45 protein-coding genes (2 of these 45 cut by a window edge) are annotated in these 57671 nt (G+C 46.3%); 2 read left to right on the forward strand and 43 right to left on the reverse strand.

All coding sequences use genetic code 11. From position 1 onward, the window contains the following. The 14 genes from fliS to AC6ESP_RS12870 form a co-directional block, all read right to left on the reverse strand. Positions 1-19: the 5' portion of a flagellar export chaperone FliS gene (gene fliS, locus AC6ESP_RS12805; protein ID WP_497097120.1), read on the reverse strand. It extends 380 nt beyond the left edge of the window; the window shows 19 of its 399 coding nt (coding positions 1-19); the start codon lies at positions 17-19; the stop codon falls past the left edge of the window. A gap of 14 nt (positions 20-33) precedes the next feature. Further along, positions 34-1488 (reverse strand): flagellar filament capping protein FliD, encoded by a 1455-nt coding sequence (fliD, locus tag AC6ESP_RS12810; RefSeq protein ID WP_497097121.1) that lies wholly within the window; start codon positions 1486-1488, stop codon positions 34-36. A gap of 15 nt (positions 1489-1503) precedes the next feature. Next, positions 1504-1875, reverse strand: coding sequence for a flagellar protein FlaG (locus AC6ESP_RS12815; protein ID WP_497097122.1), 372 nt, complete (start codon positions 1873-1875; stop codon positions 1504-1506). A gap of 158 nt (positions 1876-2033) precedes the next feature. Continuing rightward, positions 2034-2828, reverse strand: a complete 795-nt coding sequence (locus tag AC6ESP_RS12820; protein ID WP_497097123.1) for a flagellin N-terminal helical domain-containing protein — start codon at positions 2826-2828, stop codon at positions 2034-2036. Positions 2829-2948: 120 nt separating this feature from the next. After that, positions 2949-3185, reverse strand: a complete 237-nt coding sequence (gene csrA / locus AC6ESP_RS12825; RefSeq protein ID WP_497097124.1) for a carbon storage regulator CsrA — start codon at positions 3183-3185, stop codon at positions 2949-2951. A gap of 2 nt (positions 3186-3187) precedes the next feature. Next, complete coding sequence (gene fliW, locus AC6ESP_RS12830) at positions 3188-3634, reverse strand: flagellar assembly protein FliW (RefSeq protein ID WP_497097125.1); 447 nt, start codon at positions 3632-3634, stop codon at positions 3188-3190. A 93-nt stretch (positions 3635-3727) separates the two neighbouring features. Next, positions 3728-4645, reverse strand: a complete 918-nt coding sequence (gene flgL / locus AC6ESP_RS12835; RefSeq protein ID WP_497097126.1) for a flagellar hook-associated protein FlgL — start codon at positions 4643-4645, stop codon at positions 3728-3730. A gap of 37 nt (positions 4646-4682) precedes the next feature. Then, a complete protein-coding gene (gene flgK / locus AC6ESP_RS12840) occupies positions 4683-6221 on the reverse strand; it encodes a flagellar hook-associated protein FlgK (RefSeq protein ID WP_497097127.1) in 1539 nt (512 codons plus the stop codon). 15 nt (positions 6222-6236) lie between these two features. Beyond that, entirely contained in the window at positions 6237-6734 is a 498-nt protein-coding gene (locus AC6ESP_RS12845) for a flagellar protein FlgN (protein ID WP_497097128.1), read from the reverse strand. Positions 6735-6750: 16 nt separating this feature from the next. Then, on the reverse strand, positions 6751-7038 hold the full coding sequence (gene flgM, locus AC6ESP_RS12850) for a flagellar biosynthesis anti-sigma factor FlgM (RefSeq protein WP_497097129.1): 288 nt from the start codon (positions 7036-7038) through the stop codon (positions 6751-6753). Between the two features lie 108 nt (positions 7039-7146). Continuing rightward, the gene (locus tag AC6ESP_RS12855) at positions 7147-7557 is read right to left on the reverse strand and encodes a TIGR03826 family flagellar region protein (RefSeq protein ID WP_497097130.1); all 411 of its coding nucleotides are present in this window, start codon (positions 7555-7557) and stop codon (positions 7147-7149) included. A gap of 86 nt (positions 7558-7643) precedes the next feature. Beyond that, the gene (locus AC6ESP_RS12860; RefSeq protein ID WP_497097131.1) at positions 7644-8579 is read right to left on the reverse strand and encodes a ComF family protein; all 936 of its coding nucleotides are present in this window, start codon (positions 8577-8579) and stop codon (positions 7644-7646) included. Beyond that, on the reverse strand, positions 8576-10582 hold the full coding sequence (locus tag AC6ESP_RS12865; RefSeq protein WP_497097132.1) for an ATP-dependent helicase ComFA: 2007 nt from the start codon (positions 10580-10582) through the stop codon (positions 8576-8578). The genes AC6ESP_RS12860 and AC6ESP_RS12865 overlap by 4 nt, the downstream gene beginning before the upstream one ends. Positions 10583-10920: 338 nt before the next feature. Beyond that, the gene (locus AC6ESP_RS12870; protein ID WP_497097133.1) at positions 10921-11379 is read right to left on the reverse strand and encodes a hypothetical protein; all 459 of its coding nucleotides are present in this window, start codon (positions 11377-11379) and stop codon (positions 10921-10923) included. A 263-nt stretch (positions 11380-11642) separates the two neighbouring features. Here AC6ESP_RS12870 and AC6ESP_RS12875 point away from each other — a divergent pair, with 263 nt between their 5' ends. Continuing rightward, a complete protein-coding gene (locus AC6ESP_RS12875) occupies positions 11643-12308 on the forward strand; it encodes a putative endonuclease domain-containing protein (protein ID WP_497097134.1) in 666 nt (221 codons plus the stop codon). Positions 12309-12864: 556 nt separating this feature from the next. On the opposite strand, the gene AC6ESP_RS12880 is transcribed toward AC6ESP_RS12875, so the two are convergent. The 17 genes from AC6ESP_RS12880 to AC6ESP_RS12960 form a co-directional block, all read right to left on the reverse strand. Beyond that, complete coding sequence (locus tag AC6ESP_RS12880) at positions 12865-13593, reverse strand: response regulator (RefSeq protein ID WP_497097135.1); 729 nt, start codon at positions 13591-13593, stop codon at positions 12865-12867. Positions 13594-13601: 8 nt separating this feature from the next. After that, positions 13602-14762, reverse strand: coding sequence for a sensor histidine kinase (locus AC6ESP_RS12885; protein WP_497097136.1), 1161 nt, complete (start codon positions 14760-14762; stop codon positions 13602-13604). Between the two features lie 75 nt (positions 14763-14837). Continuing rightward, the gene (locus tag AC6ESP_RS12890; RefSeq protein WP_497097137.1) at positions 14838-17552 is read right to left on the reverse strand and encodes a stalk domain-containing protein; all 2715 of its coding nucleotides are present in this window, start codon (positions 17550-17552) and stop codon (positions 14838-14840) included. A 760-nt stretch (positions 17553-18312) separates the two neighbouring features. Continuing rightward, a complete protein-coding gene (locus AC6ESP_RS12895) occupies positions 18313-22728 on the reverse strand; it encodes an Ig-like domain-containing protein (protein ID WP_497097138.1) in 4416 nt (1471 codons plus the stop codon). A 125-nt stretch (positions 22729-22853) separates the two neighbouring features. Continuing rightward, the gene (gene metK, locus AC6ESP_RS12900; RefSeq protein WP_497097139.1) at positions 22854-24068 is read right to left on the reverse strand and encodes a methionine adenosyltransferase; all 1215 of its coding nucleotides are present in this window, start codon (positions 24066-24068) and stop codon (positions 22854-22856) included. 173 nt (positions 24069-24241) lie between these two features. Further along, on the reverse strand, positions 24242-24514 hold the full coding sequence (locus AC6ESP_RS12905; RefSeq protein ID WP_497097140.1) for an alpha/beta-type small acid-soluble spore protein: 273 nt from the start codon (positions 24512-24514) through the stop codon (positions 24242-24244). Positions 24515-24628: 114 nt separating this feature from the next. Further along, on the reverse strand, positions 24629-25126 hold the full coding sequence (locus AC6ESP_RS12910; RefSeq protein WP_497097141.1) for a hypothetical protein: 498 nt from the start codon (positions 25124-25126) through the stop codon (positions 24629-24631). An 82-nt stretch (positions 25127-25208) separates the two neighbouring features. After that, a complete protein-coding gene (locus tag AC6ESP_RS12915) occupies positions 25209-27308 on the reverse strand; it encodes a hypothetical protein (RefSeq protein ID WP_497097142.1) in 2100 nt (699 codons plus the stop codon). A gap of 218 nt (positions 27309-27526) precedes the next feature. Continuing rightward, complete coding sequence (locus AC6ESP_RS12920; protein WP_497097143.1) at positions 27527-30079, reverse strand: S-layer homology domain-containing protein; 2553 nt, start codon at positions 30077-30079, stop codon at positions 27527-27529. A gap of 516 nt (positions 30080-30595) precedes the next feature. Further along, positions 30596-34741, reverse strand: a complete 4146-nt coding sequence (locus AC6ESP_RS12925) for an S-layer homology domain-containing protein (protein WP_497097144.1) — start codon at positions 34739-34741, stop codon at positions 30596-30598. A gap of 280 nt (positions 34742-35021) precedes the next feature. Continuing rightward, complete coding sequence (locus AC6ESP_RS12930) at positions 35022-36161, reverse strand: glycosyltransferase family 4 protein (RefSeq protein ID WP_497097145.1); 1140 nt, start codon at positions 36159-36161, stop codon at positions 35022-35024. Positions 36162-36264: 103 nt separating this feature from the next. Next, positions 36265-37026: a WecB/TagA/CpsF family glycosyltransferase gene (locus AC6ESP_RS12935; RefSeq protein WP_497097146.1), complete on the reverse strand. Its 762-nt coding sequence runs from the start codon at positions 37024-37026 to the stop codon at positions 36265-36267. Between the two features lie 7 nt (positions 37027-37033). Next, positions 37034-38167 (reverse strand): polysaccharide pyruvyl transferase CsaB, encoded by a 1134-nt coding sequence (gene csaB / locus AC6ESP_RS12940; RefSeq protein ID WP_497097147.1) that lies wholly within the window; start codon positions 38165-38167, stop codon positions 37034-37036. Then, entirely contained in the window at positions 38143-40272 is a 2130-nt protein-coding gene (locus tag AC6ESP_RS12945) for a DUF5693 family protein (protein WP_497097148.1), read from the reverse strand. The genes csaB and AC6ESP_RS12945 overlap by 25 nt, the downstream gene beginning before the upstream one ends. An 87-nt stretch (positions 40273-40359) precedes the next feature. Next, positions 40360-42069, reverse strand: a complete 1710-nt coding sequence (locus AC6ESP_RS12950) for a phospho-sugar mutase (RefSeq protein WP_497097149.1) — start codon at positions 42067-42069, stop codon at positions 40360-40362. 54 nt (positions 42070-42123) lie between these two features. Next, on the reverse strand, positions 42124-42555 hold the full coding sequence (fabZ, locus tag AC6ESP_RS12955) for a 3-hydroxyacyl-ACP dehydratase FabZ (protein WP_497097150.1): 432 nt from the start codon (positions 42553-42555) through the stop codon (positions 42124-42126). A 157-nt stretch (positions 42556-42712) separates the two neighbouring features. Further along, positions 42713-43255: a CDP-alcohol phosphatidyltransferase family protein gene (locus AC6ESP_RS12960; RefSeq protein ID WP_497097151.1), complete on the reverse strand. Its 543-nt coding sequence runs from the start codon at positions 43253-43255 to the stop codon at positions 42713-42715. A 260-nt stretch (positions 43256-43515) separates the two neighbouring features. Between AC6ESP_RS12960 and AC6ESP_RS12965 the strand changes: the two genes are divergently transcribed. Then, on the forward strand, positions 43516-45711 hold the full coding sequence (locus tag AC6ESP_RS12965; protein ID WP_497097152.1) for an Ig-like domain-containing protein: 2196 nt from the start codon (positions 43516-43518) through the stop codon (positions 45709-45711). Positions 45712-46108: 397 nt separating this feature from the next. On the opposite strand, the gene AC6ESP_RS12970 is transcribed toward AC6ESP_RS12965, so the two are convergent. The 12 genes from AC6ESP_RS12970 to AC6ESP_RS13025 form a co-directional block, all read right to left on the reverse strand. Beyond that, positions 46109-46423, reverse strand: coding sequence for a DNA-directed RNA polymerase subunit beta (locus AC6ESP_RS12970; protein WP_497097153.1), 315 nt, complete (start codon positions 46421-46423; stop codon positions 46109-46111). Between the two features lie 14 nt (positions 46424-46437). Beyond that, entirely contained in the window at positions 46438-47283 is an 846-nt protein-coding gene (locus AC6ESP_RS12975) for a flagellar hook-basal body protein (RefSeq protein WP_497097154.1), read from the reverse strand. Positions 47284-47313: 30 nt separating this feature from the next. Beyond that, positions 47314-48180 (reverse strand): flagellar hook-basal body protein, encoded by an 867-nt coding sequence (locus AC6ESP_RS12980; protein WP_497097155.1) that lies wholly within the window; start codon positions 48178-48180, stop codon positions 47314-47316. A 150-nt stretch (positions 48181-48330) separates the two neighbouring features. After that, complete coding sequence (locus AC6ESP_RS12985; RefSeq protein ID WP_497097156.1) at positions 48331-49332, reverse strand: rod shape-determining protein; 1002 nt, start codon at positions 49330-49332, stop codon at positions 48331-48333. Positions 49333-49469: 137 nt separating this feature from the next. Continuing rightward, complete coding sequence (gene spoIIID, locus AC6ESP_RS12990) at positions 49470-49757, reverse strand: sporulation transcriptional regulator SpoIIID (RefSeq protein ID WP_046231346.1); 288 nt, start codon at positions 49755-49757, stop codon at positions 49470-49472. Positions 49758-49930: 173 nt separating this feature from the next. Continuing rightward, the gene (locus AC6ESP_RS12995) at positions 49931-50674 is read right to left on the reverse strand and encodes a peptidoglycan DD-metalloendopeptidase family protein (RefSeq protein WP_497097157.1); all 744 of its coding nucleotides are present in this window, start codon (positions 50672-50674) and stop codon (positions 49931-49933) included. Between the two features lie 65 nt (positions 50675-50739). After that, the gene (spoIID, locus tag AC6ESP_RS13000; protein WP_497097158.1) at positions 50740-51882 is read right to left on the reverse strand and encodes a stage II sporulation protein D; all 1143 of its coding nucleotides are present in this window, start codon (positions 51880-51882) and stop codon (positions 50740-50742) included. A 102-nt stretch (positions 51883-51984) separates the two neighbouring features. Then, positions 51985-53175 carry an ABC transporter permease gene (locus AC6ESP_RS13005; protein ID WP_497097159.1) on the reverse strand — a complete coding sequence of 397 codons (1191 nt, stop codon included), beginning with the start codon at positions 53173-53175 and terminating at the stop codon, positions 51985-51987. Beyond that, entirely contained in the window at positions 53117-53878 is a 762-nt protein-coding gene (locus tag AC6ESP_RS13010; RefSeq protein ID WP_497097160.1) for an ABC transporter ATP-binding protein, read from the reverse strand. The genes AC6ESP_RS13005 and AC6ESP_RS13010 overlap by 59 nt, the downstream gene beginning before the upstream one ends. Further along, on the reverse strand, positions 53875-55230 hold the full coding sequence (locus tag AC6ESP_RS13015; RefSeq protein ID WP_497097161.1) for an efflux RND transporter periplasmic adaptor subunit: 1356 nt from the start codon (positions 55228-55230) through the stop codon (positions 53875-53877). Before AC6ESP_RS13015 ends, AC6ESP_RS13010 begins: the two co-directional genes overlap by 4 nt. A gap of 179 nt (positions 55231-55409) precedes the next feature. After that, positions 55410-56876: a glycoside hydrolase family 32 protein gene (locus AC6ESP_RS13020; RefSeq protein WP_497097162.1), complete on the reverse strand. Its 1467-nt coding sequence runs from the start codon at positions 56874-56876 to the stop codon at positions 55410-55412. Positions 56877-56900: 24 nt separating this feature from the next. Then, positions 56901-57671: the 3' portion of a carbohydrate ABC transporter permease gene (locus AC6ESP_RS13025; protein ID WP_497097163.1), read on the reverse strand. 57 nt of this gene lie beyond the right edge of the window; the window shows 771 of its 828 coding nt (coding positions 58-828); its start codon lies off the right edge, out of view — the gene reads right to left on this strand; its stop codon occupies positions 56901-56903.

Below are 57671 nucleotides of genomic sequence, written 5' to 3' on the forward strand. Positions count from 1 at the left end.
GATATGGAGAATTTAGCAATGCGTTTCACTCCTTTAGCTACTCACTAGACTAGTTAATGCTGATGACTGCGAGTTAAAATTGTTGATTGCTGTTTCCATAGCAGTGAATTGCTTATAATATTGTGTTTCAAGTGCTTCAAGACGGTCCAGCAAGAGCTCTTCCCTACTCTTCATCCCCTTAATTTGTGTGCTCAATAAAGAGTTTTCAAGAAAGCTCGTCGTTGTATCCGTACTCGTAAGTGAAGTACCTGCTTTTTTTGCTAGACTAGTTAAAGCAGTCATCGTAGACTTTGTCATCTGGCTGAATACACCCGTACTGCTATTTGAGAATAGAGCAGTTACTTCATCCGGATTGGAATCAAGCGCACTGCGGAGCTGATCTTCATCCAGCACAAGCTTCCCTTTCTCTGTATAGCTTCCTGTCGTAATTCCTATCGAGATAGAAGATCCATCTGAGAGTTTGATACCTGCCACAAGAGAAGTTGTCGCTGAGCGTAGCTCTGATAGCAATTGACTTAGTGTACTATCATTACGAAGTGTTCCGCTTCTCGCTTTACTCTCCCATAGCTCAATCTCATCATCAGTCATTTCTTTCTTCTCATCACTAGAAAGCGGGTCATAACTACGATTCCTTGTTTCAGACAGCTCAGAGTTGACGGAAGCTATTAAACTGTTATATTCAGTCACAAACGACTGTATCGTACTTACGATTGTTTCCGTATCCTGCACAGCTGCAATTGTTGTAGTACTTCCTGTAGTTGTCGTTGCCTTGACTGTGAAATCGAAACCATTAACAGAGAACCGATTACTTGCTTGGCTGTAAGTCATCCCATTCACTGAGATTTCAGCATTTAAACCAGTTGTCGTTGATGTTGGTGTTAAACTATCGAATGCTGAATCTGAAAGATCTAGCTTGCCTGACCCTGTCTGAGTAGCTGCCAAGGAAAATTGACCGGATGTATTATCATAAATGGCCGTTGCTTTCACTGTACTAGTCTTTGAATTAATTGTGCTTGCCAATTCACTTAGTGTTGCGTCTTTTGATACCGAGACTGTAGCCGAGTTAATTGTAACTATCACATTATCTGAATTGTCAGGATCCGTATCGGTAAAGCCCAGATCATACACAGATTTCCCCTTATCTGTATCCGAAAACGTATAGACATTATTCGCCGCAGTGGCTACCTGAGTTACTTTTACACTCAATGTCCCTGCCGCCGTCGAACTCGTCGAATTGACAGTGAGCGCACTAGTGTCTCCGCTAACCTCTGAAGTTTTGGCGCTAATAGCTTTCGATAGGTTATAAGAGCTCAGCTTATTATTTCGAAAGTCGACGATTTTAGCACTTAATGTACGGTAATCCTCCTGCTGCCATTCTACCTTTGTGCGCTTCTTAATCATATTGTTATACGTCGTTCTTCGAGCCTTCATTAGCTCAGTAACCATACTATCGATGTCTAATCCTGATGCAAGCCCTGACAATCTCATATAAAGATCCTCCTTTTAAATTTTTTCGTCTATCATTAAACCGTTAAGTTCCATAATCTTGGCTGCCATATCAAGCAGCTTCTCCTCCGGAATTTCCCTAATTACCTCACCAGTTTCTTTGTCTTTCACTTTATAAAGAATATGGTTTGTTGCCTCATGAACAGATCGTTCCACTGTAATATTCGTTCCCTCTACAGATTGCATAATTCGAGCCACATTCTTCTTAGTCTGTTCTTGTTCCTCGATAGAGATGGCATTTCCCTTATTTCTGCTATGCTCCAAGTCTACTGCTTTAACTGTTATTATATCTTTCACCGGTCCGCTGCTTAGGTTCTTATCTGAAGTGTTACCCACCGTGGTGTTGACTGATGAAATATTCATCGTCATAATTCCCACCTCGCTCAAATGTCTATTATATTTATTATTATCGGACTAATCGATCTTCTTTGTTAGAATATTTTCAACTATAACAAATTTATTTCAGTTAATTATATATAAAAAAAGAGGCCTTAGAAATTCCAAGGCCTCCTTTCTTGTTAATAAAATTATTGAAGCAGGGACAAAACGCCTTGCGGCTGTGAGTTTGCTTGAGCAAGCATCGATTGAGATGCTTGAAGAAGAATGTTGTTCTTCGTCAAGTTCACCATTTCTTTTGCCATGTCTGTATCACGGATACGTGATTCAGAAGCAGTCAAGTTCTCAACTGTAGTTCCAAGGTTGTTCGAAGTATACTCAAGACGGTTTTGTTTAGCACCGAGCATAGCGCGTTGAGTAGATACACTCTTAATAGCAGCTTCAACTGCACTCAATGCAGCAGTAGTAGCGATACCTGAACCTGCTGCAGCTGCGATACCAGTAAATCCAGAAGTGTTAACACCACTGATTGTAATTTGCTGTGCGCTGTCATCTGATTGAATAGCTACAGACGAAGTTGTAATATTGATTCCGTTAAATGTCGTATCCGACATGATGCTATCAATTTGATCGGACAGTTCTGAAACTTCCAAATCAATGTTATCCTTGTCGGATGTGGAATATGTGCCGTTTGCCTTTTGAACAATAAGTTCTTTCACACGAGTAAGCATAGAGCTAACTTCGTTCATTGCGCCCTCAGCCGTTTGTACGAACGATACTCCGTCTTGTACGTTCTTTTGAGCTTGCTCAAGACCACGGATTTGGCCGCGCATTTTCTCGGAAACTGCAAGACCTGCAGCATCGTCAGCAGCACGGTTGATACGAAGACCAGAAGACAATTTCTCCATGGATTTACCTGCTGAAGCATTGTTCAGCGTCATGTTACGGTGTGTGTTCAAAGCTGTAATGTTGTGATTAATACGCATTGATTATTCCTCCCTGAAATGGTTAATTAGTCCCACATCCTTGTGGTTAGCTGATTTCGGTTACCCTCTAACAGCTCTAAATTATTTATCGGCATATTTTTCTAATTGTTTATAGCATAATTAATCTTTTTTTATTTTGGAGAACTGATTTTTCAGTTCACTAGCTGTAATGACAGACTTTTCAGCATTCAAATTCATACTCTCAACAGAAACATACAGCTCTTTACGTAATATCCCCACTTCTGTTGGTGCTTTAATACCTATTTTCACACTATCTCCGATAATCTCTAGAATACTAATTTCTATATTGTCTCCTACCAATATGGACTCGCCTTTCTTTCTCGTGAGAACCAGCATATTTATTCTCCTCCTGCCCGTATTCCTTCCGCGAACAGCGGATGATGAATAGAATAACCGCCATCTGGCAGTATTAACTGAATTCCCGAGTTAGTAAACCTATTTATAATAACGGGCGCAGCAAGGTTGATTGTTGCCTTAATAAGTTCTCCTTGGACGCTAACGATATTATAGACCTCCACATTCTCTTCACTCTGTATACTTAGCTCCGCTTTCACTTGCTCAGGTAATTGAAATTCATAATCCGGGTGAAAATCGAAGGGCGATACAATTATAAAAGCTAATGAGCCTTCTTCTAATGACTGCAAATATTGGAAAGGGCTATCTTCCACGCTAACTATCATATAACTACGGTAATTTTTAAATCCAGGAATACCTAATTCGAACGTAATCATTTGCTCTTTCTCATATTTCAATGGTCCAAATCGGCTCGTATGTATCATCATCATGCTCACGCTCCATTTTGTATAGCAAGACAAGAAGCTACGGTATCGTTATCGATTCCATAGCTTCGTCTGGCTTTTCTTATATTATTTCATTGCTTACCCTAAGAAATCAACCAAGGACCTGCTGATAACTTTAGCACCAACAGATAAAGAAGCCTCATAAATTGTCTGAGCTGTTGTAGAATCAATTAGCACTTGCTCTAGATCAGCGTCTTCTACTTTGGATTGCATATCCGTTAAGCTGAGTTCAAAGTCGGCAAGTCGACTTTGCATGAGTTCCACTCGGTTTACTTTGGCTCCCATCTGAGCTCTTGCGTTAAGCATAAGGTCATAGCTATTCTCAATATTGGGGATTTCAGCCGATATGGCACTATAGTCCCCAGCTGTTATTGCAGTCGCAATTCGATCAAGTACTGAAAACACATTATTACTTGTTCCAGCTGCATCGGCAGCCCCGAACACTTCACTACCTGTAAGACTGATACCCATTGTTAAGTTAGCCCCAAGTGCATAGTTAACATTACCTGTATCTGTTGCTACACTTTTCGCATCAAAGGCAGGATCTGTCGTGTTATAAGGCATTTGATCAAAGTTCTCACCATTAAAAATATACTTGCCGTTCATTTTGCTATTAGCAATATCGACAAGCTGAGATTTCAACTCTACTAATTCACTCTGGATAGCATCCAATGCCTCTTGCGGATTCGTACCGTTAGCCGCATTAGTAGCTAGCTCCTTCACCCGCTGCATGATATCTCCTGCTTGACCAATGACGGTGTCAGTGAAATCCATCCATGATAGGGCTTGATCAGCATTCTTCTGATACTGTGTATTAGCAGCAAGCTCGGTGCGATATCGAAGCGAGTAAGTAATCCCTACGGGATCATCTGATGCTTTATTTAATTTAAGACCTGATGAAGAAACATTCTGCAAGTCTGACATGGTCTTCAGGTTATTGTTAATATTCCGGCTAAGCTGCGAATGCATCATACCCTGCGTAATTCTGAGCGCCATTGCAATGAACCTCCTTTAGTTTAAGCTGACACCGCTATTAACGGCCTACTGTACCCGTTCCGTTAATTAGCTTGTCCAGCATTTCATCGAACGTTGTCATGTAACGTGCGGCTGCAGAATACGCGTATTGATACTTAATCATATCCGCCATTTCCTCATCGAGTGAGACTCCGCTTACGGACATCCGGCTGCCATCTACTTGAGCCAGCTGTGCCTCTGCATTGGCATTCTCCCTTGCAGCTGATTGGCTTCTAACGCCAAGTGCTCCTACTACAGCGCTGTAGAAATCACCTACTGTAGCCGTCTTAACCCCGCCACCGGTTGCTGTCTCATCGAATGTGAACTTCGCATCTGTCAATTGAGACATTAATAATGCCAAGCTATTATTCCCTTTAATGGCGGAAGTAGTGCCTCCAGCATTTGTAGTTGCACGCATAGATGAAGCAATTTTATTAGAATCCGATGCGATAACGGAATTCAACTGGATGTTAGCAGCTGTAATTGTTGTTGCCCCATCACTCGCTGTGAACATAGCTAGACCAGCGCTAGCAGGGCTCTCAAGCGTGTACCCAAGCTGATGAAGACCATTAATACCTTTGACTGTCATTTTCTGATCAGCTGCAGTTGGTACTGTGGTGCCTGGAAGAACAGAGCCTGCAGGAATTGTAACCTCGATCTCGCCATTGGCAATCGTATTCGCAAGCGTATCCAGCTGTCCAACAAAATCAGCCACATCATCTAGAGATACAAACATACCATGTATCGTTCCACCTGTTAGGCCACCACCACCGCCGCCGTAAGCAGCTGTCAGCCCAGCAGCGTTAAGCTCTGTTACGATTCCACCTTGTACAAGGTTCGCGCCGCCCATGGAAATCTCATAGCCATCAGCTGTTTCTACTACGTTAACATTAACTAGCTTGGATAGTTTATCCGTAAGAAGATCTCGTTGATCCCGAAGATCGTTCGCATTATCGCCTAGCGATTCAATTTTTTTGATCTGATCGTTCAATGAAGCGATAGAAGACATATAGGAATTGGCTTCAGCAGCTGTTGTCTCGATCGTTGAGTTAATATCTGCGCTTAAATCTGACAGCTGTCCGCTTAGGCCATTGAAGGTATCTGCTAGCGCTTGTGTTCTTTCTACTAGAATCTCACGTGCGGTCACATTCTCAGGATCTTTACTCAAATCTGACCAGGCGGCCCAGAAGTTCTCCAATACAGTACGAATCCCGCTATCGGAAGGTTCATTCACGAATGACTCCAGCTTGCTCAGCGTATCCATCTGGATTTCTGTGCTTCCTGCAATTTCAGACTGATCACGATATTGTGCATCCAAGAAAGCATCTCGAATACGTGTGATAGATGTGTATTCGACACCTGTTCCCAATTGCCCGGGAGCATTGGATTTCGACATGCCATACGCTTCGATTGGTCTAGATGCTACCATCGTTACCTTTTGTCTCGTATATCCAGGCGTGTTGGCATTAGCAATATTGTGGCTGAGTGTGCTTAGCGCAACTTGTTGTGTTGTCAGGCTTCGCTTCGATGTTTCTAAGGAATGGAATGTTGAGGTCATGAACTTGCCTCCTAATTAGGCTCTATTATCAAATAATCCATTGCGTCTGTTGCCTTGCAAGCGACTCATCGGATGCTGGTAGGTGACATCCTCGTTAGGGTCCTCCACCAATAAATTAATCGAGAAATCCAAATAAGAAAGAGATTGATTAATCAACTGCTGATTCAAAGCATTGACGAGCTTCAGCTCTGCAAGAATACCAGTTAACTGCTTATGAAGAGCAGCTAGCTGCTCTTTCTCTTCCAAATGGCTAACCGCACGAATGAGCTCTGACAAAATACTGGTACGGATTCTAAATCCGATATCTCTAAAATAACGAGACGTAAGCTGTGTACGAGCACGCTCCAGCTCTTCCACCTTAGCCGTCAGCAGCTTCTCTTTCTGGGTAAGGACATTTAGCTGCAAAACTTCGTTTTTTATAATCAAATCCTTCTTGTTCTTCTCCATCTCTAGAAGCGACTCGTAGAGCTTATACTGCTGCTGCAGAATATCTACGATCTGTGCTACGGACATCCGGATTCACCCGTCCTTATTCGTTCTGGTTGTTTCTAAGATACGGCAGCAGCTTCTCAGCGATTTTGCCCGCTTCTACATGATAAGTACCAGTGGATACGGATTGCTTCAATTGCTCAATCTGCTTCGCTCGATCTGCATTATTCATCTGACTGGATGAGAGCATTTCCTTCGCCTCCGCTGAAATCTGGACGGCATCCTTCTGCGCTTTCTTATTCGTGCCGGTCGCTCTAGACTCATTCAGCTTCTGATATTGGTTGAGAGCGCTAATACGCTGGGTTTCATTTATTTTCAACTGATTCACCTCATTTTTTAACTACAAATAAAAAAACCGATAACCTTGTACAAGTATTATCGGTTCGGACGAAATGAAATTTTATAGACATAACTATAAATAACCATTAATTGCTGTTTATTCTCTCCCTTTAATCCGATAAGCACTGTGCGCTGAATTCGTCTGAAGAGAGTCCTTCTGCTGGCTGGCGAAGGATGACTTCAGCTTATTCGCATCCTTCACAAACCGCTGACGACAATTCTCGCAGATATGACTTTCCCTGATCAAAGTTCCGCAAACTTCACAAGGATACGACATATTCGGTGCGTTGAACAATGATATACGGCCCTCACGAATAAACTTCGTAATCTGCTTAATGCTTATGCCGGTCGCTTCGGATAATTCTGTAATCGTTGCGCCCTTTTGCTCGCGAAGGTATGTAGAGCAGGTCTCATATTCTTTATCTATTTCTCGGATGCATGCGGGGCAGACATCACGAAAATTTTTAGCAAAAATCTTACCGCAGCGAGGACAATTTTCTATTTCCATTACCCCATCCCCCATTCTATTATGAATACTATTCTAACGGATATTTCTGAACATTTCACTATTAATCTTGCTTGCCCTTCAGCCGATTAAGAACGAGCCCAAGTGAGCGAATAGATATCTAGTAGTGAAGGCGAGTGTGCTTGCAGAGCCTCAGAGCAGGCTTGAATGGTACTCCCCGTTGTATAAATATCGTCGATGAGTAGGATACGGGGATGGCGAATAATTGGCTTTTGTGCAGTATTATAGGGAGCTGCTACATGTAGGAAAGGGATAATGCCACCTTCTACAGCTGTGAATAAACGCTCAGTATTTCGCATCCGTTCGGCTCTTGTTTTGAAGCTCTGCTTCTCCGTATGCCGTTCACGCACCAGCAAATGAGCTAGTGGAATATGAAATTGCCGTGCTAAGAGACTCGCTAGACGCTCAGCCTGATTGAAGCCCCGCTCCTCCGCGCGCTTGGGACTGACGGGAACGTAAGTAATGGCATCCCATTGGAATTGGAATAAGGATTGAGTGCTATTGCTCTTAGTCGTACGATTCTTGCTTGGGTACATCTGTCCAGCTTGTGCAGTCAGCTCCTTAGTTAAAGAGAGAAATGCCGGAATCATCATGTGTGCAAGCATCGGCTCAAGCCGTTCATTGCCACGATATTTATATTGGGCCAGCCACTCTCTCATTTCACAGCTGTATTGGACTGCACTCCGATTAGCGATGAATTGAGCATCAGAACGACGCGGACAGTCGCGGCATGCTATACCTCTGCCGCATTTGCGGCATTTCAGCATGGTCAGCCATGGAATATGGATTAGACAGGACCTGCATATGGCATGTGTGAAGGATTTAGGAAGATGAGGTGGAGGGTGCTGAGCTATGCTCCTCTGCCTTGCACCTAGCCGAGCTGGTGAGGCAAGCGCTTTGCCACAGAAGGGACATGGACTGTCTGATGGGCTAAGCCACTGCAACGCTTGCTGGATCGAAGCGGAAGAGTGAGTAAGCATGCTGTGAATAAATGTGCTTATCACGGATGGCTAGCCTCCTTATTAAGAAGATAGCCATGGGATGCCGCTATCCGATTCATCGTTCGAATCTGCTTGACAGCAGCAACCTGCGAGCGAGTACGTTCTTGGGCGCAAAAATAAACCAGACCATTAGGATCGTCAGCTGAACGGCCTGCTCTCCCTGCCATTTGAACGAGAGAAGCCTCATCGAATAATCGTCCTTCAGCATCCAATATGTAGACATCGCTGCGAGGAATTGTCACTCCCCGCTCCAGAATGGTCGTCGTGACGAGCACTCTTATCTCCCCACTCCGGAATTTCTGAACCTTCTCCGTCCGCAGCTCATCTTCTGAGGAGGTGCCTTGTACAGCGGTGGTCCGAAGGGCTCGTCTTAAGAGCTCTGCCATTCTATTTACTTGTGCAATCCGTTGGACGAACACGAATAATTGTGCCCCACGCTGAAGGGAGTGGTTAAGTGCTGCAAGAAGCTTTGATGGTATTCGCTGTGCGTCGAGCATTTGCTTCACAGGAATGGTACGGAGCAGCGTCGGAACAGGGAGCGGATGGCGATGATAACGAACAGGCACTCTTGCATGCGGAAGCCTGCCCCGTTTCACTAATCGCTGGAGCTCGGCAGGCGGTGTTGCGGATAGTAGCAGCCTGGCAGCTTCTGGCGCACGACATTTATCGGCTGCATAATGCAGTATTGGATCGCCATGGTAGGGAAAAGCATCTAATTCGTCTATAATAACGAGCTGAAAACGCTGCTGGAACCGCATCAGCTGATGCGTCGTTGCAAGCGTGATTTCTCCGTCCTCAAAGCGTTGCTCGCTTCCTCCATAGAGAGTTACTACCTTGGTATGTGGAAAAGCCCGCCTAATCCGCGGCTCCAGCTCGAGCACGACGTCTCGCCTTGGTGTGGCAATGAGAGCTTTGCCGCCTCTTGCTATAATAGATTCCACGAGCGGGAAGATCATCTCTGTCTTGCCCGCTCCTGTTACTGCCCACAGCAAAAAGCTGCGGGCATCAGATGGGCTGCTCGGCGGCGCTTCAAGGAAGCGAAGCGCCGCTGTGGTGGCCGCGGCCTGCGCCGGGCTCAGCTTCCAGCGGGCTAGTCCCGCTGCTGGGTCCAGGTCAGCCGCAGCGCGGCCGTTAGCGCGCACAGCGCTATTGGGCGTAGGCATGCCGAGCAGGAGCAGCTCGCATTCGCGGCTGCGGCCCATGGCGAGGCATGCCGAGCAGTAGGCGCACATGCGCCCGCACGCCGCGCAGGGCGTGCGATGCATGTGCGCTTCGCCGCTGCCGCAGCGCAGGCAGCGGCACTGGCGCCTGCGGCGCAGCCAGCCGCCGCCGGCTGTGGCGGCGACAGCGCCCTGCAGGCGCAGCTGGCCCAGCAGCGCCGCCAGCTGCAGAGCGCCGCTGCCGCTAGCCGCGGCGCTGCCAAGCAGGGCATGCGCTTCGCTGCGAAGCAGCGCACGCCCCTGCAAAGCGCCTGCGGCCTGCTGCGCAGCGGCCGCCAGCGCCTCCGCTTCCGCGCGGCTTCGCCCGCGCTCCATACAAGGCTGGCTTCGCCTTCCGCCCCCGGCGGCCGCTCGCTCCCAGCGCTCCGCGCATGCGTGCAGGCTATCGCCTGTCTGCACTCCTGCACGCACGCGCCCTACAGGCGCGGCGCCGCTTCCTTCGCGCCGCGCCTGCTCAATACAAGTCGCCAGCATAGCCAGCGCCTTGCCTTCATGCACCTGAACCGGTGCAGCATCCCATAGATCCCTGGCGCGAAGAGCATCGCCAAGTGGAAGCTGCTCCTTCCACAACAGCCATATTTCTGTCGCCTGACCTGTCAATCTCCAATGGACTGCCTGTTGGATGCTGTTTACAACAGCTACATCCCGTCTCCCCTTCATTCCTAGAGCCCCACTCGCCTGCGCCAGCTCATCCTCCAACCAGAATTCCCGGTCGACCTCCGGTGCAATCGTAACATTAGTAAACCAACGGCCGCCCATATAGACTAAATAGTTCGAAGCCTTCATCCACGCACCCCCAATCAGATACCATCATGAACTACGCCTTACTGCCTACAGCCGACGACTTATTCCAATAGTAACTATGCTATACTGCTTACGGCTGCACTTATCAAGTAACTACTTCTTGTCCCCTATGACTGCATATGACTACATATGGAGCCTTTACGTCCCTGTTATTTAATTTTCTATCTCCCATTAACCTTCCTTCGTCTCCATCACTCATACCCTGTGCCTGCACCTCCAGACAGTCTAGACAACGCAAAAAAGCACACCATAACAACGCCGTCGGCATCATTGGGGTGTGCTTCACTCCATAACTGCTATTAATCTATTTCCAGTATATCTCAAAATGGCATCTTCGACAAATCATGGGGATTTTTCAAATCTACCAATACTGCTTGCTCTGTGGAAGTGACGATACCTTGTGCTTGAAGTCTCCACAGCAACCCAGAGTGATCCTCATCCTCTTGGTATCGCTTACCGTCCGATGGAGTATCCAGCTCTGAATTGCCTCCTGTATGAACGCTGACCGCCGTGCTCCCATCGCGCAATCTTTCGACAATTTCCGTTGACTGCTCTGTCGAGCCTTCATCAACTATAGTCAGCTTCACATCGGTCCCCATCCGTCGGGAAAATAAAAAGAAAGAACGTATAAACCATTCCAGCTTCATATGCTGATTATGAGCAACCAATACATAATGCTTGCTTGCACGCTCCTTTCCTTTGCTGAGCCAATAAGCAAGATGAACCAGTGCAGCGGCCAGGGCATAGCAGACAAGTACAACTAGCAATGTTCCAAGCATGGCGTCGACCTCCTTTATGTGACAATATATGCCGCTGTGCGCCCACTGGTTCCAGACATTTAGGACGAGTTACACAAAACAGGCTGAGCCTTCTTTTTCCCGAGGAGTAATCGACTTTTATAGTAGCAATACTGTAAAATAAAATCATTAAAACTATATCCGTTCAGCTATCATCATTTAAGCTACAGGCGTGTGAAGCACACCGCTCTTTCCGTTACTACGGAAGGAGCGGTTTTTTTATTTTTAATAGGGGAGTGAATAATATGTTCGAAATTCGTTCTACAGAATGGTTATACTCACAGATCTCCGCCAGCAGTGGAGAGAGAAAACGTCGCTTAGAGGATCAAAGGCATGCTGAGCATGTTTTTTTACAGCAAGTTTGGTGGCCTGCTATCGGAAATTTCGAGTATTTGCATGGTGAGTTCGAGATTAGCGACTTTAAAGACGGGAAGAGATTCATAGACTATGCTTACCTGCGAGCACCTTATAAAATTTGCTTCGAAATCGACGGATATGGCCCTCATTGCCGTGACGCGGATCGAGCACAATTCGCAGACGGACTTATGCGCCAGAATCACCTTATGCTCGACGACTGGACTATTATCCGTTTTTCCTATGATGATGTGAAAAGAAAGCCCCGCCAGTGTCAGCAAATTCTGCATCAATTGTTTGGAAAGCTTTATAGCTTGAAACCAGATCACACGTTATCCCTTCAGCATAAAGAAATCCTCCGATATATGGGCATTCCCCAAAAACCAGTATCACCTATGGAGATCAGCTCATTTCTGAGTATAAGCCCCAAGTATGCAAGGAAGTTAATGAAAGAGCTTATAGATCAGCGACATTTAATAGCTGCTTCGAACACACAGCATCGTATCCGCGCCTACAGTTTAAGTACAAAATCCGCATCCAACTATAATAACCTTTAGCCTAGCTTCCATCACTTCCTCTTCTTTTGTGTAATCCCTTTCGAGTTCAGACGAATCATAAAGGGATTGCACATCTTCCCCGCTCATTCACCGGACCTTTCACCCTACTTAACGCCCTCCCAGGGTCTTATCCCCCCCTCAGCTCCGGATATTCCACCATTTAACGTCCTCCCAGTACCTTATCCTCCAAATAAACACCTTCCCCCGCTCATTCACCGGACCTTTCACCCTACTTAACGCCCTCCCAGGGTCTTATCCCCCTCTCACCGCCGGATCTATCACCATTTAACGCCCTCCCAGTACCTTATCCTCCAAATAAACACCTTTCCCCGCTCATTCACCGGACCTTTCACCCTACTTAACGCCCTCCCAGGGTCTTATCCCCCCCTCAGCTCCGGATATTCCACCATTTAACGTCCTCCCCTACCTGCCAAAAACACAAAAAACCCCGTGCCTCAAGGCACGGGACCCTACTATGTATCTTCACGAACATGACCTGCTGCAATTGTAGGAGTCAACCGGTCTGCTTCTTTACTGATCTAACTTTTACAGCGGATTACAGTGTTACCCAGCCGTACTTGATTGATTGAATAACGGCCTGCGTACGGTCATCAACTTCCATTTTTTGCAAAATGCTGCTGACGTGGTTTTTAACTGTCTTCTCACTAATGAATAAAAACTCGCCAATAAGCTTATTGCTCTTGCCTTCGGCCATCAGCCTCAGCACCTCTGCCTCACGGCGAGTTAGCGGATTGTCTTCCCCTGCGACGAACTTCACGCCAGGCTCTTGAGCAGCTGCTGCTCCGGAGATAACACCCATTTCATCCAAGTAAGTCATACGGCGCAGTTGATTAATCAGCTTGCCTGTTACTTTCGGATGAATGTAGGCATACCCGCTTACGACGGAACGAATCGCATTGATCAGCGACTCTGCCTCCATGTCCTTGAGCAGATAACCTGTTGCCCCTTTGCGGAGGGTCTCGAATACGTAGCTTTCATCATCATGAATGGAGAGGATAATGACTTTCACATCCGGGAATATCGTCTTCAACCTCTCAGTTGTTACGACGCCATTCTCGATCGGCATGTTAATGTCCATTAGCACAATTTCGGGTATCGTATGATTGCAGAACTCTAGTACTTGAATACCGTCCCCGCATTCGCCAATCACTTCAAGATCGTCTTCCATGTTCAAAATTCGTTTTAGCCCTTCTCGGAAGAGCTGGTGGTCGTCAGCAAGTAAAACTTTAATTTTTTGCTTAACGGCTGGTGCAGCTTGGTTCATTCGTCATCTTACTCCTTCCTATTCTCAGCTGAAATTGGGATATGAAATATAACTTTCGTCCCTTGTCCTAATTTTGAGTCTATTTCCATCCTCCCTTCGAGTAAATCGACACGCTCTCGCATGCCTAGAAGGCCAAAGTGGGAGTTGTGACTAGCCTGATTTTCGACAAGTTCGCTTTGAAAACCTACCCCATTATCAAGAACTGTAATGGTAACCATGTCCGGCTGAAAGGCAATTTCCAATGTGACATATGAAGCACTTGCGTGCTTATGAGCATTGGTGTAAGCTTCCTGCACTAGCCTGTAAATACCCGCTTCCATAGCGGAAGGCATTCGGATTTCTTTCCCTGCCATTTCAAAGACAGTACGGGTTTTGGTTCTTTCTTCAAAATCTTGGACGAACTTGCGAAGCGCAGGCACAAGACCCAAATCATCCAGAGCCATTGGACGCAAATTAAATATAATTTTACGGATATCCTCAAGACCTGCACGAACTTGTCCTTTCAAATCTACTAATTCGTCCTGTACTAGTTGAAATTCCTTCTTTATTAACATTCTTTCTGCAATTTCTGTCCGAATGACAATATTCGCCAGAGATTGAGCAGGTCCGTCATGAATTTCACGGGAAATCCGTTTTCGTTCCTCTTCCTGTGCCACAATAATTTTGAGGCCAATCATTTGTCTGTTCTTAGCTGTCTCTAGAATTTGGGACACTTGATTCAAGTCTCCTGACAAATACTCCAGCACAACGTTAATCTGGGAGGCTATCGTCTCTGCCCGTTGAATAGAGCGCTCGACATTCCGCACACGCTTCTGCAGATCATCACGACGAGTTTTTAGATAGGTCTCTTTCTCGCGATAAACCATGAGATCCAGCTGAATTTGCGTTGCTTTTTCATAGGCGGCTTTTATATCTTCCTCTTTATACCGGACAAAATCACGGCTGACCTCCGTCAACCGAATACGGGCGCGCCTGTAATCCTGTTCAAGATGATCGACCCTTTCGATCGTCTTGACCGTTTCCTCGAGCACGATTTCAAGCTCTTGCCCAAGGGATTCCAGTTCAGCACGCGCCGTTTCGCATATTTCATAAATCTGCAGCTTACTGTCTTCCATTACACTTATAGCATTCGTAATTACACGGTTAATATCGACAATGTGTTGGTCCACGAAAGATCGGCAACCTTTCTCATAGAAGGTTATTCTACTCTATCATACCACACATTGGTTAAAGGTCGTCCATTCTTAATCAATGGTAATCTTTTTCGTTTTGTTCTCGTATCCGACCTTTAGACCCAGTTTCTCTGAGAAGAGACGGATTGGAATCAGTGTTCTTCCATTTCGGATAATAGGAGCAACCTGTGTCTCGGAAAGCGCGCCACTGACAACGATTTCCTTCTTGCCAATAACCATCTCAAGGAGCTTGGAGCCACTTAGCACGGTTACTCGATTGAGCTTATTGTCCCATTTCAAGGTTGCTCCCATCGCATCGGATACAAACCGAATAGGTACATAAGTCGTACCATTCAGCTCAAGCGGAGCTACATCCAGAGTCAGCGCTTTTCCGTTGACTGTCGCACTCTTTTTGCCAATATTCATCTCAATATGATTGCTAGCTGTGCTTGAACCATCTGCTTGATATTGCAGCTTCATATTATCTATTCCTACTGTACCCGTAGCGGCACGTTCATCCTGGCCATCCGCCACAGTAACAACGTACACACGCTTCAGCTTGACCGGGAACTTCATCCCATATGAAGACAGATCTGCCTTCACTGTTTTCCAACCGTCGAAGTCCAGCTGCTTCGCCAAATCTACAAGATGGGCCTTACCGTCTGCATCCGTGAACTCAGCACGCAGCCAGTTCAAGCTCTTATCTCCATAGACATCCAGAGTCATAGAGATTGGTGAGCCTGTTATCGTCTTGCCGCTCGTTCCGTTAAAGACGGCATATACGGCCTTCGTTCCTGTACCCGCGCTAAAGTCATAAGAAATTTGCAACGCCTTATTCGACGTTTGTCCTGGCAGATCCGATACGAGCTTAACGCTGCCTGTAGTCGTTGCGGCCGGAGTTACTTGCGGTGTGATTGCATAGCCTACGCTCTCGAAGGTTTCAAGCGTCTTCTCTGTGCCGCCCTGTGTGAAAGGAATCATCGTCGGATAGCCGTCGTAGCGGCCAATAGCATAGCCTGTCGTCGTTCCTGCGTTAACAGAGTTAACGGTTAGGGTATCGCCGCTCTGGGTAGCCGTGAAGCCGGTATACTCCCATTTCAGGGAATCGCCGCTTAGTTTATAGGACTTTCCATTCTTGAGTGTAATGGTTACTGGAACCGACACAGTCGATCCCTTGGATAGCATTCCGGCTGCTGTATCGATCTTCAGATCAGCAATCTGATCTGCAGCGATCACCTCAACAGGATAGGTCGCTGTGACAGAGCCGGATTTAACGGTAATTGTCGTCGAGCCGGCTTTCGTCGCTGTGAATTCATTACCGCTGAATGTGCCGCTTGAGCCTGCGCTGCTCCATGTGGCGTTCGTTCCATCTACCGTATATGGATTGTAATAGGTGTCATAGCCTTTTACCGTGTAGGAAGCCTTCTGCCCAATGAAGAGTACGTTAGAGCCACTTACGGTTATTCCCTTCAGATTTCCTTTGGGAGCTGTTGTGAACACACCGATGCCGTTAGAGACGCTGCGCTGTGTCGTTCCGTATTGCGTAGAGTGAGTCAATCCGACAGCCAACTGTCCTAGTGGGCGATCCACCATCGTCGTCGAACCACCGCCATCGAGATTGATGCCTTTATAGACACCCAGCTGAACCATGATCTGCTGCAGCTCTTTAAGATTAACACCTGCACTGTCGCCGTATTTCTCAGTGGTAATGAGGTAGACTCTCTTGCCATCCTTGGAATAGCCCACACCGCTGCGAGATACATAGGAAGAGCCGCTCACGCCTGTAATATCACGCGAGAAGGTTGCGGCTGCCCCATTATTCACTAATATTGTATGTCCGCCGACCATCATCTCGAAGCCTGCAGGATCAACGGATTTGCCGGTCGTTGACGATTTCAATGAGTAGCTGGATTGCAGGGATTGCCCCACCTGCAGATGCTCCTTCACGAATGTAGCAGCCGTACCATGCGTTCTCAGAATATAGCCATCTGTTGGCGCTTGTCCGACTATCGGTGAGCCTAACGAGATCTCTTCAATGATTCCGTTGCGGACAAGCACCTCCGTCGGCGTTGCTGATGAGTTTTTCGGACGCTCTGCCCCGCCCCATGCGCTCGTATAAATATACATCGTGTTCGCATGGCTATAGTTCGACGTTCCACCTTCCGGGATATAGGCCGATTGGTTCACACCTGACAGCTCGAATGATGCGCCGTCTGCTGCTGTTACAGCCCCCTCAAAGGTGTAGCTGTCAATCGTGGGCTGGCGGTCCTTCGTTACTGCAAATGCGTACATTCCTTTTATTTGCATGGGGCTGGACATGAATGTACCGCTCGTAATCTGTGCGCCCATTGGAGAGCCTTCGCTGCTCGTAATGTAGACATCCCCGTTAATGCCCGCTACTGCGCCGCTTTCTGTCGTCATTTTTTGAATCGTATTCAGCGTCCCTATCGTATTGCTCTTGCCGCTTAACGCATTAAGAGAAACATAGGGATTCGTTAAATCTATTTCTATGACATGAACGTTCGATTGCGCGGACTTGCCGCTGCGCGTCGTCGTCCACAAATATTCGTATTTCTGTGCTCCTGCTGTTATGTATGATTGCGATAGCTTCTTAAGTGTAGAGCTTGCCGTTGCTGCTGCTGCCGTCTCGACTCTGGCCGGATTCCAGCTCAGTGGTATTGCTGATGCAAGCGGCTGTCCTAATAATGCTCCACCTATTACGATAATTGTCAGTTTCTTGCCTACGCCACCCATCTGCCGCCCAATGTTGCTTCCTACCTTACGCATTGTTATAACAACTCTCCCATCTTCAAGTCTATTAATTATAGACTACAAGACTAGGAAAAAAGTTACGTAGCAAAAATATTAATAATAATTAATATTGAACTTTTTGTCGTAGGGCACGGTGATTTGCTGCGAAAGAGGATGGTTCTTACGATCGCTGTTGTCTTCGGATTTCTTCTATTAGGCTGGAAGTGGTAGAAATCCGTAGACAAAGGCGAACGCTGGCGCTTCTCCAGAATCCATCCTCTTTCTCCGCTCTCACCGTGCGCTAGCCTAAAGTTCAAATGCGGGGGAGGGCAGAAAAAGGATGATGTGCTTCGTGGGCACGGTGATTTGCTGCAAAAGAGGATGGTTCTTACGATCGCTGTTGTCCTCGGATTTCTTCTATTAGGTTGGAATTTGTAGAAATCCAATGACAAAGGCGAACGCTGTCGCTTCTCCAGAATCCATCCTCTTTCTTCGCTCTCACCGTGCGCTAGCCTAAAGTTCAAATGCAGGGGAGGGCAGAAAAAGGATGATGTGCTTCGTGGGCACGGTGATTCACTGCGAATGAGGATGGTTTCTTACGATCGCTGTTGTCTTCGGATTTCTTCTATTAGGTTGGAATTTGTAGAAATCCAATGACAAAGGCGAACGCTGGCGCTTCTCCAGAATCCATCCTCTTTCTTCGCTCTCACCGTGCGCTAGCTTGAGATTAATAGAAAAGAGACTGTCCACGTCAATAATTTGACACGGAACAGTCTCTTTTCCTAAAAATATTAAATTATAAAGCTAGAAAATCAACATACTCGAGAAGCCGCTTAATCATAACAACCGCTTCTGCTCTTGTTGCATTCGTCGTTGGACTGAATGTAGTTGTTGTCTTGCCGGTAATTACGCCGGTGTAGACGGCTTTGGCAACATCATTTTGTGCCCATGATCCGATCTTGCTGCGATCAGTGAACTTCTGCAGATAAGAAGCTGTAGTCGAAGGCAGAGATACACTCGTGCCTGCTGTCTTCGCAGCCCTCGTCATCATAACCGCCATTTCTTGGCGAGTAATGTAGCTGCTTGGCTTAAAGGTTCCATCTGTATTGCCCATCACTATGCCTGCATCAGAAGCAGCACCAATGTAAGCTGCGATCGTCGAGCTGCTTTTCACGTCCTTGAACTTCGTCGACGCTGACTTATTGCCAGTCAGGCCAAGGCCCTTCGCGATAAACGTAGCGAACTCGCCCCGTGTTATGGCCTTCTCCGGCTCGAATTTCGTTGAGGTGCGTCCATCTACAATATATTTTTTCGCTAAAGCTTCAATGGTCGTGCCTGCCCAGTGCTTACCTATATCTGTGAAGCTAGCTGTTCCGTTCACAAGAGCGTATGCACTGTTTCCTTGACGCATGAACGTTGCGACTGTCTTGCCTCCCGAAGTTGCGAACGTCGTAGGCACATAAGACAAGGCACCTGCCTGTGGATCATACCAGACGACTGCTGCACTCTTCGCTGTCACTGGGATTGCAGATTCTATTGTACGTGTGACATAACTGCTGAAGTTATTAACAGGAATTTTCGTTTGGCCATTAACGGCCGACACTTCAAAGTTTACCGGCCCTGCCAGTATGGATGCCTTTGCAGAGCTTATAGCAGAAGTTAATCCCCTTGTGAGAACTGAGCTGCCTTGATCAATCTCAATAAGAAGTTCTCCCACGGAGCCACTTGAGTTAAGGGATCTGGCTAGCTCCGCATAATTAAGAGAGTTAACCGGAAGCTCATAAGTCGAATTGCCATATTGAACGACAAACATCGCATCATCGCCGTAATAAGTTGCACTTTGCAATGCACTTAATGGCACAGCAACTATAGCAGCAGATTCTGTACTTGGTACTTTGAATACGACGCGTGGTTTAGTTAGTCCTGCTGTTTTCGCTGTCTGGTAAGCTGTAATAATTTTATCTGAGGATACTGTATATTTATTCGCGTAATTGCCTGCTGACGACACGCTTGATACAGTCGAGGCCGCAGATATTTTCAATCCAATCCCACCTCCTGCCGCTTCTTCAAAGTCACCAGGGAGGGAATCTATCAGTGTAGTCTGATTAGCTGCTGACACGCTTGTAAAGGTTTCTATCGTTTTGCCGCTCGTTGTTCTGAAACCGTTCGTCATAGAGTAATACGTAATATTAACCGAATCCCCTATTTTAGCTCCGGCGCTTAACGTTAGTGTAGCTACAGATCCGCTCACCACTACCTTCGTGACAGGAAGAACAGAAGTCTGTGATCGGACAAGAAATTGTGTTGATGTCGGTACATAATTCGAATTCAGCGTTTCATTGAACGTAAGAGTAAGCGTAGTTCCTTTTATAATAGCTCCGTTCAAAGAACCTGTCCCCGTGCCGATTGGTGCCAGAATAGAGGAGAAGGATTCCGCTGTATATCCGGTTTGATCCATCAGTCTTGGGGTGCCTGCTACATATGTAACATACACTGCGTCTCCTGATGATACAGACGTACCTAGCGATAACAATATACGATCACCTGATACGGTTACCTGGCTTACAACTCTTAATGCGTTGTTAACAAAAACCGTGTAATGTGCCGTCGAAGGAATTGAGCTTGAGCTCAGCGTTTTGTTATAGGTTAGTGTGATAATCGAACCACTAGTAAATGCGCTAAGCAGCTTTGGAGCAGTCTGGTTTACACCGCTTGTCAGATTATAGTTCGTAAACCCGGCAACATTATTACCCAATGTATCTTTCAGAGGATATGCGCCTGGTGAATAGGTAACATACACCGACTGCTGATTCGTATAAGAGCCGTTGAACGTCAATGTTACAGCTCTCCCGTTAACATAGATGGAATTAGGCGAATAATAAGTGCCACCAATATTAATACTGAATTGCTGATAAGCGTAACTACCAGGCGATGCCAGATCTTTGCTGAAATTTATCGTCAAAGTACTACCTGATATCACTCCACTAACTGGCACTGGCGCTGTCGTATCCGTTATCGCTGTGACATCACTATTCGAAATACTCTCTGCTTGATTATTCACTATATCCTGTATTCCACCGCTATTCGAAGGTTTCGAGTAAGATAGCTTAACTTCTTGCCCGTTCACTATTGCGCTGGACAGTGTTACTTTCACCAGCGTCCCCGACACGGCTACTGAAGTAACTGTACGAAGAGCTCCATTCACCGTAATGTAGAAGCTGCTTACGCTAGGAATCACATATGGATTCAGCTCTTCATTGAAGGTCATGGTGATGACGCTGCCACTGTATTCCAGCTTGCTGACGATCGGAGCTGTCTTGTCCTCCCCTATCGTTTTGAAAGCCCATTGATATTGGTTCTGAATTCCGTCATACGCATTTCCTGATAGATCTAAGACAGCATCCGGACTAATCTCAACATAATAATTCGTGTTCCCAATCAGAGTCGTTCCAGTTGGAAGCTGAATGATCATTTGATTATTGTTGCCTGGGTCAACCACATAATTAGCCTGAATAGGTATTGCTTCTGTCGAGGTGGAGGTGCTCGAAGGCTTGATCCAGATCGAGCCCGGCCCTTTTACAACCGTTTCACTAAACAGCGCATAAAAATTTGAATTCGTTAATACATTATCTTTATCTTTTATCGGGTTTGTCGACACCAATGTCGGTTTAACCGAGTCCTGTGTCACGCGGAACGTCCAATTGTTAGCCGATATACCATTAAAATAATTGCCTGCCGCATCTCGCAATGCACGGTTCCCTATAACGACATAATACTGCGAGTTATTGACGAAGGCTTTATTGGAATCCCCAACGTAGAGCGCCTTATTCGGGTTTATCGTAATTTTATTCGTTCCGCCTCCTGTTACATTGTCTGAGGTAATTGGGATCGAACGGAACAATACATTGTTTACCACGTTGCGAACTTCTATATTACCCGAGACTGGATACACAGGCTCACTGAACACCATTTCGAGGTTCGTATTCAGCACACCCGTTACTCCGTTGTTAGCTGGAGATAATGGCGCTTGTGTAGCCAATACTGGAGGGACTTTCTCATCTCCTGGGTCGGTTGTGAAATCCCAAGTAGAGGCATTAGAGATCCCTTGGAACCATTCACCCGAATTTTTATCTGCAAAAGCGCCTGCATCCACCAAAACATAATAGCTCGTATTAGCCAACATCTTCTGCGGAGTTATCGTTACTGTTGCTCCGTTAATTCTGACTTTAGACGTATCCGCAGCTAAAATTTTCTCATCATAGTTATCACTTACTCTTATGAGATGGATGTATTTACTTGCCTTAGCCACAATCTCTTTGTCGAAGCTTGCCACAAGCTGGCTAGCTACCGGTACAGAGGTGGCGTTATCTAACGGCGCAAGAGCCGTTACATTCACTGGGGCTGGGGCTGTTGTGAAGCGCCAAGAAGCTCCCGGATAAGAGTTGCCTGAACCATCTTGTAATACACCGCTTGGTATTGTCACCGTATAAGTTGTATTCGGATATAAAGCGCTCGATGGAGTAATCGAAATCGCTGACGTTCCGCTTCCAGTGACCTGACTTGACGTTACCGAAATCCGGCGATCATCATATGCTGTACTGCTTGCGTCAGAGATCAGGCTGATATCCCCTCTTGCAGCATAGACGACTTCATTGAAGGGCAAAATAATACCCGTCGTTATGGGCACATTTATTGCTCCATTAGTCGGGCTATAGAAGGCTTCAAGTGCTGGAGGCGTAACATCCACTTGAGCAATCGTCTTGAAATTCCATTCTGTTGCATTGGCAATACCGCTGTAATTAGCACCATTCGACACATTGACGAAGGCACCTGGGTCCATCAACACATAATAGTTCGTATTCAGATTAAAAGCTGTACTTGGCTGTACCGTCACGGTTCTTCCAGTTGAATCGATGGATACGCGACCATCAGTTGCAACATTGTAGCTCTCAAAAACCTTGTTTAACGTATAGTCATAAATGGTGATGGCTGCGGAGCCACTGCCCTTCGTTACATTCTCATCAAATGTAAAGGTCAGCTTGGCATTCAATCCAACGTTCGTGAAGTCATCTGCAGGACTCTTGCTTAGAACAATTGGCCCCGAAGAAGCCGCTTGTACCGACTCCGATCTTGACAACCATCCTGGCAATGAGATTTGAAGTACTAATGCGATTGTTAGCAGCACACTAATTTTGTTACGATAACGGCTCATTCCATTCACTCCCTAAAAATTTACACTCGTACCTTATTTGTCGGCTTTTTGGGTACGAAAATGTAGGTTAAACGAAAAACAAGCCCTGAATCCGAAGATTCAGGGCTTGCAGCTATCCATGCTTATTATTTAACAGATGCCAAAGCATCCGCTTTAATTTTTTCTGCTTTGTCTACGCGTTCCCAAGGAAGGTCTACATCTGTACGGCCGAAGTGACCGTATGCTGCTGTTTGACCATAGATTGGACGACGCAGGTCAAGCATCTTGATAATGCCTGCAGGACGAAGATCGAAGTTGCTCTTAATAACTTCAACCAATTTCTCCTCGGATACTTTACCAGTTCCATACGTATCCACATTGATCGATACCGGCTGTGCTACACCAATGGCATAAGCCAATTGGATTTCACATTTCTCAGCCAGACCTGCAGCTACGATGTTCTTAGCAACATAACGAGCTGCATAAGCTGCAGAACGGTCAACTTTTGTAGGATCCTTACCAGAGAATGCGCCGCCGCCATGACGAGCATAACCACCGTAAGTATCAACAATAATTTTACGTCCAGTCAGACCAGCATCGCCTTGAGGACCGCCGATTACGAAACGGCCAGTAGGGTTGATGAAATATTTGGTTTGCTCATCAAGCCATTCAACAGGAACGACTGGCTTAATAACATGCTCCAATATATCTGCCTGAATTTGCTCAAGAGTGATTTCTTCCGCGTGCTGCGAAGAAACAACGATTGTATCTACGCGAAGCGGCTTGCCATCTTGATATTCAATCGTAACTTGCGTCTTACCATCAGGGCGAAGGTAAGCAAGAGTACCATTCTTACGAACCTCAGCAAGACGACGAGCAATACGATGGGATAGAGCGATCGGCAATGGCATAAGCTCAGGTGTCTCGTTCGTTGCGAAACCGAACATGAGGCCTTGGTCACCTGCACCAATGTCTTCGTTCTCCTGTTGAATATCTTTACCATCACGGCTCTCCAGAGCAGCGTTAACGCCTTGAGCGATATCCGCGGATTGCTCGTTCAATGAAACGAGTACAGCACTAGTACTGGAATCGAAGCCATATTTCGCGCGCGTATAACCAATTTCTTTGATTTTACGACGAGCAATGGCAGAAATATCGATATAATCCGCAGTACTGGTAATTTCACCAATAACGAGAACCAGACCTGTTGCAACAGCAACTTCACACGCTACGCGCGCGTTAGGGTCAGCTTCCAAAAATGCATCAAGAACAGCATCCGAGATTTGGTCACAAATCTTATCGGGATGGCCTTCTGTTACGGATTCCGAAGTAAATAAGTGACGACCTTGAACAACAGACATACGTATCAACCTCCTACAGCCTTAGTATGAAATAAGTGCATAGATTCTACACAAAAAATGAACCTTTCCCGTAAGGGAAAGGTTGTTATACAACTCTCTAGAACAGTATAATACCGAAAATGTCGCTTGGTGTCAATGGATAGCCCATTTTATACCTAGCTTTTCACTTGGATTTATTGGTAGCCTCTCAATACAGATTCCGCTTGGGCAATTAACCGTTTGGTTATCTCGCCGCCTACCGAGCCTGCTTGACGTGTTGAGAGCTCCGACCAATGGACTTGTCCACCTGTCCCTCCCGTGGCACCAAGCTCGCCTGCGAACTCCGTATCTTCTCCTGCTCCACTCGCATATGAAGAACATAATCCGAATTCCGCTGCAATTTCATACTTCATCTGATGTAATGCAGCTTTGCAGCCTGGAACGACAACTTTGTTTGAACGACTCATAATAAGAACACCTCCATAGAATGTAGGAACTTGCTCTTATTGTGCGTCTGCTTGAAGGTTTTGAAGCGTATAACCTATTGTCAGACCGGGCAATATATTCTACATCAACCAAAGTTATTTGAATGTATAGGCACCACGAACAAGAACGGTCAATGTTTTGGTGTAGGATGGATCCGTTGTAATACCACGGCCTGCACGAGGGAATAACATATGATGATTGGCAGGCACAGTCATGCCGATGGTTAAGTCTTTTCCAGCGGTCAGATCTGCGATACCGTTGGCATCAGGGCTATATGCTACTGCTTTGCCCGAACGCACAATGACTTCCGTTCCTTCACTCGCCACTAATATCTTTCCGTTAGGAACAGTAACGACTTCCAGCCTCGCAGAAGCAGTGCCTTCATCAGGCTCTGTAGAGCCGCCTCCGGTCCCGCCTCCAGATTTGGCTATTAGCTCATCTACATAGCTCTTCGTAACTACAGGGTCATCAACGGAACCAGGAACGACGTTTGCTCCCTCCGCATCGATCGGTGAAGCAAACTGCATTCCCGTCCATAGGCCCGCTGCTACTAGAACTGCTGCTGCTGTTACTTGAATTACTGCTTTCTTCAATTTGAAGCTCCTTTCGAATCTAGCATCTTCTTTTATTAAGATACTAGATCTTTAAGGAAGAAGCCAGTTTTCCTCTATGGTTTTAGTTATTCCCGTCAAGCCAGTTAATAGTTGGTGACAGTTTTACCGTTTTCGTGAATAGTTTCTTTTTATTACCGTTGAATGTTTCATATACATTCAGTGAATAGCTGCTCCAATATTGATTCGTACTCATTGGCTTGCTGATCGAATTATAGTTCTCTCCGACTTTCCACTGAATACTATTCTCTGTGGTTCCTTCCAAGTCCACTACTTGCGACCAGATCACATTATTCGTCGGTTCATATTCTAGCTCAAATAGAAGTTTGGATTGACTGAAGCCATCATAGCTATAATCCCTGCTTACTACTCCACCCAAATCAATTTCGAGTGAGTCTATATAAGCATATACATTGAAGTAGTTCAATCCGATTTGGTACGGTCCTACCTTCAATTTATCAAAGGCATCAATCGTCTGATCCTCTTCAGGCAATCCGAACAATACCGCACGAATATAACCTTTAGGTGTAGCTGTCGAAGCCTTCAGCAAGCCTGTATCGTCGAAAGCTTCTCCTAGCAATAGTTGAAGACCTTCACTGCTCGTATTTGGCGGCAGCTCGGTGTAGACGACAATCTGATCCTTGTTTGAAGGACTAATGGCCGAAGCAGATTTCACTACTTTTGCCTCATAGTAATTGCCGCTAGCTGTTTTGAAATAACCTGTAAACAATGGAAGCAAGTTGCTTCTTGATTGGTTATTCGAAACATCCATAAATACGGCATAGATATCATTTGCTGCACCAGAGTAGGTTTTCACTCCTGTAACCTTCGCGCTCATTTGAGAGCCGTTAGACATTTGCGTATACACATTACCAGCCTGAACAGAGTAAATTGGTGTGATAGTAGATTTAGTGACTTCTGCTACTAGTGTTTTTTCTTCCTTATTGGTTTCGTTCAACTCAAGCTCGAATTTTTTCCAGGTGTATTCATATGGAAGCTTGCCAATAAAAGTTAGAGTCGTAGATGCACCTGGAGACAGGCCAATATCTCCCGTATTTTTAATCGTTTGACTTGTAAACGTAATATTATCATCTACTACCATTGTGCCGCTCAGCTCTGGCAGAGGCAAATAGACCGTATCTTTATTCTTCACTACTAGCTTAGCTATGACATTGTCATCATTGTTCCATGGGAAGCGTTGAACGGATTGAAGCTCTACCTCATAATCGCCATTATCATCCGTAAAGCTCTTCTTCGAAGAAGTTGCCGTGCCCGTACTAATCGTTACTGGTGTTTGAAAAGCAGCCACTTGCAGCTCAACTTGACCTGTTTCAGCAGCACCTATCTTCTGAGCAATGATTAGCTCCCATCCTGTAGTTGGAACTGTAGCAGGGATGGTTCCATACAATGGTATAGATTCCAAAACAGTTGGTTCTAGAACCTTAGTCTGGTCCGCAGTATCTTTGAGTTTTAATTGGAACAAGCCTTTTGAGGTTTTTATGTAATAGACATAATCCGGCAGATTAATGCCGAGCTTACTAGTATTGCGCATTACATAGGAAAGATTGACAACGTACTTGTCTGATGATTTGGATACTTTTATTTGCTCAATACGAGTATTCACTGTCGTACTGTTGATTGAAATAGGTTTATGAGATCCATATTTGACCACATTAGAATACGTTGTAGGGAAAGTGAATTGACCCACTGTTCTCTCATATCCAGAAACAGAGAAATCAAATTTAATAAAGTTAAGAATGAGCTTATCTAAGGTTACTCCTGAGCCTACTTCACTATAAAAGGTTAAAGTTGTCGATGATTTCGGACTTACCTTTGTCTTGTTCTCTTTGTCGAGCAATGTCAACGTATAGCTTGTACCACCCTTAGATTTCAATCGCGCCCAATAGTCTGCCAAGTTAATCGTCGTGCTGTCTCCATTGTATATGGTGAACGTAAAGCTTGCGGTTCCACCTTTGGTGCTAGGAATTAGATTAGCATCAGTAAGCTGTACATAAGATGCCGCTGATAAGCTGACTTTCTTATTCACTGTAGCCGTTGTTGCGGCAAATGACACAGGAACAGCACTGAGTAATACTGCTAGTGCAACAAATAGGGATATGAAGAAAGTAGATCTTTTGACAATCATTCGCATGTTTTTTATCACTCCGCATTTAGGATTTAATATATTAGACGTATCCGCATCCACGAAAGTTTCCCTTAGAAAAAATTTGTTTATACGGACTAAGCCTATATTAATCACTATAGCTTGTTTATATGAACGACGTATGAACATTCTCACGTAAAACAACAGCCTAACAGAAAACAAAAAAAGAAAGCTGAGAGTAAACTCTCAGCTTTCTAATCAGGTGTTATTCGCTAATCTTAGTAAGCTTTAACGAGGATAACGCCAGCTTCTTGCAGTGAACCGTAAACCACACCGCTACCTTGAACTACTACTTTGTATTGGTTAGAACCAGTACCGTAGTTGCCAGTATCAGCAGCTACACGAAGGTCAGTGAACGAACCAACAGAGATAGAGTCAAATGTATCTTGTGTTGTGAAGACTTGAGTATCAGCAGTAACAAGGTAAGTTACGCCATCAACAGTGATTGTTTTATCAGTGTTGTTGACTGCCAATGCAGCAGCTTCAGTACCACGAGTTACAGAAGCAATGTTTTCGTATACAGCGTTAGCACCAGCAGTGCTGTCGTCTGTAAGTTTGATTGCATCATACTTAGAAGCAGAGCTCAGAGCATTGAATGCATCACCGTCGATAGCGAAAGTTTTCTCTTCGCCTTTAACGTTTACAGTAACAGAGTAAGTGGACTCAGTTGCGCTTGTTGCTACTTTACCTTTAGTGATGTACAGACCTTGTACAGTGTCAAGATCAGCAGCATTACCAGCAGAAGTGATTACTACGTATTTAGCTACGCCAGCTACAGCTTGAACAGCTACATCGGAGTTTTTAGTCAGATCAGCAGCTGTACCAACAGTAACTACTGAATCGTCACCGTCAACAGTAACTTTCAGGTAGATTGTAGCGCTGTTCAGAGAGTAGTTGATGTCAGTTGGGCTGTTCTCAAGAACAACTTTGGAAGCAGTAACTTCGTTAACGATTTTAGTTGTGTTCAGATCAGTTGCAGCTGCAACTTGAGCAGGAGTCAATGAGATGTTGCCATCGCCATCGAATTTAAGCTCGATCAATTTCTCATCCAAAGTTCTTACATCAGCATCTTTAGTGTATGCTGTTACTTTTTTGGAATCTTTCAGTGAGTAGTAAACCACTTTGTACCACTCAACAGCAGTTACTTCACCATCGATGATGCGAGCAACTGGAGTGTCACCAGCGCTGTAAACAACTGCGTATTGGCTGTTGTCTACTGCATTTACAGATCCGTAGTATACGATTTTACCGTCTTTGTTCAGGTAGTAAGTATACTCAGTACCAATGTTAGCAGCGGTCAGATCGTCGCCATCTTGAATAGCAACATATGATTTGCCACCGATTTTGTAAGTTACGTCAGAACCAGTCAAACCAACAGACTCAAGTTTACCGGAAACAGTGCTGCGTGTAGCAACAATGTTAACTGCTTCGCCTGCATCGTTAACGATTACGTTGATTACATCGCTTTCTTTCAGGTCAGCAAGTGCTGCAGTTTTGCCATCAAGGGAAATAGCAGAGTTGCTTACTACTTTGAAAGTACCACCGTTTTTAGTAGTAACACGGCTGTAATCTTTGTAAGCTACTACTTCATCAAGAAGCAGGTTGGAATCCCAGTTGTTAACGAGCAATGCTTGAACTTTGCCATCGCCGTTCAGAAGCAGGGAAACATCTTTGTCGTTAGCAAGGTCGTACGTGTTTGCTTGACGATCAGTGTTCTCGTAAACGTAGAAGCCAGAAACAGCTTCGTATTTCTTCGCTGCATTGTTAACATCAATGTAAGTTGCAGTTGCAACATCAGTGATTGCATCCGAAGTAGCTACGATAACGTCTTTAGCTGCTTGTGCATCAGTTACAGCAAGAACATCACCTGATTTGTTGTAAAGAACGCTTACTGTGTGACCAAGAAGGTCAGCAAGCTTTTTGCCGCCAGTAATGAAGAAGCTGTCAGCAGTATCTTCATAAGAACCGTTAAGGCTGATTTCGCTATCATCCAATGCTACAGAAGTAACAATTTTGGAAGTAGAAGTACCCAGGTTGTTGATCAAAGGAACAACAACTGCGGATTTTTTACCTTTAGTGTCAACGTCGATTTGATTTCCGTCTGCATCATAGCCAACAAGTGTTGCGCCAAGTGTGTTGGAAGTCAATTCAGCAACAGTACCGCGGTTAGCGAAAGTACCTTGCGCGATTTCTACGCCGTCAAACAGTTCAACTTGATCTGCTTGAAGCAATACGTTGTACGGCCAAGTACCGGACAAGTATTTGTCTTGGTAACCAAGAGCACGTACTAGAATAGCTACAACTTCTTCGAACTTAACTTTGTCGTTAGGACGGAAGTTACCGTTGTAACCTTGAATGAAACCTTTTGTTGCTGCTGCATTGATATAACCAGTATACCAAGCGCTAGTTTTAACGTCTTTGAAAGATGGTTTAACATCGTTCATCAACTTCGCTGCACTTTCGTTACCAGTAGAGATAACGATGATTTTCGCAAGTTCTGCGCGAGTAATCGAGTTATCCGGTTTGAAAGTACCATCCTCATAACCTTGAATGATACCAAGTGCTGTTAGTTCTTCAACCGCCGATTGTACTGGTTTACCCACTACGTCAGCTGGCGTTGCTGCAAAAGCTGTAAGAGATGTTGGTAGTACTAGCGATGCCGCCAATACTGCTGATGCTAATTTTTTCTTCATAACCTTTTTTTCTCCTCCTCTAAATTGCTTCGGTTGTTGAGAGTTTTCTTTGACTAATGAATTGCTCGTTTCCCTCATAGTCATTTCACCCCCTTCCCAGAGTTGAGCAGTATTTAATATAAATGATGTCTGACGCCATGTTTAACCCTATGTAATAACATGTCGCAGAAACTTGTAAATATAATGATAGAAACTTCTGGAAATTACTAGACTAGCTATACCACTATAACATTATACAATGGGCAAACGCCACCGTAAAGAGAAAGTTGAGAATTCATTCCAACTAACCCCGAATGGAGTAGGCCTTTCGTATGATGCTGCGTCGTATATTGTAACGACATGTAATTAAACGCACTGGCGATTAAAAAGTTGCGCTAAAACCAAAAAAAATCTTTTTTTGTTCATCTGTACTCAATAGCTAATACAGATCTTGAAATATGTACCAATTCAACTTTTTGATGCAAATTTTATTTTCCGCTACCACATTATAGCCTGATTCAACTGAATGCGTCGATGATAAAGATTTACCAATGAATAAGAAATAAGGAAATTAAATTAGAAGAACCGACACTGGGTCGGTTCTTCTGCTATTCCCTACCTATTACTATAAATAGCCGGAAGCTTCTTGAGATCAACCATCACTTTTGCCATGATAATGGCCGCATCGCTACGCAGCAGCTTCGCTCTCGGTTCAAATACCGAACCGCCCTTCGGGTTGTTAGAATCGATCAAGGAACCTTGTATAAATCCTTTTTTCTGAACAGCAAGTACAGATGGGATGGAGTAATAATCAAAATTACCGGAATCCTTGAATGTTTTATCCAAGGCTTTCTTCGCTTTAGTAGCATCTGTCTCAAGCTTCAGGTTTAGAGCCTTCGCCATTATGACTGTAGCATCCTGACGTGACAAGTCTACATCTTCATCAAAGAAGCCTGGTCTCGTACCTCTTACAATACCAGCTCTAGCAGCTGTCTCGATGTAACGATAATCATAGATTGCATTAGAGTTATTAGCATTAGTGATTGTTTCCGGATAATAAGTAAAGTGAAGAGCTCCTCCGTAGTTCAAAGGAATATCCAGAGCACGAACGATCATACGCGTAAATTCACCTCTTGTGACATAACGGTCTGCACCGAACACACCAATAGGATCTATTGCATTCATAATCCCTTTTGCGTAAATAGCCTCCATGGCTTCGCGTGCATAAGGGTGATCGTTAATATCATTGTATCCACGGGTTAACTTAACAGCTACGTAATAACCAAACTTCGTGAACGGAACCGTTACAGTATGCTTCTTCGCATCTACAACGCCACCAATATTATCCCAAGTACTGTTATATGGATCGAATCGGTATACAGTAATCGTAGTACCTGCACTTTGCGATACAGATGGGTCATATGACAATGTCAAACTCCCAGCTGTTGTAGGAGTAAGCTCAAGACCGAACTTATTCCAACGTTTCGCGAAGCTGTCTGTCTTCTTACCTACAATATTAGGGAATGGGAACGGATCTTGTCCGCTCGTTACCGGGTCAAAGGCTGGTGACAGTATTGGATCTGGATCGTCAGCTTGTCCACCGTCAATCCAGTACATTGGACTTGCCTTAATGAACTGTCTGGCCTGATCCATGAACCTATATCCTACATGAAGATTACCCTCTGCTACGCTATTAGCCGAATAATCCGGCGGCTGACTTTCAAATTCATGTCTATTCACGATACCATCATTAGGATTAGCTATGGCGAACAGAAGGTCATTCCCACTATAGACTTGCCCTGCATGATTAGCTGCATCGTTATAGCTTGGACGCACCAACTTCGTATTCTTAGCAAAAGTCAGAACAAGGTTGCCATCAAATACTTTATGAGAATTCTTCATCGTCTCTAGGTATTGGGCACCCGGAATATTAGCCGGCTGGTAATTCACTTCGAGAGAATCATTAATCTTATCTTGTCCACGTGTAATGGTGAATTTAATCTCGTTTTCTTTATTGGCCTTGAGTCCTTTATAAGTGAAACTGAAGGCATCAATATACTGCGGTGTACTTTGGCTGTAATCAATATATTTCACCTTTGTCGCTGTTTCTTTCCCTATTGTCAAAGAATCGGCACCTGGTGAGGTAATGATCAATTCAACATAATTCTGATTAGTCGTACGGTTTTCTCTTACAGGAGAAAGAATGGTATATGGTATCGAGACTGAGTCGATCTCCATACGGTAAGTAGCACGTGGACCAGCCGCACCACTATTAAATACATTTATGACATAGACTTGCGAGCTTCCATCCTCAGGCATTTCTTGATTAATCATTTTAAAATAGAAATATTGCTTATCTACATCATAGAAGAAATCAATCTTCGCATCCGGCGTAGAAACATTCTGTCCAGCTCCGCTATTAAATGGTGTAGTTGTATAACCAGCAATAGGCTGTCCGTCTTTCGTCGGTGTAAACTCCTTGGATAGATCCCACGTGACATCTGTTGTCCAGTTAGGCGATGAAATCTGTACAATGTAATTTTTAGCGGCAGCGGCTCCCAGATTTGTGTATGAGGTTGCAAAATCGCTCGCCCCACCCAAGTCGATAAAATCAAACGTGCCGTACACATTCAAACGCGCTTCCTTAGTCGTATAAATGCTTCCTTGCTTAGGGAAATTAGAATCATTCGGCAAAGGAGCTGTAAGATTCGCACTGTATGGATATACGCCGTCGGTTCCAGGTGCTGGAATAACAGGAAGATTACTAGGGACGATACTGAACCTGAGCGTATTCTCATAGTTATTTTTTGCTGTACGGAAGACAAACTTAATTGTATTCTCGCCTGCTTTGTTAAGGATATTAGTAATAGCCTCGGCCGCAAGAGCAGATGTTGTATAATTCGGTTTGAATTTGGTCTTCTGTCCATCCTCTATTAATGGAATCTCAACATTATTAATGTATAGGAATACAGATTGTCCGGTTCCAGAATATACAATATCGCCTTCTGTGGCTACATTGAACATCTGGCCTGTAATATTACCTAGCTTGTTGAGTAGTTGCAACTTGGTTTCTCTAACCGTATCAAATTCCACTTTCATGCCTTCTACAATCGTATTGAACTTCACGTAAGGTCCATACAGAAGCTTGGCAATAATGGATTTAACCTCGTTGACACCTGTCTTTAGTTTAAAATCGATGGTATTCGTTCCTGCCGTAGGTAGCTTATTGATTTCAATAAAAGTACGCAAGAATGGTACCTGCTGATTATTGACTGTACGATAAACAACCTCTGAGCTACCGATCTGCTTAAATGCCGTTGTCCCCGTCGTAACACCAGCCGATAAACCATTAACAGTAAACATATCGTAATTAGTTAAGGAACCCGCTGCATAGTTGCCCACAAGTACCTCGACGGCCATGGGCATAGCAAATACATTAACTCCATCGCTGCCTATGTCTGTCCCTTGCAATCCTTGAAGCCGTCCAACGTTCAACGATGGTGAGGTAATCGAGGTATCATAGCCAGATAAATAATTAATATCGTAGATATAAGGTAAAGCGCTGTTTCTCAGTACAAACGTATTCCATGAAGAAGTCTGATAAACAGTCCCATTTGGCGCCGTAAAACGAACCCGGCTTGCTTTGTCAAAAGCCAGCGATGCTGGATCCAGATTATAAGTAAATGAAACCGTAATAAACTTAGTCGTTGCATCAATTACTGTAGGCTGAATGCTAATATTAGCGGCAGCAGGAACAATTGGAGTTGTCGTAGTTCCATTGTCTACTTCAACCTTCAATAAAGGTGCAACAGTAGTGGCGTTTACAGAAGCAGGAGGAATTGTTGTTGTAGCTAAGTCGTTGTCTACATTGTTGAAATCGTTTAATGGAAGTGGAATGATTGCTTTACCAGATACCTTTATACCTGTTGCACTTGTAGTATTAACATTTAAATCCTGCTCAAACGCATACTCTTTGCTTGCAGCATCTGTAAGCTTCAAATCATAATAAGTAACCTCACCGTTATAGAAAGCGATCTCCCGAGTAGTCTCAATTATTTGTCCATTATTGTGAACTTTCAACACGACTGTATTAATCCCTTTATCAATACTCAATAAAGAAGTGCTGAATCTGCTATCACTCGATGAGTTAGATACATTGAACTCATAGCTTCGACCATTGATGACGATCGTCACCTTTTGCGCATTGGGAGCTTTACCCGAGATTACAATCTCTCCTCTATCTTGGATAACCGGTGAAGTGGAGTAGAGCATCGTCGGCTGATCTTCAGGAACAGCGTAATCCTTGTTCTCGAAAGTAACCTTCAAATCGTACAACATTGGACTATTTCGATACTCAATATAGATAGATTCACTGACGGTTGAAGTACCTGCGATCCCTTTAAACGTAATTTTATTCAAGCCTGGAAACAAAGTAAGGTTGGATACAGTAACTTTATTGTCACCAGAATTGATAGAAATCCCTGTCGTGATCTCCTCTGTTGTATTTACAACAGTTTCGACAGAGCCGTTTAAAGTAATCTGTTTTACATTATAACTAATTGAGTTACCAACCACGCCATTGATCGTTCCTGTTAAGCTAACTGATTGGCTAGATACGATACGTGCATTAGCCGGCTGATCCTGTTCGTTCGTGAATAAGAAATAAGATGGAGCGGCAGATGCCGTTTGTGGCGTGCTGATAGGCGGAATTAGCGTAATCAGCATCGCAAGAGATAAAAAGACAGCTAATAACTTTTTCAAAACGATGTTCCTCCCTTATGTATAAGTATTTCTCATGAGTTCATTGTCACTAGTTCAGCTACATCACATTCCTATTACCGAAATATACTTTCCTCCCTTTTCCTCTAGAGCCACAATTTGTCTTGGTTACATATAGACGCATTCGACCGTAGAAAAGTTCTGTATCATTGTTATCGGTTATCAAGCGGGGAATTTTTAGACGAAATAAGGAATTTACAATAAAAAAGAACCCTAAATCCAGTTAAGGATTCAGAGTTCTTCTATTCCGTACCATTGCTTATTATTTGGAGCGTCCAGCGTCTACCTTAAGACGAAGTCGCATCCGATTCAAGAAGTTGATAACCGGGCGGCGTGTCTTATCGACAATCCCGGTAACCTCAGCACCAATCTGCAAGCAGAACAATACAAGACAGATAACGATGAAGGTTACCCAATTCGCTGAGCTTGATTGGACAATCGTAGATTGCAGAATAGCAAATCCACTAAATATAGCTGCAACACACCAGATGATGAGTACTGTACGACGATGACTGAAGCCTAGATCCTGCAAGCGGTGGTGCAGATGTCCTTTGTCAGGTGCAAAGATCGGTTTCTTGTTAACCAAACGACGAATGATTGCGAAAAAGGTGTCTGACAGCGGTACGCCGATAATAAGCAGCGGCGTAACGAACGATACAATCGTAATCTGCTTGAAGCTGATCATCGACAGCGTCGCTAGGCAGAAGCCTAGGAACAACGATCCAGAATCACCCATGAAGATCTTGGCTGGGTGGAAGTTGAAGAACAAGAAGCCTACAATTCCTCCAAGCAGCAAGGCGCTAAGCAGGATAATCGGCACATTGCCCATAATCACGGCCATGATCAGAATCGTTCCGATTGCGATGCCAGATACTCCGGCAGCAAGCCCGTCCAACCCATCGATCAAGTTAATCGCGTTCGTCACACCAACGATCCAGAAGATGGTGAGCGGGATAGAAATCCAATCTCCGATTGGCTGCATCGCATCGCCGAATGGAATATTGAGCAGGTCAATCTGAATGCCGAAGCCGAACACGACTACGCAAGCTGCTGCTATTTGACCTAGCAGCTTCACCTTTGCCGATAGCTCGAAGCGGTCATCGAAGGCTCCGATAATAATAATCATCGTACCGCCAACTAGCATAGCTCGAATCATGTTCATGTTCCCTGCAGTAAGCAAGCCATCCGGTATGAATGGTGACAGCAGCAGGAACGCGCCTACAAAAGCAATATAAATCGCCAATCCGCCCATACGGGGCATAATGCGTGTGTGTACTTTACGGTAGTTAGGCTTATCGATCGCCCCAACCATGAATGCAAATTTTTTAACAAGCGGTGTCATTAAAAGCGCTATTAGTAGTGAGATAATAAATCCAATTGTATACAGTAAGCCTGCTGGCATATTGTGCAGCTCCCCTTTTCTTTCTACCGAAGTGAATTATACTCCGATTGAAAAAGAAACTCCATCCCCGTTTTCATTCAATTTCAACGGTTTTGGGAGGTTTTTATGATGTTGGCCTAGGTTTTGTTACGTTTTCCTTGTCGCGGATCACTCTCACGACGAATTTCGGCAAAACGAGCATTCTTGGCAGCCGTTTCGGCTCTTGCAATAGCCGATAGAACCACTCCAAACGCAGTCTTTGGAACACAATTGGCGCTCTCTTGAGCTTGCCTGCAATAATATCAAAGCTGCCGCCGATTCCCATTATTAGGGGTACTCCAAGCTGCTGCTTATATTTGGCAATCCAAGGCTCCTGAGTCTCCGTGCCTCTTGCGACGAACAACAAATGAGGTGCGAGCTTACGAATTTCTTCTACTACTGCAGCATCCTGATCGGCTCCAAAGAAGCCGTTCCGATAACCCACTATGCGTACTTGCGGATATTGCAGCTGCAATTTCTCAGCCGCCGCTTCAATAATTTCTTGCGACGTTCCGAGCAAATAAGCTGTCCATCTCCGCTTCTCGCCTTCTTGCATCAGGCGGTGCATCAGATCAAATCCCGCTACACGCTCCGCGACTGGCGTGCCTACGTAATTGGCAGCCCATACGACCCCCGCTCCGTCCGGCACGATTAAATCAGCTTTTCTCATCATCTTGTAATAATCTTCGCTGTCCACAGCCGACATAATCATAATCGGATTAGCCGTAATGACATGCTTTTGATGTTTGTGTTCAATGGAATCCGTTAAGTATGCAACGGTGTCGTCCATATTCATAGTAGAGAACGGTATGCCGTAAATCGGCGCGGTTGGTACATGTTTCGACAAGCGACAATCACCTCAATATGTTTTGACGCAATATCCGCGCAATTTGTTGCGCAGGCTGTTGCGATTGCTGCTTAAGTTTTTCTAATGCAGCGCTATGCGTCTGCTTCCAGCCTTCCGTATCATCCAGCAGGCTCTCTGCAGCGTCAGCAAAAGCCTCAGCATCCAAAGCCACTGTTGAACCGATTGCCTTCAGTCCAAGCCTATGAAGGAACTGATCGATCTTAGGGTCGTAGGACAAGCCAAGCATCGGCACCGACTGATTGGCCGCGTAGATCAGCGCGTGCAGGCGCATACCCAGCAGCGCGTCGCAGCGGCTTACCTCCAGCAGCATGCGCTGGGGGTCATCGCCCGGCGCGGCGAGCTCAGCTGAGCTACCGCTCGCCAGCCTGCCCTCCAGTCGTTCCATTACCAGCTTCGATGCTTCCGCATCGTCTGGCGTATGGAACGGCAGGAACCTCAGCCGTACGGGGCGACGGCTGGCCAGCGCGGCCAGCGCATCTGCGGCGCGAGCGAGATCGGCTCCATCCTTGCGCCAGTGGCGCAAGGACACTCCGATCACCGGCACGGCAGGCGCTGCAGCTTTGTGCAGCGCCGCCTCGCCAGCCGGCAGCGGCAGTCCCATCACCGGATCAGGCACTACCTCAATCCGGCTCTGCGGAACACCGATTCGGCCAAGCAGCTCGGCCGATTCTTGATCGCGTACAGATACATATACACTTCGTCGCATCACATGCTTTATCATGGGGTCCATCCAGCGCCGATTCACAGGACCGATGCCTTGTGAATAAATAAAGGTCGGCTTGCCGAGCAGCTGTGCCAGCTTGATGACTCCCGTGTAATAGGGGATCGTCTTCGTGCCCGTCGCATCCTGCAGCAGGCTTCCGCCGCCGCTGATCAGCCCATCGCTGCTGCGAAGGGCCTTCCACAGCTCTGCAGGGCGCATCCGGTGAGCGGCCTCCACACCATACATCTGTGTCGTCCAAGCTGGATCGGCTGACAGAACAACCGGCACAAAACGCACGCCCTCTGCTCTCCCCTGCTCTTCTAACGCTAACAGAATGGAGCGAAGTACAGCTTCATCACCACTATTGTGAAAGCCGTAATAGCCGGATATGACTATTCGCTTAGCTTGCGTTTCCATGCTGGTGACCATTTACGCCATACCCCTTCCAGAACCTGCCATACACCAATAAGGATAATACCGAAGATCGCTCCTAATCCAAGACCCAAGAAGACACGGATGATGGAAATATAGAGAGGCGTGTGAATATGTGCGAAGGTATCAACCATCGACAGCTGTCCAATCGAGCCTACGATAACCAGCAGCCATGCTGCACGATAACGGAGGGCAAGGAATAGTCCGCTTATGAATAGAGGATGTGACAGCAAGAACTCTTTGTTTCTTGGTCTCACTCCGAATGTTGATTCTAAAAATTCCCTGAATGGCTTCTCGAACGGCAAAGTCTGACCTGCGTTGCCGGTCCTTGATAGATAATACATACCCACAGCAGCAAGAACTAAACCGACTACAACGATTAATACTGTAATTGGGGTATTCAGCATTTTGCGGATACGGCTAACCGGTGCTTGTCCGGTATAAAACAGTACATAAATCGCCGTCAGACCAATAGGAGCAAGATGCAGCAGGCTGACACCTCGGAATTGCTCCAGTACGAGACTGTACGTGATATTGTTCAACAAGCCAAAGACGTAAAACACACCAACTAAGGAAATCAATGCCGTTACAATAAACCAGTTGACAGCAAGGCCGAAGCGGCGTCCGGTCGATAGACCTTCGAACACCCATTTCGTTTTGTTAATACTGTCTCCTGTATCAGGCGCTGCAGCACTGCCGCCCCTAACTGTCCACTCTGAGCCGCCAACAAACCGTTGGCTGCCCTCTGTTCGCGAGTAAATTCGATTCATTACCCAGACCAGAGCTAGAGTTGGAGCACTTATGGCTGCACCAAGAGCAAGTGCTTGCTCCATCAATGAGCTGTTAAGTACATACAGACCTGCGCTGCCAACGAGTCCAAGCAAGAATACAGGAATCAATACTCCTGGAATAAAGGCTTGAATCAAGAGAGCGATCAGCGCTACTGCCCCTGCTGCAACGATACCCTTAAGCGGCTTAGCATAAGAAGGATGCTCCACATCGAACGATTGTGCCTGCCCAGATGGGAAGCCAGCATCTGCGAGTGTCTGCACAATGCCTTCTTCACCCTTCATGGAGATGTACAGGTTGTCCAAGGAATTAACGACAGCAGACTTCTCAAGACTGGACTGCGCCCCTGTATTAAGGAAGAACATCCGAATATTGCGGTCCTTGGCGGCAAGCAGGAATCGGTCTGCAATCGCCTCTGGCGTCATACCCATTGCATCATCAGGAGATAATGAATATAACCGGACTACATCATAGTCTGTCATATAAGCTAATGTATTCATTCCCTTTTGAGGCATTTTTAAATTCTCAATCGTTGCGAGGCCAATGCCATACTTATTAAGCAGCTCGGCAAAAGCGTTCACGCTTCTTGACTCCGCTTGATTGGTATAGCCTTTAACCTTGTCACCATCAAACAAAATGCGAGTAACGCCATATTCCTTCAGCACAGCAAGCTGAGCATCCACTTCCGCTTTATCAAATGGAAGCACACGATCCGAGAAGCGTGCTAATATATGAAAGCCCGCATCATGCAGAGTCCGCATCGTAATCGGGTCGAAGCCCAGCGGCTTCAGCAGCACCTCCTGCAACGGCAATTCGATAACGAGTCCCTCTCGGCCACCGAACGACCAGTCACGGTATACCGCATCGACACGATCCAGTGCTGCCTGCACAAGTGGACCAATTTCTCTTTTTTCATCCTCGCCCGTGTAGAGCAAGTAAGTAAAGTTCTGTCCCTTAGGCTCCAGCTGGCTTTGCAGCAGAGCAATATCCTTTGAATTGTAGTACGTCAGTCTGCCAGCTTGCGCAAGCTCTCTGAACGTACTTTCGTACAAGGACATCGTTGTTACACCTACATACTTCAAGTTCTTCAACTGCTCTGCAACGTACTGCTGAGGTCTGGCCTGATAATCCGCCACATCTACTAAATCCCGATAGTCGAACACATACTCCACTTGCTTGGACGATGATTCCATCGTCATTCGGTTAACCCCAAGCGGAAGTGCGGCTATTACGCCAATTAGCGTAATAACCCACAACCATACCTTCGCCCTGCGGTTCCAATGCTGCCATTTTTGAAGCACGACAATCCTCCGTTCATGTTGCCTCTTCTATATCATTCCAATTATCGAACCGATCATTCCCAGATGACTATATGATTTCCAGATGCACTAAGCGTCTACTCGCGCCATTACAGCCGTACGAAGCTCAGCAAGCGCAGCAGCAGCCTTCTCTGTTGAATCTCCACGAACCGCAAAATACACCTTGATCTTCGGCTCCGTACCTGAAGGGCGGAGGCAGAACCATGAACCGTCTTCCAGCATGTATTTCAGCACATTCTCCGGACGGAGGCCATCCAGACCGAGCTGATAGTCGAGCACCTGCTCTACCTTAACACCGTTCACTTCCACCGGCGGCTCATTCCGCCAATCATTCATAATGCCAGCAATCTGCTGTACACCGTCCAGACCTTTAAGCGTACGTGACTCCAGCCCTTCCAAATATACGCCATGCTGCGCATATAGTTCGAGCAGTACGTCATACAAGGTCTTACCTTGGCTGCTATAATAAGCGGCAGCTTCACAGATCAACAAGGAAGCAACGATAGCATCCTTGTCACGCGCATAGGTACCCGTCAGGTAGCCGTAGCTTTCTTCATAGCCGAACAAGAACGCACGCTCTCCCGATTTCTCGTACGCTGTCATTTTTTCACCGATATATTTGAAGCCTGTCAATGTATTCTCAACCGCCGCCCCATAGGAAAGAGCGATATCGGCTCCCATTTCACTTGTTACGATCGTTTTGATCACAACGCCATTAGCCGGCAGCTGGCCGCGTTCCTTCAATTGGCTAAGGACATAATTCACCATCAGCGCGCCAGATTGATTGCCAGTAAGGACGACATATTCACCGTTGTTATTCTTAACAACAGCTCCCATCCGGTCTGCATCGGGGTCTGTACCGATAATAATGTCAGCATCGATCTCCTGAGCAAGCTTGATTGCAAGCGTGAACGCTTCACGTTCCTCCGGGTTCGGTGATTTCACTGTGCTGAAGTAACCATCCGGCTGCTCCTGCTCTGCTACAACATGCACATTAGTAAAGCCCGCCTTCTTAAGCACCTCTCGTACTGGCGTATTGCCTGTACCATGCAAAGGAGTGAATACAACCTTGAACTGCTCGCCAAGACCGCTCTTCAGCAGCTCGCTGTTCAAGCTCTGTGCAACAACCGTATCTGTAAAAGCCTCATCTGCTTCATCATCCAGCCATTCGAGCAAGCCCTGTGCCTCTGCATCCTCACGGCTCATCCGTTTGATCTGATCGAAGCTGGTCACCAGTTGAATCGAAGCGATAACCTGCTCAGCCTCTTCAGGAATCAACTGACAGCCATCGGAGCCGTAAGCCTTGTATCCATTGTACTCCGGTGGATTATGACTTGCCGTAACGACAATGCCAGTGGAAGCGCCTAACGCTCTCACAGCATAAGAAAGCTGAGGCGTAGGACGCAAAGATTTGAACAAATAGGTTTTAACGCCATTCGCCGCAAGTACAAGAGCAGAATCCAATGCGAACTCTGGTGAGTTGTTACGTGAATCATGTGCGATAACTGCCGAAGCGTTAGCTCCTTGCGCCCCAGCCAGCAGCCAGTTAGCGAGTCCTTGATTCGCTTTGCCGACTGTATAAGCATTCAGACGATTCGTACCCGCACCCATCACACCACGCAAGCCGCCTGTACCGAATTCCAGATCTCGGTAGAAGCGATCTGTAATCTCTTTCTCTTGCCCTTCTATGCCGCGAAGCTCGACTTTCGTAGCCTTATCAATAAGCGAATCATTCAACCAATCCTGATAACGTGACAATGCGATTTCATTTTGACTCATATGGTCATCTCCTTTTTATATCGTTCTAGCCTTACCTATTCACCTATTACTGTCCTATGACGGGTCGGATAGCGCGAACATAAGCTCGCCCTCAGCTACGACTTGATCGCCAACCTTGGCGGTAGCCTGTCCTTTGCCGATGGAGCCCTTCAGACGCGTAATTTGAACCTCCAGAGTAAGCGTATCTCCTGGTTTAACTTGACCACGGAAACGGAAACCATCTATGCCTGCAAAAAAACCAAGCTTTCCTTTGTTCGCTTCCAACAGCAGCATAGCTACAGTGCCTACCTGCGCGAGCGCTTCTACAATGAGGACGCCAGGCATAACGGGATAGCCAGGGAAGTGCCCTACGAAGTACGGTTCATTCATCGTTACGTTCTTGATTCCTACAGCGCGAACGCCAGCTTCGACCTCCAATATACGGTCAATAAGCAAAAATGGCGGGCGATGGGGTATTATTTCCTGAATTTGATTAATATCTAGCATGTGTAGTTCCCCTTTCTTCTTCTGGGAGGTATAAAATGTTTAGTTATGACTGAAACTATTATAGTCCTTCATGAAACTGCAGTTTGTGAAGGTTAAGATAAGGGGCTTAGCTGCCGGACCTGAAGTGTCTGAAGCCAAGCCCCTTTGTTCATGTTGGTTATTGTTGTGGGCCAATTGCATCGCTTTGCTCTGTATGCTGCTTGTTGAGCGCCAGGAACTTGAAGATATACATGATAGACGTGAAGAATGAGAAGGCAGTAACCGCCCACAAATAAGGAATGGCGAATGCAGCCCTGAAGAATATGAACATGATGGCCACATAAAAGAGTACAGTTGTCAGCTTCCCCATCCAATTCGCCGGCACCGTCTTCTTCCCCCTCAGGTGAAAAAACATGCCTCCAGCTATCATTCCCAAATCGCGCAAAAAGATCGCTGCTGCGGCAGCCCACGGAATGAGACCGGATAAGAGCAGCGACACAATAACGGTAATGAACATCAGCTTATCCGCGAGTGGATCGAGCATCATACCGATTGTAGTCACTTGCCCGGTCTGTCTCGCAATGTAACCATCCAAGATGTCAGTCATACCTGCAGCAATAACAACGAGAAAAGCAGGGATCATGTGACCCTGGGCAAAGATGGCGACATAACAAGGAATCATCACGAAACGCAGTGACGTCAATAAGTTCGGCAGATTCAAACGCGCACGCCCCTCTACCCGTAACAGATCTTCTACCAAGGTTCCCAACTATTATACAACTACCATTTCAAAATGAAAACATTAGCAGCTCCTCGGGCCTCTAGAAAAGTGCCATTCCCCTTCAACTTTTGCATCCTTACAAATTTTTCATGCATAATCTGACATTTTCCTTCATTTTCCGCTCCCTTTGGCCGTTACTAAATAGGAAGAGAAAAATTTCACAACAGAAAGGATAGGATTTAGTGAATTTAAGCTTACGCATGAACTTCTCGTTGAGAGAGACTCGGAGATGGCTCGCGGCGGCGCTCGCGTTCGTACTCATCATGACCTCAGCAGCAGGAATTGCCAATGCCGCAGACACCGTCACAGGACTTGAATTTGATTATGATACTTCAGACTACAATAGCAGTGCCAGTCAGCTCGAGATGTTCGTGGATGATGATACTGTGAATGTCACACTGATGGCTTCTATATCAGGTGCAGCAGCTAAGAAAGATGTAACAGCCAGCGCTACATGGAAAACAACCAACTCCTCCGCAGTAAAGGTGGACAAAGGTGTGCTTACCGGACTTGGCAAAGGCACGGCTACGATCAGCGCCACTTATGAAGGCTATACGATTTATATTAAAGCTTATTCCGATTATGTATATGATGACGTCGTACTATTAAATAAAGGCGCAGATGCCGGTAAAACCGCAACGGTGAACCTCGGCGACAAGCTGTCTTATACACTTGATGGCAAGAAGGGCACTGCAGCTGCTATTAATATTACTTCCGATGCGACTTGGACTTCCTCCAATTCTTCCGTAGCAACTGTCGAGGATGGAGAACTAACACTTGCTGGGATAGGAACAACGACGATCACAGCGAAGTTCAAAGGCAAAACAGATTCCATAGCGGTAACTGTGCAATCTCCTTACGAATCTATCTCCATTTCCTCAAGCAAGGCTACTGGGCTGACGTCCTTGGATTTGGAAGTGGATACGGATGATACTGTACTGTCCGCTATCGCTAAAGATAAAGCAGATTCCGACCATAATGTAACATCTGAAGCGACTTGGACAAGCGCCAATACAGCTATAGTGACTGTAGATAAAGGTGTCGTTACTCCTGTGGGGACAGGAATGACCACAATCACGATCGCTTATCTTGGTGTAAGCACTAAGATTGACGTTGTCGTGCGTACGCCTTATCAAGCACTCAAGCTTTCACCGGACAAAGAGTACCACATGCAGCTGCAGGAGACTGCTCTGCAAATCACGGCAGACGTATTGAACAATTCCAATGTTACATCTACCGTTACAGGTTCTGCAGAATGGACATCCTCCAACCCGCTCGTTGCAACCGTCGCAGAAGGCAAGGTTACAGCCAAAGGAATTGGAACGACTAAAATCACTGCAACCTATAAAGGACTAACGCGCAGTGTTCAAATCACTGTCTACCCTAGCATTACTGCGTTAAGCGTAGAGACTGAAACGCTCGACAGCTTCATTGGCGATAGCGAGAAGTTCCCTAAAGTAACAGCAACGACTTTCGACGGAGTAGAAGTAGATGTATCCAACCTGACTACTTGGACCTCCTCTGATGAAGAAATTGCTGTCGTAGAGAGCGGCAAGTGGACAGCCAAAGAAATTGGCGAAACGGTATTTACGGCAAAAGTACAGAACTACACGGTTGACGTCAAGCTAATCGTTCATGTTAAACCGCTTAAGCTTCTGCCTGAATACAAAGAAACAAGCGTCATTATAGGTAAAGAAGTGAATCTCCCTGCAATTACTGTAGTGAATGAAGATAGTGAAGAAGAGGATGTGTCCAGCTCGGTTAAGTGGAAGACAACTTCGGATAACATCGTTCTCAAAACAACTACGATGAGAGGCCTAGAGGCTTCCACTGTTACTCTTACCGCTACTTATTTGAATAAATCGGTAACCGTTCGAGTGAAAATCGAAGAGGAGATCGTCAAGCTGGTTGCAGAGCAGACGAAGATTGAGCTGTACCCAGGGCAATCCAAATCGATAAAAGTTACTGGTTATTATGCGAGCGGCAAAACCGTATCTCTTAGCTCCAAGATGGGCTGGACCATCAACCCGACGACACTTGCAACCGCTAAAACAACATCGGTTAAAGCACTGGCTGTCGGCTCCGGCAAGTTAATTGGTTCATACCAAGGCAAGACATTAGAAATTCCAATCGTCGTATCACCTAAGCTCAAATCGCTTACGCTATCTGAGAAATCGGCTAAGCTGAGCGCGGGGCAATCTATAACCATTAAGCTTCAAGCGAATTACACGACAGGCAGTCCTGTCGATGCAACGAGCAGTGCGGTATGGACAACCTCCAAATCCAGCGTAGCTACCGTTAAGGATGGTAAAATATCGGCCGTCAGCAAAGGGTCCGCATTCATCAAAGCGACCTTCTCCGGCAAAACCGTAACCTTCCGGGTGACGGTGAAGTAGGCTTCTACACCAATAACAAATAAGGCGGTACAGGGAACTAATCCTGTACCGCCTTATTTGTTATTTACTGCTCGCTCAGATTATTTCTTAGGAACTAAGAAATAACCTGCGATTGTGCATTCCTATACTTCCCTATCAGTCACTGCTCAGATATAACGGCGAAAATGCATGCTTTGGCTCGTCTAACTTCCTGTAGAGGCATTACAAGCTTAAATTACTGCATATTCGCAGGTTTATCCTCCATAACTATATAAAGCATAAAAGATAACTGCAGATTTGCATTCTTCTATAAGGAGCTCAGGTGTCTTCTAAAACAGCCCATATATCAAATAAAGAGCTTTCACCAATGGCGAAAGCTCTTTATTTGATATATAGACCTCATGTCTACAGCAATGTGCTATGTATCTGCGAATATCAGATCATACAAATGCTGCCATGTGGACCACTGGAACACTTCATTTCCTGGCTGATTGCCAAGAACGGTATAGCCAATATATAAACCCGCTACGAGCATGATGACCATGATAAGAGGAACGATGCTCCTCCGCAGTATCCAGAGAGTTATGCGTGCGCCTTTAGAACGCCGCTTCTTCCCGCTACCGGTATTACTGCCCTCGGGCTGTTCAGCCTGGACCTGCTCTTCCTCTTCTTGAATCCTCCGATTCCCTGATGCTCTTCGCAAGAGCTCCACCCGTTCATCGGTCATACTCATAACAATCACCCTATCTATCTGCGCAGAGTGTTCGCCAGCCCCATCATCGTATCACTTGATGTTAAAGCTCTGGAAGCCAGCTGGTAAGCACGCTGCACATTGATCAACTCCGCCATCTCATCGGTCAGGTTAACGTTAGACTGTTCAAGAGCGCCTTGACGAAGCGCAATTCCGTTCTCCCCAGTCGGAGTCACTTGCTGAAGCACGTCATTCACGTTAATCCCATCAGCTACCGTAAACAAATTATCAGCAACCTGCGTCAACGAAGCAGGACGTGTCGCTTGCATAAGCTTAAAGCTGCCAAGCTCCACAATGTCTCCGTTATTCGCAACACCTTGAATCGTACCGTCAGCGTTCACACGAAGATTATAGCCTTCAGGAACGATAATTGGACCCTCAACGGGAAGCGGTTCGCCCGGTACCACAACATTCGCCACGACCGGATAGCCCTCTGTCGTTGCCAGAATCGTATCACCGTTTGCATCCACCGTCAACTGAAATGCCCCATTACGTGTATAAGCACGGGTGTCGTTACCGTCCACAATGACCTCAAACAGCGCATTGCCTTCAATCGCGATATCACTCGCTACATCAGTCGTCTTCACTGTACCTTGCTCCAGATTAGGCTGGATCATAGACAGCTTCGAGCCCCACCCTTGATTGAAGTTAAGGGTTGTAAGCCGTCCTGGCTGGTTGAAGGCTTGCGGCTGCTGCTTCGTATTGTTGAGCAGATCCTCGAAGGTTGCTTCCTTACGCTTATAGCCTACCGTATTGACGTTCGCAATATTATCAGATAGCATATCCAGCTTCTGCTGTAGTCCATTCATGGACACCATCGCATTAATCATCGAGCTATTCATCGTGTGCCTCCCTTTTCCTGAGCCTGAGCGTTAAACACGGCCAACCTGATTAACCGCTTTGTCCAAGCTCTCATCATAGAATTGAATGACCTTCTGATTCGCTTCATAAGCTCTCAGCGCAGCCATCAAATCGACGGAGGATTGGGCTGCATCCACGTTGGAGCGCTCCACATAGCCTTGTCGAACCTCTACACGGTCATTTGCTGCGATAGGTGCAGTAGCATCCGCGTCACCTTCGAAACGGAACTTGCCGTCTCCTTCACGCACCAGCTCATTCGGGTTATCCACTCTCGTTATGAGAAGCTGTCTGCCTGTATCCACGTTCGTATTCGAATCCACGAAGCGGTTGTCACCCGTCAGCGTAAGGCCATCCAGACTAACTCCCGCCGGGAACTGAATCGGCTGTCCATCCGCACCAAGCACATTCGAGCCATCACCGGATACTAGAAAGCCGTCAGAGGTAAGGGTGAATGACCCCCCTCTCGTATAACGAATATCTCCTTCTGCATTCTGCAGAGTAAAGAAGGCTTGCGGCTGGAAGGTCACTTCACCATCTGCCGATACGAATTTGCCCGAAGCATCGAACTCCATGCCCGGCACCTCAAGATTGGACAGTAGAGCGAAGTCAGAAAAATTATTCGTCTGCATTAGATCACCTTGCAAATGGATAGACAAGCTCTCCTCAGCGAACACACCGGTGCTTAGCCTGCCGATCTGCTTGACCGATTCAGCCTCAACACCGGTTAATGACAGCAGCATCTCCGGAAAGGAACGGGTTACTGCGTTCGTCTGCTTATAGCCGGGTGTATTAATATTGGATATATTATTCGTCACCGTATCATGTCTGCGCTGCTGCGCAGTCATACCTGCAGCGGCAGTGTAAAGTCCTCGTAACATCTAAGGCGCCTCCTCGCAATCGTCGTAATTATAGCCGTTACAAATCTACTACTATTTATTATCGGCTTAACTCGCGACTACGGTAATAGCTTGTACCTGCGACCAATGACCCAATTTATCCTCTAGCATTGGTCATACGAGTACGAGCATCTAAACTCTTCTTTTCTTGCCAAGCTTGTCCAAATGATCAAGCAGAATGCCTGTTCCTTTGACAACACAATGCATCGGATCCTCTGCAATAAGGACAGGCACCTTAAGCTCAGTTGCTAGCAGTGTATCCAGCCCATCCAGCAGCGCTCCTCCGCCGGTCAATATGACCCCCCGGTCAATAATGTCCGCGGACAGCTCTGGCGGTGTACGCTCAAGCACCATCTTAGCAGCTGCTACTATCGACATAACGGGATCCCACAATGCCTCACGCACTTCCCCTGAACGAATCGTCAGCGTAAGAGGCAAGCCTGACACCATATCACGACCACGAATATCGATCTCATCCTGACGTCCATCCTCGTATACCGTACCAATCTTAATCTTAATGTCCTCGCTTGTCCGCTCACCGATAAGCAGCCTGTACTTATCTTTAATATACTTCATAATGGCCATATCGAATTTGTTGCCGGCAACTTTAATAGAAGACGAGGTTACCACATCGCCCATCGAGAGGACAGCGACATCTGTCGTTCCGCCGCCAATATCTACAACCATGTTGCCGCTAGGCTGGAAGATGTCCATGCCTGCTCCGATAGCCGCTGCCTTGGGCTCTTCTTCTAAGAATACTTCCTTCGCACCGCTGCGTTCAGCCGCCTCACGAATCGCTTTCTGCTCTACCGACGTAATATTGGTAGGGGCGCAGATTAGAATTCGAGGACGGCTGAACCATTTGCGGCCTTCAACACGATCAATAAACGCTTTCAGCATAATTTCTGTTATTTCAAAATCCGCGATAACACCGTCGCGTAGCGGACGAATCGCAATAATATTGCCTGGTGTACGCCCAACCATCCGGTGCGCTTCTTCACCAACGGCAAGCACTTTCTTGGTGTCGCTCTCAATTGCAACTACTGAAGGCTCATCGAGTACGACGCCTCTTCCTTTGACATGAATAGAAACATTGGCTGTACCTAGATCGATTCCGATATCCTTGCTCAGCATAAGGCTTAAGTCCTCCAACGAATAATGTATGCGTTACGTTCAAATTAGTTCCCATGACATAGAAACCGCTAACGTACATTATTCGTCAAAAATGACCAAAATCCTCTATTAAATATCCAAATAACGACTGGTTTTTTTCAAGTTTTACCAGCCGCCAATACCTCACGCTTCTTCGTGCTCGTCTTCTTATATTTAATCTTCGTTGCTTCTCCCCCTCTCAGGTGCCGTATCGATTTGTGATACTCGAGAATGTGCTTCACCTGGTCTGCCAGGTCGGGGTTAATCTCTGGCAATCGCTCGGTCAGATCCTTATGAACCGTGCTCTTGGAAACGCCGAACTCTTTGGCGATGGTTCGCACCGTATGCTTCGTTTCAACGATGCAACGGCCTATTTTAATGGTTCGCTCTTTGATGTAATCGTGCACGTTCCCGCCTCCCTACTCGAGATAGTTTGGTACATTATATGAGGGGAGTGGGTATATATTCTTTGTGGTCAAGCCTGACAAGCCTGTTTGGCCGAAAATTTTCATAAAAACATGAAACAGGCAGGGAATATATCCCTGCCTGTGGTTCCAAATACCTATTTTTCGCTGTTGTCTTATTGCTCGCCAATTGCAGTGTTCGGATTAATCGCTTTGCCGTTATCCATTACGGCAAAGTGAAGGTGTACACCAAGATCGCTCTCAAGATCGTTGCGGCCTGCTTTGGCAATGATCGTACCTTGCTTCACTTCATCACCTTCAGCAACTGTTACATTCGTTAGGCTTTGGTATACCGTAACTAAGCCGTCGCCGTGAGTAATTTCAATCGTATTGCCATTGGTTGGGTGCTGCTCAACAAGACTAACCTTGCCAGAGAGTGCGGCCATGACATCGAACGATTGATTATTCGGATCAACAAAGTCGATACCAAGATGCGCTGTGAACGAATTACCTGTTTGAACGAGCGCTGCCTCGCGCTCCTCTTGGCTGCCTTTGGCATCATAGAACGGAAGCTCTACTTGAAGGTCTGATTTGTTCGCTACCGGCCATGCCAGTTTCTCACCTTCTACAACGACGGGTACATCCACCTCTTCAGGTGCAGTGGCTTCTTCGTTACCTTGAGCGATCTCAGTTTGCTCGGCATTTTCTGTTGCTGTCGTTTCCTTGCTGTTGTCCGCTCCCTGATAGATCCACATTAAGGTTACGATAATTGCTGCCGCGGCCATAAATAATGCTGGCGAAACCCATTTCCGCGAGAACAGTCTCTTCACCCCGCTGCTAGAGTTTGCGGCAGATGCTCCTCCCAGTACATTTTTGGGAGTTTCTTCTGATCTTTGCTTTGGTTTGTTTTGATCATTCATCTCTATCACCTCACTAGCCATTGTTACCAGAAAGACTAGCTTTATACGTGAGGTGTTTACTATTTTTACAGAGGGTTCGAAAGCTTCGAAACTTGCTGGATTTGTGTGCCTGAATAATAGTGAGCGAGAATTTCTTCGCTGCTAGCACCCGCTTCAGCCATACCGTTCGCTCCCCATTGGCTCATTCCCACACCATGCCCGTAGCCGTAGGTCGTAATAGAGATAGAGCTCCCTTTGATCTTCCAAGTGAATTGAGAGGATGCAAGGCCCAGCTTCTCTCTCACTTCTCGTCCCGTGAAGGTTGTCCCTGCAATAGAGATCGTATCAATCCGGTTGCCATCCGTTCTCTTCACTAAATGGATAGTCGGCTTGGCTTTTCCCTGCCGCTTCAATCCCAGCAACGCATAGAAGGCGCTGAGTGTCAGCTTCACCGTTTCCTTATACCGTGGGGATATGGCTTCATCCCATGGGCTCGCCACACTGCGCAGATAGGGAATCTCCTGCTGCCAGTAATCCTCTGAATTTTCCGTATAGCCATTGCTAGTTGAGAAAAAGACCGCCTCGATCGGTTCCCCTTGATACGTAATTATCTTGCCTTCTGTTGCTTTCACAGCCTCCGTCAGCTTGTTCAAATTCGCTGCCCGCTTGTTCTCAGGCCACCTATCGACGAGACTGGTCAGCGGAACATAGACTTGATGATCCTGTGTATCGGTGACGTCAGCGTAAGCTGCTTCATCCGGCATTCCGCTGTGATCACCCCGCTCTAGTCTTCTAACAATATAGGTGCGTGCTGCAATAGCTTGTGCCTTCAGTGCCTCCAGCTCGAAATCTATCGGCATCTCGGCCGCGACGACACCTCGCACATACATTTCTAACGGCACTCGCTCTGTACGCTTGTCCTTCGTCACGTAGACGCCGACATATTGCTTGCTCCACGGGCTTATTGACGCATCCTGAGGCTGGGAGGGCTGGCTGGGCCGCTCTGGGTTAGTCAGCAAAGGCGCTTGCCATAACTCTTCGACAGGCGCCTCCTCAATGGCTGTAATGCTATTCTCTTGATTCATCCGATTACGATTATGCTGGACTTCCTTGAAGGCCAATTGGGTAAACCAGATAGAGACGCCCAGTAGCGCTCCGATACCAAATATAACCGCCCATTTGCCTTGCAGACGCGATACCACTGACTGTCCGCCTATTATTCGCCTCATCGTGCTCCTCTCCATCCAAGCTAACCTGAGAGAGCTCTCTCTCAATTGCTTCGTGATGGTTTATTCTATGAGCACAATTAATAGGCTAGAACCTGCTTCTTGCTAATCATGCCGTAATGCGTCGACAGGACGAAGACTTGCCGCTTTGTTCGCCGGCAAATAGCCGAACACTACACCGACCATTGCCGAGAATGCGAAGGATAGCAGCACCGTATTGCCAGGAACCTCTGTCTCCGACTGCATCACAAGGCCAATTACATAAGAGGCTGCGTAGCCGAGTATGATTCCGAGAACTCCCCCAAGACCACTTATGCAGACTGCCTCCACTAAAAATTGGAACAATATATCGCGTTTTTTGGCGCCTAATGACTTACGTATACCAATCTCACGAGTGCGCTCCGTAACCGATACGAGCATGATATTCATAATGCCTATACCGCCTACAACCAATGAGATAGCTGCTACATAGATGAGCTGTCTGTTCATCGTTTCATTGACCGAATTAAGAGTTTCCATAGCATCCTGCTGATTCAGTACCCGGTATGCATTCTCATTGCTGCGAAATTTCTCGTACAATACAGCTTCAATACTAGTAACCGTCCGATCCATATAGTCGGTGTCCGTTACTGTCAAATTAATCGTAGATACACCGGTCGTCTGAAATATTTTTTGCGCAGTCGTGACCGGAATTAGAATTTTCTCGTCATTAGAGCCTGTAAGCGAGCTCCCCTTCGATTCTAATAGGCCTACGATTGTAAAAATGTAGCCGTTAATCGTAATTTTTTTACCTACCGCTTCAGCTGGATCCTCGCCTTCGTCCTCGAATAGATCCTTCGCCGTCTGCGTGCCGATTAACACTACCTTCGACCTGTTATTTATATCGGGAGCCGCAATATAACGACCCGTCTGTACACTGAAATCTTTGACTTTCTCATACTCCGGTGTTATCCCTTCGGTACTTACAGATACGGAGGTCTTCCCATACTTAGCAGTAGCATTCGTGCTTGTTACCGGCGCCACCCCGCTTACATTCGAAATATCCGCCAGCTCAAGCGCTTCATCCACTGATAATGAGGTTACTGTTCCTCGCCCTGTTATCGTAACCGAGAGTGAATTGGGATTCCCTAGCGAGGATACTTGCTCCGCAACCTCATTAGAGGAGGCCTTGCCCATAGCTACTAGTGCTATAACCGTAGCAACACCAATGAGAATCCCCAGCATAGACAGGATCGTTCTAAGCTTGTTCGATAAGACGCTCTTGACCGCCATCCTGAGGCCTTGCGTAATTTTCATCGGTGCCCCTCCTTTTCTGCTCTGTTAATACCCCATCCCGGATAATAACCGTACGGTTAGCACGCTGGGCAACCTCCATGTCATGCGTAATCAATACAATAGTCTGACCAGCCCTGTTCAGCTCCTCCATCATGCTAAGCACTTCCATACCTGTTTTCGAATCCAGCGCACCCGTCGGCTCATCGGCCAGAAGCATAGGCGGATTCGTCGCAAGAGCACGGGCAATGGCTACCCGCTGCTGCTGCCCACCAGATAATTCATTCTGCCGATGATGAATACGATGGCCTAAGCCTACCTGCTCCAATGCCTGAAGCGCGCGCTGCTTCCGTTCCTTGGAAGAGAGCCCCCTATAGATCAGGGGGAGCTCACAGTTCTCAAGAGCCGTTAGCTTAGGGAGCAGATGATAGCCTTGAAAGATAAAACCGATTTTCTTATTGCGCATTTCCGTCAGCTTATTGTCGCTTTGTCCGGTTACTTCAACACCGTCGAGCTTATAGCTGCCATGATTCGGTACGTCCAGGCAGCCGATTATGTTCATGAGCGTTGACTTGCCAGACCCTGAAGGACCGACAATAGCCAGAAAATCACCATGGTTGACCGTTAACGAAACCTGATGCAGTATCGTCGTTTTTTCACGTGCCATCATATAGAACTTCTCGACATCCTTCATCTCAATCAAGGGACTTGGTGGTTTCTCAATCATCGCATACCACCGCCGCCCATGCCGCCGCTCATACCACCGCCACCCATGCCACTGCCCATGCCGCCGGTTGGGAACCCACCGCCGCCAGGGAATGTAATGGTCTCCTCTGTGCTTTCTGTTCCCATTCCTGATGCCCCTTGAGGAGTAGGAATGAGTACTTCATCGCCTTCTTCAAGACCAGATACAATCTCAACATAAGTTTCATCACTAATGCCTACTGTCACTTCCTTCATCTGACCGCCCATCGCATTCGCCATGCCGCCACGGCCGCTAGCAGCGCCTCCTTGACGTGCAGCTCCAGCTTGCCCTGCCTCACCTTGTGCTGCCGCTCCTGCGCCTTGGCCAGCTCCCGCCTCGCCTTGTGCTGCTGCTCCGCCGCCTTGACCTGCCGAGCCAGCGCCAGCTGTCCCACCACTTGTGCTAGGGGTGCGAACGAATGATTTGCCACCCATTTCAATAACAGCGTCGACCGGAACGAGTACGACATCTGTCTTCGATTCAATCGTAATATCAGCTTGTCCGGACATGCCTACCATGACACCTTCAATATCAGTAAGCAGTAGGCTTACATCATAAGCTGCCGAGCCGTTCGAGCTAGTCCCTTCTCGCGCAATTTCGGAGACGGTAGCTTCAATCGTACGGTCAGTAATTGCACTTAACGTAATTTGCGCAGTCTGCCCTGCCTTCAATGTAGGCACATCAAGCTCATCGATCTGCGTAACAAACTCCAGATGATTATAGTCAACGACCTCTGCAATAACCGTCTTAGCATCCACTTCATCGCCAACACTAATATCGCTGACCGTTACTTCACCATCAATAGAAGCGACCACTTGCTTCACTTCCTTCGCCTGCTCTTCATATATTTTACTCAGATCATCCTCATAATCATCGATTTGAGATTGAAGATCATCGATTTCATCTTTGATCGAATCTGTCATTTCCGCTTCATTCTCTGTACCGATAGCTGCTTTGTAATCCTCCTGCTTGTCGGTTATTTGCTCTTCGACCTTTGTAATGCTCTTCGCAATCGATTCGATCTGATCATCATAATCATCCGTTTCCTCAAAGGTCGCAATCACTTGCCCCTTCTTCACCGTATCACCTTCCTTAACAGAAAGTGTGGCAATTGTGCCGCTCTTGCCGGCTAATACTGTTTCTCTTGTATCGGCTGCGATGGAGCCTGTTCCACTTATGGAAACCTTAATATCACCCTTTGTCGCTTGTACCGTCTGAGATATTGGGCTGCTAACCGCTGCTTCTGTCTCACGTACGAAATAGTAGTAGTAACCCCCCCCACCCACGGCAGCAAGAATAATAATAATACCCAGCCATATCGTCCATTTCTTCATGTACTGTATCCACCCTCCATCGATCATGTATCTCGACGAATATATCATTGTTAAATGAACAGAAGATGAACAAGCCCGCAGGCTCCAGCTCCACAGGCAACGCAAAAAAATCGAGCAAAGATGCACATAAATGCGCTTCTGCTCGATTCACTATATGTGTATTGTACATTCTGACCAAGCTAGCCAAGTAACAGGTCCCATTTCTTGAACGAGACGATAGAGCAGGCTCCATCTGCGTAAGCTTGAATACCGAGCGATTCAGGTCCCGGATAGATTCGTCCCGTCATCACCTTCTCGCCATCTTGAAGGAAGACTTCAATAGAAGACTTGTCAACGAAGATCCGCAGCTTGAGCTGGCCTTCCTGCAAAGCTATCCGTGTATGGCGTTGCCCCCCAGGTCCAATGCCGGCCGCATCACGATTGAATGTGAACAGCTCGTCAGCAGGGGAATAGGACAACAGCGTTGCTTCATCTCCACTCACGCGCAGCTTAAGCCCGAACTCCTTCGACTGCTCTGCCTGGAACACCACTTCTAGTTCATAGCAATCGCCACTGACACCTAGATCAATTAAAGCTCCACTGCTCATTGCAATATCCTGCGTTTCAAATGCATGCGTGCGATAAGCAGCCAGTTCCTCCACAGGCCCAAAATAGAGCTTGTCTCCGCGCAATAGGACTTCCCTCGGCAAAGTCATCGCCCCTGCCCAGTAATGCCCATGCTGCGTCGGGATTTCTGTCTCCCAGGTTTCCATCCACCCTATCACGATACGTCTTCCTTTATCGTCAAGCGTTGTCTGGGGAGCATAGAAATCAAAGCCATAATCGACAGGCTCATATCGGTCATAATGAAACTTCCCCGTCACAAGATCAAGCTTGCCTAGCATGTATACGTTAGAGTGCAGATTATGATAGTCCAACCCTTGTGCAGGCATTCGCTGTGGTGACATGATGAGGACATCTCGCCCCTCTATCTGGAATAAATCAGGACATTCGAAGTTATCCCCCATATGCCCATCACTACGCATCATTTCGCCTGCCAACGACCAGCTGAGCAGATCCTTAGACTTGTATAAAAGAATTAAGCCGCTGCCCTTCCCATCATTCGTACCTAATACGGCATAATAGGAGCCGCCGCGTTCGAACACTTTCGGATCACGGAAATCCTTCCGGCTAATCGTAGTCGGAATCTGATCCACATCAATGACTGGATTACTCGCCACCTTTGCAAAATGAACCCCATCCTCGGATACCGCCAAATTCTGATTCTGTGTATAATCTTGATCCTTGTCCGGGCCTGTAACCAGATGTCCCGTATACATGAGGTATAGCTTCCCTTCGCGTTCAATAGCACTGCCGGAGAAGCAGCCATCACGGTCATAGGGCTGGTCAGGAGCCAGTGCTACAGAGAGATACTCCCAGCTAACTAAATCATGGCTCACCGCATGTCCCCAATGCATTGGACCCCACACAGGCTGGTACGGATAATGCTGATAGAACAAATGATATTGCCCATTATAATGAATAAAGCCATTCGGATCGTTCATCCATCCAAACTCGCTCATCAGATGATAGTTCAGTCGATATTCGTCCCGGAGAAGAAATTTTCTCTCCGCTATGAATTGATCTGCATTCTGAGTTGTGTACAAGATAAAGCATCCTACCCTTGCTTTTTATTTGATTGAACCCTGCATAACGCCTTGGATGATATATTTCTGTGCAAACAAATAAATGATCAGAACTGGTAGAATAGTCAGCATAAGCCCTGCCATCAGTGGACCGTAATCAACGGAATAAGTTCCAAAGAAATAGAAGGTTGATAGGGGAAGCGTCCGCTGCTCAGGAGCACTAAGTACCAAGGATGGCAGCAGGAAGTCATTCCAGATCCACAGGACATTCAGTATAGCAATCGTAACCGCTGTTGGCATCAGTACCGGCAGCACAATACGGAAAAAGGTCTGCGGTCTAGTACAGCCGTCGATTAACGCCGCTTCCTCAAGCTCGGCAGGAATGCTTTTGACAAAACCATGATAAATAAAGGTGGCAAGCGGCGCACCGAAGCCGAGGTACATATAGATTAAGGCCCATTTGCTGTTCAGCAAACCGAGAGAGCCGTATATTTTGACGAGAGGAATCATAATAGCTTGGAATGGGATAATCATAGCCGCAACCATCAGGAAAAATGTATATTGATTGAGCTTGCCTGGATTTCTCACGAAGTAATGCGCTGTCATAGCAGCCAATACACCAATGACGACAACACCCACAATCGTAATAATTAGTGAGTTCGAAAAAGTGGTCAAATAATTCATTTTGGAGAACGCATTCTGATAATTATCCCAATTCAAGCTGCTAGGGAAAGATAGCGGCTTAGAGGTGATCGCTTTATTTTCCTTGAATGAATTCATAATTAACAATAGAAACGGGAAAATGAACAGCACAAG

This window comes from Paenibacillus xinjiangensis (assembly GCF_059686975.1).

Coding starts and splice junctions, on each gene's coding strand:
- AC6ESP_RS12880 (WP_497097135.1), bottom strand. CDS start 13,593: ATGAACCAAGCTGCACCAGCCGTTAAGCAAAAAATTAAAGTTTTACTT.
- AC6ESP_RS12965 (WP_497097152.1), top strand. CDS start 43,516: ATGAACTTCTCGTTGAGAGAGACTCGGAGATGGCTCGCGGCGGCGCTC.
- AC6ESP_RS13005 (WP_497097159.1), bottom strand. CDS start 53,175: ATGAAAATTACGCAAGGCCTCAGGATGGCGGTCAAGAGCGTCTTATCG.
- AC6ESP_RS12920 (WP_497097143.1), bottom strand. CDS start 30,079: ATGAGGGAAACGAGCAATTCATTAGTCAAAGAAAACTCTCAACAACCG.
- AC6ESP_RS12950 (WP_497097149.1), bottom strand. CDS start 42,069: ATGAGTCAAAATGAAATCGCATTGTCACGTTATCAGGATTGGTTGAAT.
- AC6ESP_RS12870 (WP_497097133.1), bottom strand. CDS start 11,379: ATGCTTGGAACATTGCTAGTTGTACTTGTCTGCTATGCCCTGGCCGCT.
- AC6ESP_RS12975 (WP_497097154.1), bottom strand. CDS start 47,283: ATGAATAGCTCGATGATTAATGCGATGGTGTCCATGAATGGACTACAG.
- fabZ (WP_497097150.1), bottom strand. CDS start 42,555: ATGCTAGATATTAATCAAATTCAGGAAATAATACCCCATCGCCCGCCA.
- AC6ESP_RS12905 (WP_497097140.1), bottom strand. CDS start 24,514: ATGAGTCGTTCAAACAAAGTTGTCGTTCCAGGCTGCAAAGCTGCATTA.
- AC6ESP_RS12895 (WP_497097138.1), bottom strand. CDS start 22,728: ATGAGCCGTTATCGTAACAAAATTAGTGTGCTGCTAACAATCGCATTA.
- AC6ESP_RS13015 (WP_497097161.1), bottom strand. CDS start 55,230: ATGAAGAAATGGACGATATGGCTGGGTATTATTATTATTCTTGCTGCC.
- AC6ESP_RS12845 (WP_497097128.1), bottom strand. CDS start 6,734: ATGTCCGTAGCACAGATCGTAGATATTCTGCAGCAGCAGTATAAGCTC.
- AC6ESP_RS12875 (WP_497097134.1), top strand. CDS start 11,643: ATGTTCGAAATTCGTTCTACAGAATGGTTATACTCACAGATCTCCGCC.
- flgK (WP_497097127.1), bottom strand. CDS start 6,221: ATGACCTCAACATTCCATTCCTTAGAAACATCGAAGCGAAGCCTGACA.
- AC6ESP_RS12985 (WP_497097156.1), bottom strand. CDS start 49,332: ATGCTGAGCAAGGATATCGGAATCGATCTAGGTACAGCCAATGTTTCT.
- AC6ESP_RS12995 (WP_497097157.1), bottom strand. CDS start 50,674: ATGAATGATCAAAACAAACCAAAGCAAAGATCAGAAGAAACTCCCAAA.
- flgL (WP_497097126.1), bottom strand. CDS start 4,645: ATGGCGCTCAGAATTACGCAGGGTATGATGCATTCGCAGCTTAGCCGG.
- AC6ESP_RS12930 (WP_497097145.1), bottom strand. CDS start 36,161: ATGCCAGCAGGCTTACTGTATACAATTGGATTTATTATCTCACTACTA.
- AC6ESP_RS12815 (WP_497097122.1), bottom strand. CDS start 1,875: ATGACGATGAATATTTCATCAGTCAACACCACGGTGGGTAACACTTCA.
- metK (WP_497097139.1), bottom strand. CDS start 24,068: ATGTCTGTTGTTCAAGGTCGTCACTTATTTACTTCGGAATCCGTAACA.
- AC6ESP_RS12865 (WP_497097132.1), bottom strand. CDS start 10,582: ATGAAGGCTTCGAACTATTTAGTCTATATGGGCGGCCGTTGGTTTACT.
- AC6ESP_RS13010 (WP_497097160.1), bottom strand. CDS start 53,878: ATGATTGAGAAACCACCAAGTCCCTTGATTGAGATGAAGGATGTCGAG.
- csaB (WP_497097147.1), bottom strand. CDS start 38,167: ATGGAAACGCAAGCTAAGCGAATAGTCATATCCGGCTATTACGGCTTT.
- fliD (WP_497097121.1), bottom strand. CDS start 1,488: ATGAGATTGTCAGGGCTTGCATCAGGATTAGACATCGATAGTATGGTT.
- AC6ESP_RS12970 (WP_497097153.1), bottom strand. CDS start 46,423: ATGAGTATGACCGATGAACGGGTGGAGCTCTTGCGAAGAGCATCAGGG.
- AC6ESP_RS12820 (WP_497097123.1), bottom strand. CDS start 2,828: ATGCGTATTAATCACAACATTACAGCTTTGAACACACACCGTAACATG.
- AC6ESP_RS12855 (WP_497097130.1), bottom strand. CDS start 7,557: ATGGAAATAGAAAATTGTCCTCGCTGCGGTAAGATTTTTGCTAAAAAT.
- AC6ESP_RS12890 (WP_497097137.1), bottom strand. CDS start 17,552: ATGCGTAAGGTAGGAAGCAACATTGGGCGGCAGATGGGTGGCGTAGGC.
- csrA (WP_497097124.1), bottom strand. CDS start 3,185: ATGCTGGTTCTCACGAGAAAGAAAGGCGAGTCCATATTGGTAGGAGAC.
- spoIID (WP_497097158.1), bottom strand. CDS start 51,882: ATGAGGCGAATAATAGGCGGACAGTCAGTGGTATCGCGTCTGCAAGGC.
- fliW (WP_497097125.1), bottom strand. CDS start 3,634: ATGATGATGATACATACGAGCCGATTTGGACCATTGAAATATGAGAAA.
- AC6ESP_RS12980 (WP_497097155.1), bottom strand. CDS start 48,180: ATGTTACGAGGACTTTACACTGCCGCTGCAGGTATGACTGCGCAGCAG.